The sequence below is a fragment of the Halomonas sp. ATBC28 genome (genome assembly GCF_005937175.1).
GTDB lineage: Bacteria > Pseudomonadota > Gammaproteobacteria > Pseudomonadales > Halomonadaceae > Vreelandella > Vreelandella titanicae.
Window position 1 is genome coordinate 1 of record NZ_VCQL01000026.1, and the last position, 57,671, is coordinate 57,671.

The 57,671-nt window shown below is 56.5% G+C and carries 43 protein-coding genes and 1 pseudogene (1 of these 44 running past the window's edge); 23 read left to right on the forward strand and 21 right to left on the reverse strand.

Features of this window, described 5'->3' with window-relative positions:
* Positions 1-129 precede the first annotated feature (129 nt).
* From E0L35_RS22180 to E0L35_RS22200, 5 genes and pseudogenes are all read right to left on the reverse strand, one after another.
* A pseudogene (locus tag E0L35_RS22180) lies at positions 130-1,263 on the reverse strand (IS66 family transposase); the annotation flags it as partial.
* Between the two features lie 46 nt (positions 1,264-1,309).
* Entirely contained in the window at positions 1,310-1,666 is a 357-nt protein-coding gene (tnpB, locus tag E0L35_RS22185) for an IS66 family insertion sequence element accessory protein TnpB (protein ID WP_138801449.1), read from the reverse strand.
* The gene (locus E0L35_RS22190; protein WP_138801450.1) at positions 1,663-1,875 is read right to left on the reverse strand and encodes a hypothetical protein; all 213 of its coding nucleotides are present in this window, start codon (positions 1,873-1,875) and stop codon (positions 1,663-1,665) included. The genes tnpB and E0L35_RS22190 overlap by 4 nt, the downstream gene beginning before the upstream one ends.
* 76 nt (positions 1,876-1,951) lie before the next feature.
* Positions 1,952-2,092, reverse strand: coding sequence for an AzlD domain-containing protein (locus tag E0L35_RS22195; protein WP_138801451.1), 141 nt, complete (start codon positions 2,090-2,092; stop codon positions 1,952-1,954).
* Positions 2,089-2,811: an AzlC family ABC transporter permease gene (locus tag E0L35_RS22200; RefSeq protein ID WP_138801452.1), complete on the reverse strand. Its 723-nt coding sequence runs from the start codon at positions 2,809-2,811 to the stop codon at positions 2,089-2,091. Before E0L35_RS22200 ends, E0L35_RS22195 begins: the two co-directional genes overlap by 4 nt.
* Positions 2,812-2,985: 174 nt before the next feature.
* Here E0L35_RS22200 and E0L35_RS22205 point away from each other — a divergent pair, with 174 nt between their 5' ends.
* Genes E0L35_RS22205 through E0L35_RS22225 form a run of 5 tightly spaced genes read left to right on the forward strand, consistent with a single transcriptional unit; the run spans position 2,986 to position 7,897 of the window.
* Positions 2,986-4,122 (forward strand): C4-dicarboxylate TRAP transporter substrate-binding protein, encoded by a 1,137-nt coding sequence (locus E0L35_RS22205; RefSeq protein ID WP_138801453.1) that lies wholly within the window; start codon positions 2,986-2,988, stop codon positions 4,120-4,122.
* Between the two features lie 56 nt (positions 4,123-4,178).
* Positions 4,179-4,808: a TetR/AcrR family transcriptional regulator gene (locus E0L35_RS22210; protein WP_138801454.1), complete on the forward strand. Its 630-nt coding sequence runs from the start codon at positions 4,179-4,181 to the stop codon at positions 4,806-4,808.
* Positions 4,805-5,305: a TRAP transporter small permease gene (locus tag E0L35_RS22215; RefSeq protein ID WP_138801455.1), complete on the forward strand. Its 501-nt coding sequence runs from the start codon at positions 4,805-4,807 to the stop codon at positions 5,303-5,305. The genes E0L35_RS22210 and E0L35_RS22215 overlap by 4 nt, the downstream gene beginning before the upstream one ends.
* 10 nt (positions 5,306-5,315) lie before the next feature.
* Positions 5,316-6,623 (forward strand): TRAP transporter large permease, encoded by a 1,308-nt coding sequence (locus E0L35_RS22220; protein WP_022522415.1) that lies wholly within the window; start codon positions 5,316-5,318, stop codon positions 6,621-6,623.
* A 47-nt stretch (positions 6,624-6,670) separates the two neighbouring features.
* A complete protein-coding gene (locus tag E0L35_RS22225) occupies positions 6,671-7,897 on the forward strand; it encodes an amidohydrolase family protein (protein ID WP_138801456.1) in 1,227 nt (408 codons plus the stop codon).
* Positions 7,898-8,028: 131 nt separating this feature from the next.
* On the opposite strand, the gene E0L35_RS22230 is transcribed toward E0L35_RS22225, so the two are convergent.
* Positions 8,029-8,742 (reverse strand): Crp/Fnr family transcriptional regulator, encoded by a 714-nt coding sequence (locus E0L35_RS22230; protein WP_027958581.1) that lies wholly within the window; start codon positions 8,740-8,742, stop codon positions 8,029-8,031.
* A gap of 199 nt (positions 8,743-8,941) precedes the next feature.
* On the reverse strand, positions 8,942-9,652 hold the full coding sequence (locus E0L35_RS22235; protein WP_138801457.1) for a Crp/Fnr family transcriptional regulator: 711 nt from the start codon (positions 9,650-9,652) through the stop codon (positions 8,942-8,944).
* 576 nt (positions 9,653-10,228) lie between these two features.
* Between E0L35_RS22235 and E0L35_RS22240 the strand changes: the two genes are divergently transcribed.
* Positions 10,229-12,292, forward strand: a complete 2,064-nt coding sequence (locus E0L35_RS22240) for a TonB-dependent siderophore receptor (RefSeq protein WP_138801458.1) — start codon at positions 10,229-10,231, stop codon at positions 12,290-12,292.
* Positions 12,293-12,532: 240 nt separating this feature from the next.
* Here the strand turns inward: E0L35_RS22240 and E0L35_RS22250 are convergent, their stop codons facing one another.
* Positions 12,533-13,369 carry an ABC transporter ATP-binding protein gene (locus E0L35_RS22250; RefSeq protein ID WP_138801459.1) on the reverse strand — a complete coding sequence of 279 codons (837 nt, stop codon included), beginning with the start codon at positions 13,367-13,369 and terminating at the stop codon, positions 12,533-12,535.
* A gap of 283 nt (positions 13,370-13,652) precedes the next feature.
* On the opposite strand from E0L35_RS22250, the gene E0L35_RS22255 reads away from it, so the two are divergent.
* The gene (locus tag E0L35_RS22255) at positions 13,653-15,791 is read left to right on the forward strand and encodes a TonB-dependent receptor (protein WP_138801460.1); all 2,139 of its coding nucleotides are present in this window, start codon (positions 13,653-13,655) and stop codon (positions 15,789-15,791) included.
* 85 nt (positions 15,792-15,876) lie between these two features.
* Here E0L35_RS22255 and E0L35_RS22260 read toward each other — a convergent pair whose 3' ends face one another.
* The 8 genes from E0L35_RS22260 to E0L35_RS22295 form a co-directional block, all read right to left on the reverse strand.
* The gene (locus tag E0L35_RS22260) at positions 15,877-16,914 is read right to left on the reverse strand and encodes an iron ABC transporter permease (protein WP_027958563.1); all 1,038 of its coding nucleotides are present in this window, start codon (positions 16,912-16,914) and stop codon (positions 15,877-15,879) included.
* Entirely contained in the window at positions 16,911-17,915 is a 1,005-nt protein-coding gene (locus tag E0L35_RS22265) for an iron ABC transporter permease (RefSeq protein ID WP_138801461.1), read from the reverse strand. The genes E0L35_RS22260 and E0L35_RS22265 overlap by 4 nt, the downstream gene beginning before the upstream one ends.
* Positions 17,909-18,889, reverse strand: coding sequence for an iron-siderophore ABC transporter substrate-binding protein (locus tag E0L35_RS22270; protein WP_249362176.1), 981 nt, complete (start codon positions 18,887-18,889; stop codon positions 17,909-17,911). Before E0L35_RS22270 ends, E0L35_RS22265 begins: the two co-directional genes overlap by 7 nt.
* Positions 18,890-18,961: 72 nt before the next feature.
* Positions 18,962-19,297 (reverse strand): AzlD domain-containing protein, encoded by a 336-nt coding sequence (locus E0L35_RS22275; protein WP_027958561.1) that lies wholly within the window; start codon positions 19,295-19,297, stop codon positions 18,962-18,964.
* Entirely contained in the window at positions 19,294-20,034 is a 741-nt protein-coding gene (locus tag E0L35_RS22280) for an AzlC family ABC transporter permease (RefSeq protein WP_138801462.1), read from the reverse strand. The genes E0L35_RS22275 and E0L35_RS22280 overlap by 4 nt, the downstream gene beginning before the upstream one ends.
* Positions 20,031-20,561 carry an XRE family transcriptional regulator gene (locus E0L35_RS22285; protein WP_022522427.1) on the reverse strand — a complete coding sequence of 177 codons (531 nt, stop codon included), beginning with the start codon at positions 20,559-20,561 and terminating at the stop codon, positions 20,031-20,033. The genes E0L35_RS22280 and E0L35_RS22285 overlap by 4 nt, the downstream gene beginning before the upstream one ends.
* A gap of 156 nt (positions 20,562-20,717) precedes the next feature.
* Positions 20,718-21,938 (reverse strand): serine/threonine transporter SstT, encoded by a 1,221-nt coding sequence (gene sstT, locus E0L35_RS22290; protein ID WP_009288341.1) that lies wholly within the window; start codon positions 21,936-21,938, stop codon positions 20,718-20,720.
* A gap of 99 nt (positions 21,939-22,037) precedes the next feature.
* On the reverse strand, positions 22,038-30,668 hold the full coding sequence (locus tag E0L35_RS22295; RefSeq protein WP_171051220.1) for a glucoamylase family protein: 8,631 nt from the start codon (positions 30,666-30,668) through the stop codon (positions 22,038-22,040).
* A 302-nt stretch (positions 30,669-30,970) separates the two neighbouring features.
* On the opposite strand from E0L35_RS22295, the gene E0L35_RS22300 reads away from it, so the two are divergent.
* The 5 genes from E0L35_RS22300 (at position 30,971) to E0L35_RS22320 (ending at position 38,352) form a co-directional block, all read left to right on the forward strand.
* Positions 30,971-32,620, forward strand: a complete 1,650-nt coding sequence (locus E0L35_RS22300) for a DASS family sodium-coupled anion symporter (protein WP_223828118.1) — start codon at positions 30,971-30,973, stop codon at positions 32,618-32,620.
* A gap of 151 nt (positions 32,621-32,771) precedes the next feature.
* A complete protein-coding gene (locus E0L35_RS22305) occupies positions 32,772-33,920 on the forward strand; it encodes an exonuclease SbcCD subunit D (protein WP_138801464.1) in 1,149 nt (382 codons plus the stop codon).
* Positions 33,917-36,982 carry an SMC family ATPase gene (locus E0L35_RS22310; protein WP_138801465.1) on the forward strand — a complete coding sequence of 1,022 codons (3,066 nt, stop codon included), beginning with the start codon at positions 33,917-33,919 and terminating at the stop codon, positions 36,980-36,982. The genes E0L35_RS22305 and E0L35_RS22310 overlap by 4 nt, the downstream gene beginning before the upstream one ends.
* A gap of 129 nt (positions 36,983-37,111) precedes the next feature.
* Complete coding sequence (locus tag E0L35_RS22315) at positions 37,112-37,864, forward strand: tellurite resistance TerB family protein (RefSeq protein ID WP_138801466.1); 753 nt, start codon at positions 37,112-37,114, stop codon at positions 37,862-37,864.
* Positions 37,864-38,352, forward strand: coding sequence for a phosphatidylglycerophosphatase A (locus E0L35_RS22320; RefSeq protein WP_009288337.1), 489 nt, complete (start codon positions 37,864-37,866; stop codon positions 38,350-38,352). The genes E0L35_RS22315 and E0L35_RS22320 overlap by 1 nt, the downstream gene beginning before the upstream one ends.
* A gap of 89 nt (positions 38,353-38,441) precedes the next feature.
* Here E0L35_RS22320 and E0L35_RS22325 read toward each other — a convergent pair whose 3' ends face one another.
* From E0L35_RS22325 to E0L35_RS22335, 3 genes are all read right to left on the reverse strand, one after another.
* Positions 38,442-39,824 (reverse strand): NAD-dependent succinate-semialdehyde dehydrogenase, encoded by a 1,383-nt coding sequence (locus tag E0L35_RS22325; RefSeq protein WP_138801467.1) that lies wholly within the window; start codon positions 39,822-39,824, stop codon positions 38,442-38,444.
* Positions 39,825-40,023: 199 nt separating this feature from the next.
* Positions 40,024-40,647, reverse strand: coding sequence for a peptide-methionine (S)-S-oxide reductase MsrA (msrA, locus tag E0L35_RS22330; protein WP_138801468.1), 624 nt, complete (start codon positions 40,645-40,647; stop codon positions 40,024-40,026).
* 107 nt (positions 40,648-40,754) lie between these two features.
* A complete protein-coding gene (locus tag E0L35_RS22335) occupies positions 40,755-41,663 on the reverse strand; it encodes a LysR family transcriptional regulator (protein WP_022522445.1) in 909 nt (302 codons plus the stop codon).
* Positions 41,664-41,813: 150 nt separating this feature from the next.
* On the opposite strand from E0L35_RS22335, the gene E0L35_RS22340 reads away from it, so the two are divergent.
* The 10 genes from E0L35_RS22340 (at position 41,814) to E0L35_RS22385 (ending at position 54,711) form a co-directional block, all read left to right on the forward strand.
* Positions 41,814-43,325 (forward strand): CoA-acylating methylmalonate-semialdehyde dehydrogenase, encoded by a 1,512-nt coding sequence (locus E0L35_RS22340; RefSeq protein ID WP_138801469.1) that lies wholly within the window; start codon positions 41,814-41,816, stop codon positions 43,323-43,325.
* Positions 43,326-43,351: 26 nt separating this feature from the next.
* Positions 43,352-45,037 carry a GMC family oxidoreductase N-terminal domain-containing protein gene (locus tag E0L35_RS22345; RefSeq protein ID WP_051052176.1) on the forward strand — a complete coding sequence of 562 codons (1,686 nt, stop codon included), beginning with the start codon at positions 43,352-43,354 and terminating at the stop codon, positions 45,035-45,037.
* A gap of 204 nt (positions 45,038-45,241) precedes the next feature.
* Positions 45,242-45,448, forward strand: a complete 207-nt coding sequence (locus E0L35_RS22350; RefSeq protein WP_022522448.1) for a cold-shock protein — start codon at positions 45,242-45,244, stop codon at positions 45,446-45,448.
* 220 nt (positions 45,449-45,668) lie between these two features.
* The gene (locus tag E0L35_RS22355; RefSeq protein WP_138801470.1) at positions 45,669-47,438 is read left to right on the forward strand and encodes an SLC13 family permease; all 1,770 of its coding nucleotides are present in this window, start codon (positions 45,669-45,671) and stop codon (positions 47,436-47,438) included.
* A gap of 90 nt (positions 47,439-47,528) precedes the next feature.
* Positions 47,529-48,194: an alpha/beta fold hydrolase gene (locus tag E0L35_RS22360; RefSeq protein ID WP_138801471.1), complete on the forward strand. Its 666-nt coding sequence runs from the start codon at positions 47,529-47,531 to the stop codon at positions 48,192-48,194.
* Between the two features lie 40 nt (positions 48,195-48,234).
* Positions 48,235-48,933: a hypothetical protein gene (locus E0L35_RS22365; RefSeq protein WP_138801472.1), complete on the forward strand. Its 699-nt coding sequence runs from the start codon at positions 48,235-48,237 to the stop codon at positions 48,931-48,933.
* Positions 48,930-50,420, forward strand: a complete 1,491-nt coding sequence (locus E0L35_RS22370; RefSeq protein WP_138801473.1) for a proton-conducting transporter membrane subunit — start codon at positions 48,930-48,932, stop codon at positions 50,418-50,420. Before E0L35_RS22365 ends, E0L35_RS22370 begins: the two co-directional genes overlap by 4 nt.
* Positions 50,417-51,922 carry a proton-conducting transporter membrane subunit gene (locus E0L35_RS22375; protein WP_138801474.1) on the forward strand — a complete coding sequence of 502 codons (1,506 nt, stop codon included), beginning with the start codon at positions 50,417-50,419 and terminating at the stop codon, positions 51,920-51,922. Before E0L35_RS22370 ends, E0L35_RS22375 begins: the two co-directional genes overlap by 4 nt.
* The gene (locus E0L35_RS22380) at positions 51,919-53,691 is read left to right on the forward strand and encodes a complex I subunit 5 family protein (protein WP_138801475.1); all 1,773 of its coding nucleotides are present in this window, start codon (positions 51,919-51,921) and stop codon (positions 53,689-53,691) included. Before E0L35_RS22375 ends, E0L35_RS22380 begins: the two co-directional genes overlap by 4 nt.
* Positions 53,692-53,727: 36 nt before the next feature.
* Positions 53,728-54,711 carry a YihY/virulence factor BrkB family protein gene (locus tag E0L35_RS22385; RefSeq protein WP_138801476.1) on the forward strand — a complete coding sequence of 328 codons (984 nt, stop codon included), beginning with the start codon at positions 53,728-53,730 and terminating at the stop codon, positions 54,709-54,711.
* Between the two features lie 72 nt (positions 54,712-54,783).
* On the opposite strand, the gene E0L35_RS22390 is transcribed toward E0L35_RS22385, so the two are convergent.
* On the reverse strand, positions 54,784-56,193 hold the full coding sequence (locus E0L35_RS22390; RefSeq protein ID WP_138801477.1) for a PhoH family protein: 1,410 nt from the start codon (positions 56,191-56,193) through the stop codon (positions 54,784-54,786).
* A 215-nt stretch (positions 56,194-56,408) separates the two neighbouring features.
* Complete coding sequence (locus E0L35_RS22395; RefSeq protein ID WP_009288327.1) at positions 56,409-57,278, reverse strand: LysR family transcriptional regulator; 870 nt, start codon at positions 57,276-57,278, stop codon at positions 56,409-56,411.
* 115 nt (positions 57,279-57,393) lie between these two features.
* Between E0L35_RS22395 and E0L35_RS22400 the strand changes: the two genes are divergently transcribed.
* A protein-coding gene (locus E0L35_RS22400; RefSeq protein ID WP_138801478.1) for a cation diffusion facilitator family transporter crosses the window boundary here: on the forward strand, positions 57,394-57,671 show its start. It continues 589 nt past the right edge of the window; only the first 278 of its 867 coding nucleotides appear in the window; its start codon is at positions 57,394-57,396; its stop codon lies beyond the right edge, outside the window.

Genomic DNA, 57,671 nt, shown 5'->3' on the forward strand with positions numbered 1-57,671 from the left:
CAGCACGTCTTTGAGACGCTACCCTCTCTCAACGACGATGACCTCAACACGCTACTGCCCTGGCAGTGGAAAGAGACCTTACCGGTCTAGGCAATGACTGCCTAGATGGGGTTATTGGAGCGCTTACCCGTATAGCTTACGGATCTGGTTCAGCGCCCAGTCCGCTTTGCCGGTCTTGCCCTTGGGCTGCACCTTCTGGGCCTCGACGAACTTACGCCGGGCATGCGCCCAGCAGCCCGCATGGGTGATCCCATTACGGCGCACGACCTCGGCGTAGCCTTCATAGCCATCGGTGATTAAGCGCCCCGCATAGTCGCCTAGCAGATCAACGGGCACCCGTCCGGCGCGGCTGGCCGCGTAGTCAAACAAGACCACCTGCTGGCCCGGCGGGCCACCGCGCTGCACCCACATATACGAGGTGGCACTGGCGGCACGATCCGCTTCTTGATTAACCTGGAGCGTCGTCTCATCCATGTGGATCAGCGGGGCGTTTAAGAGGTGTTGGCGCAACGTGTCGATCAGCGGGATGATCCGTTCTCCCACCTGCACCATCCAGCGTGCCAGGGTATTGCGGGGGATCTCGGCGCCATGGCGGGCAAAGATCTGGCTTTGCCGATACAGCGGTAGTGCGTCCTGGTATTTAGCCGTCGCGATATAGGCGAGCAGCGTGGCGCTGGCATTGCTCTTGGGCAACAGCTTGGCCGGCGCTGGGGCGGTGTTAACGCCCTCTTCGCACGTCGGGCAGGCATATTTGCGTCGCACATGACGGATCACCTCGATCCGGGCGGGCACCACATGCAGTTCCTCACTGACCTCTTCACCGATCACCTTTTGCGCGGTGCCGTCATCGTGGCAGTGGCGAGCATGATCGGGCAGTTCATGGACGACCTCGACACGCGGGAGTTCTGGCGGTAGCGCAACACGCCCGCCGCGCGTACGACGCTTAGCGGGCGTGGCGGTGTCGATAACCACGTTATCAACGGCGGCGCCGTTCTCCGATGCATCGTCCCCTTCCTCGTCAACCGCCACTTCCGCCTCATTGATCAGAAGATCCCGCTGGTCGACACGGTACTTTTCAGTGGAGGGGCCGAACTGACGCTCCAGGGCAAGCCGGAACTGTTCAAACAGCGACTGTTTGGTGGCTTCCCACTGCGCTTCCTTTTTCTCCATCAACGCCAACAGCCGCGCATTTTCAGCGTCAGCAGCGGCCAGCTTGCGCTCAAGCTGGGTAACCGTAGATGAGGAGGAAGCGGCGTTTTTCATACCGTTTAGTGTACCAAAAACGTCTCTAAAATAGGAGAGCTTACGGCTAGCCAACCCGCTGAAAATCCAGCGCTTTGTGAGGCTTCATGGCCTTCAAATCGTAGCCATCCAGCAGCCAGTTAAGCTCTTGACCGGTTAACGTCACGGTCTCACCATTAAGGTGCGTTGGCCATTTAAACCGCTCACGTTCTAAGCGCTTGTACCACACCACAAAGCCGTTACGTTCCCAGAACAGCAGTTTCACTTTATCGCGCTGACGATTACCGAACACGAACAGCGCTTGATCAAACGGGTTCAAGGCCATGGCTTCCTGTACCAACAGCGCCAAGCCATCAATTTGCTTGCGCATATCGACGGGTTCTCGGCACAGGTACACCTGCAGATCAGTGCCGGGTCGAATCATGCGACCACCTCCACCGCGACAAACCGAGCGGGACGACAACGCGGTGGCACGGGAAACCCCTGCACGATTAACCGATTTTCCCACGCCATCAGGTCGGCTAAGGTCACGGCTTGCGCTTCAGCATACGCGCTTAACGGCATCTGCAACGCGGCGGCATAAGACAGGTGCCCTAACCAAAATGCTTGAGTGGAATTGAGGTCGCGACTCATGATGATCTCCAAAGCAAAAGAGACCATCAGTGTGATCAGCCTACGTTAATGTGGGTAGATGGGTTTTATGGCGCGCTTACGCATCGACGAATCGCCGGACGCGTGGGCCTAGCGGTACATGCGACATGACCAGTAGCCCCAGCACTCTGGAGCCATAAGCAATTACCACCATTAGCATGATGGCTATCAACGACTGCCACACGGGTGAAGAGCTCATGAGGCGCTTTCCCTTAACCAGTGCCCGGGTAACAATACGGCCACTACGCCACCGGTAATGGCACCCACCATCACATGTAGGTAAGGCGGCAACCACCAGTACGCCATTAATGCACTTGCCGCTGCGGCTAACCAGGGTAGGGCCATTGCTGCTCGTGGGTTTCCACCGACAACGATCATCAACAAAAAGCACAGCATGATCACATCAAGGCCGAAGCGTTCAGGCTCGGTAATGCCCCCACCAAAGGCTAGCCCTATCGCAGTACCTCCGACCCAGGCGCCCCACAGCGCGATACCGCCACCTAGAAGAATGCCCAGGTTTCGCTCGCCGCGCTGATACTCTCCCAGCGCCATTGCCCAGTTGGAGTCGGTTAGCAGAATCACCATCGCGAATTGCTGGCGTTGAGGTAACGCCTTGAGCCAGGGGTAGAGCGCCGCACTCATCAGCGTATGCCGGGTATGAATCGCGAGTGTGACCGCTACCAGAGCAAGCAGTGGCAGAGGCGAATGCCACATCTCTAGGGCAGCAAATTGCGATGGAGCCGCGAAGACAAACAGGCTCATTAGCATCGCTTCCCAGCCGGCCAACCCTTGGTGCACGGCGGCTACGCCAAACGCCAATCCAAACGCGATCGTAAAAACCGCCAAAGGTAGCATCATACGAATCCCTCGCCAGGTACCCGCAATATCCAGCCGAGTAGGATTTTCTTTTATTTTCATTGCTTAACCTTTCTATGCGAAGCAGGCCGTATCAAAAACAAACAGACCTGCTTGTTTTTTTATTATTTGAAGTCTAGATTGAATTATGTGCACGCGCCACAGCTGGTGACGTGTCAACAAGATGAAACAATACAACAGAAAAAAACAGCCGATTAAATCGGCCCAGGAAACTATATGAACTTCACTCGTAATACGCTGACACTCGCCGTTGGAGCGCTGGTCTTGCCTGTTGTTGCTTCTTCGGCCCATGCCGCAACTTCCTTTATTGCCAATTCGTTCTACGACCAACAACATCCCCACTCCCGTTACGGTTACATCGAGTGGGCAGAAATGGTCAAGGAACTCTCGAACGGCGAACTGCAACCCGAGGTTTATACCGGCACCGTACTGCTGGCACCACGGGCTAACCTGCAGGGTATCCAGGATAACGTGGTTCAGGTTGCTCACCATGCGGCTATCTACACGCCTTCTGAAATGCCGGTCGCGAATGCCGTGCAGGAGTTGGGGTTTAACTATGATGACCCGCTGATTGGCATACTGGCGGTGACAGACTTCAGCCTTAATAATCCCACTCAGCTAGCCGAGTGGGAGGAGCTGGATATTGTCTACCTGGGCGCCTATAACACGCCTTCCTATGTGCTGTTCTGCCGCGAGCCAGTCCGAAACCTGGAAGAGCTACGCGGTAAACGTATTCGTACGGCTGGCTCGACTGTTTCCGCCTGGGTCGAGCAAGCCGGGGGAACGCCCGTCAATGTGCCTTCCAGTGAGATGTATAGCGGCCTCGATCGTGGCTCGTTGGACTGTGCCTCTAATGCGGCTAACGACTTGATTGACCGGTCATTGTGGGAGGTTGCCGAGCACACCACGCTGCTGCCTACCGGCATGTATTGGTCTGGCCCTCAGTGGGGCTTCAATTCGGGCTTCTGGGCTAGCCTCAACGATGAGGAACGCGATGTCTTCAAAGAAGCGACGGCCAAAGCAATGACCCGCATGATTGTCCAGTACCTCGGCGCTTCTGAAGCCGCACTGGAAGAAGCCGCCTCCCACGGCAACAACATCTACGAGCCCGAAGAGGATCTGATGGCTTCCGTGGAGGCTTTCCGCGATGAGGCCTTGGCCAATGTCTACGATAAGGCCCGCGATGAGTATGGCGTTGAAGACCCGGAAGCGCTGATTGATGATTTTATCGCGACCTACGAAAAGTGGGATGCCTTAGTCAGCGAGGTTGATCGCGAAGACGAAGAGGCACTGGCCGAACTGGCCATGCAAGAAATCTACAATAAGCTTCCCGCAGACTACGGAATCTATTAACGCTGGAACACTTAGGCCGCCGCATTGAGGCGGCCTAGGCCAAATAAGGGTTCGCTATGACGAAGCGACAGAATCAAGAAGAACGCTCACGCCAAACCCAGGCTCGGGTGACGCAAGCGACTATCGAGTGCATTCTCGAGAAGGGCATTCGTGCCACTTCAACCGTGGATGTCGCACGTCTGGCGGGCGTTTCCCGTGGCGCTTTAGTTCACCACTATCCTTCTAAGACATTATTGATGCAGGCGGCGCTTGAGGACTTGCTGAGTCGCGAAGTCGAAAGCGTAAGAGAGATGGCCGTGAAGGTTAAAGCGGGTGAGCTTAACTTTGACAGCCTGCTTAAAGCGCTGCATGAGCACTTCAAGGGTGACCTTTATATGGTGACTCTCGAATACCTCACTAATGCGCGAACCGACCCCGATATCATGAAAGTGCTGATACCGCTGGCAGCAAAGTTCAATGACTCTTTGGAGCAGATTTGGGAGCAGTTAGTCGCCAGTTCCAAGCACACTTCACATCAGAATCGCGTCGCCCTGAACGCCACCTTGTGCATGATGCGAGGTATGGGGGCGCAAAGCATTTGGCGTGATGACCCTGAACTCTACCGCGATATGCTGCTGTTCTGGAAAGAGACGCTTCTGGAGCTGGGTTTTTCTGCCTCAGATGCGAAGAGGAGTGAGCCTGTATGATCGCCAGACACGTGGAGTCGTTGAGCCAGTGGATCGCCAAAAGTGCCATGGTGCTGGCGGCACTGTTTCTGGTGCTTATGGCGCTGCATGTCTCACTTGATGTAGGCCTGCGCTATTTATTCGGAAAGTCGTTTACCGGCACCTTGGAGTTTGTCTCTTTTTACTACATGGTCGCCGTCGTCTTTCTGCCGCTCGCTTATGTGGAGCTTCAGCGGGAACACATCAGCGTGGATGTGTTGGTGGGAAGGCTCCCGCCGGTAGCCCAACTGACGCTTTACCTATTTGCCAGCACCCTTGGGCTCCTCTATTTCGGCATGCTCTGTTACCAGAGCTATCTAGATGCAGTGCGCGCTACGGTTCGAATGGAAACGGCCATGGCCAACTTCACCTTCTACCTATGGCCCAGCCGCTGGGCGTTACCGGTTGGCTTTGCAGCTATGTGCCTGGCCATCCTCGCCAACATGATTAAGGCGCTGCAACAACGCCAAGCCCTGTAGGAGTTTCCTAATGAGTAATATCGAGATAGGTGTGGCAGGCATTGCCATCGCCTTGGCCCTGATCGCCCTGCGCGTGCCAATCGGCGTTGCGCTGGGGTTGGTGTCGATCATTGGCATTGGTGAAATGACCAGCATGCGTGTGGCCTGGGGAATGATTTCTGCCACTCCGTTTGACTTTGCAGGTACCTGGGAACTGACTGCGGCACCTATGTTCCTGTTTATGGGCTATTTGTGTACCAGCACCAATATGACCCAAGGTCTGTTTCATGCCATGCGCCTTTATCTGGCGCGCTTGCCAGGCGGCCTGGCTGTTTCCAGTGTTATGGCCTCTGCCTTCTTTGCTGCAGCCTCCGGCTCTAGCGTCGCAACATCGGCGGCCATGTCGCGGATTGCCGTGCCCGAAATGCTCAAGCATAACTACGACAAGGGGCTGGCCACCGGTACCGTCGCCGCATCTGGAACACTCGGCTCGCTGATTCCCCCAAGCGTGTTGCTGGTGCTCTATGGTGTTTACGCCCAGGTGTCGGTGGGTCAGCTGTTTATGGCGGGTTTCATTCCCGGTGTGCTTTCAGCGCTGCTTTATATCGCCATGATCATGGTGCGAACCAAGCTTAACCCCAGTTTGGCGGGCAACACGGATGTACGCTCTAGCTGGGACGAGAAGTGGGATGCCTTTAAGCATATCTGGCCGTTGCCGTTGCTGATCGGCTCAGTTCTTGGCGGGATTTTTCTGGGTGTTTTCTCACCTACCGAAGCAGGGGCGGTGGGTACCTCCATTGCCGCTCTGATCGCCTTGGCACGTCGCACGCTAACCTTTTCAGCCATTCGGGAAGCGCTGATTCGCACGGCGGTGAGCACGGCAAGCATCTTTATTATTCTCATCGGGTCACTGTTTTTTACCCGCTTTCTAGCCATGAGTGGCGTGCCCGCTGCTTTCTCCGAAATAATCCTCGGTGTCAGTACCGAGACCTGGTGGATCATTCTCGCGGTGGCAGTGATCTATCTTGTGCTGGGTATGTTTATCGACTCCATTGGCTTACTGCTCCTCACTCTGCCGTTAATTCTGCCCTTAGTGGAAGGCGCAGACCTCAACTTGATCTGGTTCGGCATCATCGTCGTAAAGCTGCTTGAAGTGGGGCTGGTCACTCCGCCTATCGGGCTCAATGTGTATGTCATCAAAGGTGCCTTGGGCAATAGCGTCACCCTGTCTGAAGTCTTTAAGGGCGTCGCCTGGTTCATCGTCATGGATATTGTTGCCCTATTGCTAATCGTGCTGATTCCAGCGCTTTCGCTTTACCTTCCGCAAAAGATGTTTTAACGCCACTCTCACAAGAACTCTCACAAGAACACTCACAAGGAATACTCATGACAACGACACGCTTTATTAATGCTAACGTCATCGACACGCGCAACGGAAAAGTACTCGCCAACCAGCAGGTGCGTATTCAGGATGGCCGTATCGTCGATGTGAGCGATTCGCCGCTAGAGGGCAGTGATGATCACGTCATCGATATTCAAGGCCACTTCCTGATGCCCGGTCTGGTTGATTCGCATGTGCACGTCACGGCAATTACACCCAATTTTGCTCTGCTTGAGACACTTTCGCCTTTCTATGTCGGTGCCAAATCAAGCGAGCTGCTGGAAGCTATGTTGATGCGCGGATTCACGACCGTGCGCGATGCTGGCGGTGCAGATTACGGTCTAGCCAAGGCTGTCGATGAAGGTGCCCTGGTCGGCCCGCGCATCATGTACGCCGGGAATGCACTCTCCCAGACCGGAGGCCATGCTGATATGCGCGGCCCAGGCCAACAAACCTTTGAAGGCTGCTTCTGCTGCGCGGGTCTAGGTCGTGTTTGCGATGGTGTAAGCGAAGTACGCCGGGCCGCACGGGACGAGATCAGAAAGGGTGCCACCCAGATCAAGATTATGGCGTCTGGCGGCGTTTCTTCACCTACCGACCGTATCGACAGCACGCAATTTTCGCTTGAGGAAATTGATGCCATTGTGGAAGAAGCCTCCGCCGCCAATATTCATACCATGGCACATGCCTATACGGCGCGCGCTATCAACCGGCTTATCCCCAGAGGCGTCAAGACCATTGAGCACGGCAACCTTATGGACGAGGAGAGCTGTCGGCTATTCCTTGAGTACGACGCTTACCTAACGCCGACTCTCTGCACTTACGATGCCTTAGCGAAGGAGGGCGTCGAAGCGGGCATGGCCGAGCACCTACAACGCAAGGTTTATGATGTGCTGGATGCTGGCGGTAAGGCACTGGAAATGGCTCAACAATACGGTGTCAAGATGCTATACGGCTCTGATCTTCTTGGCCGGATGCAACGCCATCAACTCAACGAATTTCATTTACGCAAAGATGTAGTGCCCACCGACGAGCTGATTCGTGCAGCCACTAGCCACGCCGCCGACGCTTATGGTCACACCGGCGATTTTGGCGAGATTATCCCAGGCGCAAGGGGAGACGTAATCGTGCTTAAAGACAATCCTTTGGACGATATTAATGTTCTTACTCAGCCCGATGAGCAGCTCATGCTAATTATGAAAGGGGGAGTAGCTTACAAAAATGTTCTGTAGTCAGGCTTAATGCTGCTTAATAAAACGCTGCGTAATGAAGAGGCCAGCCAATGGCCTCTTTACCTAGCCCGTTGGCGTTACAGAGGAAGGGGGCTTATTAAATGCTTGATCAAGCGTTACGCTTCCTTTCTTTATATCACCGGTAACATTTTGGCGTATAACGCGCAATCATCGCTATAGCAATCGCAGGACGCCTCGATTAGGCCTAGTCGATCAAGCACCGTGATGGTTCCACGCTGGTAACGGATTAGGCCTCGCGCCTGCAGGGCTATCGCCGCCAGGGTAATGCCTGCACGTCTAACCCCGAGCATCATGGCCAGAAACTCATGAGTCAGATTCAACTGATCGGTACCCGCGCGATCCTGAGTTATCAGCAGCCAGCGGGCGAGGCGCTCTTCAATCCGGTGGAAGTGATTACACGCCGCGGATGTCGCCAGTTGCTTCATCACGACATAGATATATCGCTTTAGTCGCTGATGTAATACTGGGCTACCGGGTAGTAGCTGCTGAAAGCTTTCAGCAGTCATGCGTAGAGCCGAACCAGCCCCTTGAACCAGCGCGAGTAGCGGCGCCTCATCAATGCCTAGTGCTAATGAGCTACCCAGCATTCCTTCCCGGCCCGCCATCGCGACTTCCAGCCGTTTGTCAGTATCGATGACGACAATCAGTGAAATGAAGCTATCGATGGGAAAATAGACGTGGGTAAATGTCTCTGTGGGCTGTAGCAGTACTTCACCAAAGCTAAGCTCCACGGTGTCGCAGGCAGCCATAAAGGCATTTCGCTCGACTTCCGGCAGCTCAACAAGGAGTTGATTGGCAGCGGGAACGTTCAAAATAGACGTCATGTGCCTCTCCGGTTATAAGAACCTGGCAAACGGCACAATGAAGGTGTAAATCATTTTGATGTCGGCTGCAGATAGGCCATCATCAGCGTTATTGACGGACTATGCGCATATTAACATTGGGTAAATCACTCGTCGGCACGCTAGCGTACATAACGTTGGAATGGTGTTTACGGGTAGATTGATAGTAGGGATTGAAGGATTACATTACGTCATGGTGGTTGAGTAGGCGGTCGTACTCGCGCTTAACCACCGCGTAACACTCGCAGACCCGATTCTCTAGCCCAGGCCTGTCAATGATGGTGATATGCCCGCGGTTGTAGGAAATCAGCCCTGCTCGCTGGAGTTTCCCTGCGGACTCGGTCACGCCTTCGCGCCGCACGCCCAGCATATTGGCAATTAACTCTTGGGTCATAATCAATTTATCGCCCGGTAGCCGGTCGAGGCTGAGTAGCAGCCAGCGGCATAGCTGCTGATCGACGCTGTGATGGCGGTTGCATACCGCTGTCTGTGCCATCTGCGTCAGCAAGGCTTGGGTATAGCGCAGAAGTAGTCGCTGCATAGGGCCCGCGCGATAGAATTCGTTTTTGAGTAATTGCCCCTTAAGGCGGTAAGCCTTCCCTGCACTCTGCACAATCGCTCGGCTGGGGGTGGTCTCTCCGCCCATAAACAACGAAACGCCCACCACTCCTTCATAACCCACTACGGCAATTTCCGTCGAGGCACCATCTTCCATTACGCACAGCAGTGAGACGATAGAATCCAATGGGAAATAGACATGGCTCATTTGCCGGCCGGATTCGCTGAGTGACTGACCCAAGGACAATGTAACCTGCTCAAGATGAGGCAACAGATGCGCAAGGTCTTCTTCGGGTAATAAGCCAAGCAGAGCGTTCTGCTGGAGTTCTAGCATCGCACCTCTCCCCCTGTTGTTGGCTGTCGCGCAGCTTTTGATCAAAATTGTCTGAGTAAGATGTTATTTTCTAATGTTTTTTACTGTTATCACAAATTTTTATACAGATATCGTTTTAGTATAGGCTATCGGCAGGCCAACTCAGTACGCTAACGTACATAAGCCTCTTGGAACAGGCTTAGAAACGACGTGTTGTATAAGAGAGAATCGTTGGAGAGGGATAGTTATTGCAGGAGTTTTTCACCCCCATGTTCGCCAGCGCACAGCCAACAGATAGTTAACTGTTTAATGTAGATATAAGTGTGGCAACGGAAATGCCTAAACAGGACGTTGCACTTTGCGCTGCAGGGAACGCAGCGCCTCTCTTCTCAAATCTCAACTGCTAAAGCATCTAAGCAGTTGAGATGCATTGGGTACAGTCTGTTGGTATCGCCTTCAGTCAACGTGGAAAATCCCCGCATTAGGCCATTGAAAGCAACTATTCAAAAGCGCTATCATGAATGCTAATAACAACGATTATCATGATGCTTATTTCTCTGCTTCCTCTTTGCTCCTAATTCCAACTGAGACTCTATCATGCCTCGTCTGCCGTTTGCCCGTCGTCCTTTGGCGCGCTCAATTTCCGCACTGATCCCCGTCACTGCGGCGCTTTTTTGCGCATCTGCCTATGCTCAGGAAGAAACCACTTCCAACGATACCGTGGTGGTTACGGCCACGGCACTGAAAGTCGATACCCTGCTAGTAGAGACGCCACGTCCGGTCTCAAGCGTTGACCGTGAAGAACTGGAAGCCCGTAACGTCCAACAGCTAGATGAAACGTTCCGCTATCGTGCGGGCGTGTTGTCGGGCCATTACGGTAGCGATAACAATACCGATTGGCTCAAGGTGCGCGGTTTTGATCAATCGACTTACCAAGATGGTCTGCGAATCTACCGCGAAGGGTTTTATCAGTGGCTACCCGAGCCTTATGGTTTGGAGCGTATCGAGGTATTTAAAGGGCCTTCATCGATTCTATACGGTGAGGCACCTCCTGGGGGCTTGATCAATGCGGTCAGTAAGCGTCCGACTGAGACGCCTCAAGGGGAGGTTAATTTACAGCTCGGCAACCGCAACCACCGCCAAGTCGGCATCGACACCAGCGGGCCGCTGGGAGAGTCAGACGATGTGCGCTATCGCTTGGTGGGATTATACAAAGAGCGCGACGGTGATTTAAACGCCACGGATAACGAGCGCTACTATTTTGCGCCGAGCCTGGCGGTTGATCTTAGTGAAGATACTACCGTTACCTTTTTAGCCAGCGTGCAAAAAGATGATGGCGTTCCCGTTAATGGCTTTAAGCTGCCCTATGGCACTGTGGAAAACACCCCCTTTGGCCGCATAGACCCACAGACCAACTTGAGCGAACCTGGATACGACCAGGATAAACGCACTCAGTGGGGGCTTGGTTATGAGCTTCGCCACGCTATTAACGATACCTGGTCGTTTGAGCAAGACCTGCGCTACAGCGAACTGGACTTAGAGCTACGCAGCACCTACGCACTCTCCATGGTTGATGATCGCCGCGCATCCCGTGGACTGGTTTATCGCGATGGTTCCATTGATAGCTGGACGATTGATAACCGCATGGTGGGTACTTGGTACGGTGATCGCACCGAGAATACGCTGCTGCTGGGTGTTGATTACCAAAACTTGAGCCTGCGTGGCCAGGAAGGGGATAACTATGCGTTCGGCGAGCCGATTGATATCTTTAACCCAACCTACGGTAACTTTACGCCGATTGCAGAAGAAGATCTGCTAACTCGGGAAATCGATAAAGAGCAGACCGGTCTGTATGCCCAAAACCAGCTGCGTATCGATGACCGCTGGGTGCTGCTGGGCGGCGTACGCTACGACCAAGCGGAAACTGATAACCGTAATCAAACCGCAGGAACCACTCAGCGCTCAGATGACGACCAAGTGTCTTGGTCAGGTGGCGCAATGTATCTGGGTGATAACGGTGTTAATCCTTACGTTAGCTACACCGAGTCATTTGATCCAGTGGGCCGAGTTGACGATGCGGGCGACCTGTATGATCCCCGTGAAGGTCGTCAGTGGGAAATAGGCGCTAAGTTGGCGCCATTCGACTGGGATGGCTATGTAACGGCGGCAGTTTTTGATCTGGAAGAGACCAATACTCTAGTGACCTCTCCAGCAGGCTTCCAGGTACAAGAGGGCAAGCGTACCTCTCAAGGCTTTGAGCTGGAAGGGGTGGGTTATATTACCGATGCGTTAAAAGTCACCGCGGCCTACACCTACACCGATGCTCGTCTGGAAGGCGATGAGCGTGCGCCGTTAATCCTGCGCCACCAAGCATCAACTTGGTTGGATTACGCCTTCACCGGCGGCGCGTTAAACGGCGTGACCCTAGGTGGCGGTGTGCGTTATGTGGGCAGCACTGTTGATACCAGCGTCGCCGACAACACAGTAGTGGATAGTTACACTCTGGTCGATGCCATGGTGGGCTATGAGTTTGCTGACGGTTGGCAGGCCCAGGTCAACGTCAACAACCTCACCGATAAAGAGTACGTGGCCAGCTGTGAATACTGGTGCTATTACGGTGAATCCCGCAGTGTGATTGGCAGCGTGAAATATAGTTGGTAAGGCCCAGTGCAAACCACAACGCCCGGTCATATAGGTCGGGCGTTTGCGTATCTGGGGTATGCTTTAGGGTCTGAGGATCTTTTCAGCGTATGCCATGATTGCATTGAGGATAGGTGAATGGCGACTATTACAGTGCGTAATGTAGATGATGAACTCAAAGCACAGCTCCGCATTTAAGCGGCTAGCCATGGTCACTCTATGGAGGAAGAGGTGCGGCTTATTCTTTCTCGATCCGCAGCGTTATTGCACAACTGTCTCCGTTTTCGCAATGGATTGGCTGCGTTTCCGTGGCACACAAATCGGGCTGCCGCTTTCGGGGTCGTGGATCACATGGGCATCCAGGTCGAACACGCGCTTAAGGTTGGTGGCGGTAAAGACCTTGCTGGGTGCGCCGCTGGTAACGATACGGCCATCGGACATCATTACTAAATGATCAGCGTAGGCGGCGGCCAGGTTTAGATCGTGGAGCACCAGTAGCAGGGTGCGGCCTTTCTCATGGGCCAGGCGCGAAAGCAGTTCCAGCAAATCCACCTGTACCTTCAGATCCAGAAAAGTAGTGGGCTCATCAAGCAGAATCAGATCGGTTTGTTGAGCCAGCACCATGGCAATCCAGCAGCGCTGGCGCTGGCCGCCGGAAAGCGCATCGACATTGCGTTCGGCAAACTCTGTCACGTGGGTATAAGCCATGGCTTCACGAATAGCAGCGGCGTCTTGCTGAGCATTTTTTTGCCACAACCCCTGATGTGGAAAACGGCCCATCCCCACCAACTGCTTTACGCTCAGCCCCTCAGGCGCTACCGGGCCTTGGGGCAGAATCCCCAGGCGCTTGGCGACCTCCCGCGTTTTGCTGCGATGGATATCCTTGCCGTCCAAATACACATGCCCGCCACTAGGCGTAAGCGTGCGGGCAAGCGTTTTCAGCAGCGTCGACTTGCCACTTCCATTCGGCCCCAAAAGCACCGTGAGCTTGCCTTCCTCAATCGCAATATCGACACCATCCAGTACACGTCGAGTGTCATAGCCCGCGTGCAGGGCTTCGCCCGTCAAGCGAGGTAGCTGATGAGAAGGCTGGGTCATGAATGTGCTCATTAGGGTTGTTTAAGCAGGCAGAACCGTAAGCCAAAATATTCTCATTTTCAATACTTGCCATTGCTCAGCAAGTAATTGCTCACTGTCTCTAAGCGTCAGCCGCAGAAGAAATGTGGGGTAAGAGAGGTGAGGAGTCGTGTCGTTATCCTGAACAGTTCGTTCTGCTTGAGTAGACCTCTGTGATTTATATGCATAAAATAATCATTATTATTTAGATGTAGATTACGTTTTCAGAGTAGGGTTCACTCAAAAGCAGGGGGATAAAAACTAGATGTACACTAAGAAACGCCAGGTATTTTGGCCTACGGTGACGCTTGCCGGTTTGGTAGCTGCCAGCCATGCTTATGGGCAGGAGTCTGCTGCCACAGGATCGCAAAGCGGCGCCAATGATGCCGACTCGACCATGGTGGTGACGGCCACCCGCAGCCATAGCGAAGCGGGCCAAACACCGCAGCGGGTTACGATCATTACCCGTGAACAGATCGAACAGCAGCTAGCGATTACTGATGACCCGGGCCAGGTGCTCAGTAATCTTATTCCCTCTTACTCCCCCAGCCGCCAAAAGCTCTCCAACGCGGGCGAGACATTCCGCGGCCGCGATGCCCTGTTCCTGATTGACGGAGTGCCGCAGTCCAATCCCCTGCGCGACAGCTCGCGGGATAGCTATACCATTGACCTTTCCATGGTAGAGCGTATTGAAGTCATCCACGGGGCCAGCGCCGAGCACGGTTTAGGTGCGACCGGCGGCTTGATCAACCTGGTGACCCGGCGTGCCGAAGGCGGGGGCATTAGCCAACACGCGGGCATTAGCCTGACCATGGATGATGATCTCCAGTCGGATGGGCTAGGCAACAAGCTGGACTACCGCATTAGCGGCCAGCAAGGCGACTGGGATTTCGTTGCCGCAGCGACGCGTCAGGAGCGCGGGGTTTTTTACGATGGCAACGATGAGGTGGTCGGTATTGCCTACCCAGGCGAGCTGCAAAACTCGGAAAGCTACGATCTTTTCGGCAAGCTGGGCTACTGGATCGACGACAACCAGAATGTTGAGTTCTCGCTGAATCACTTCGATTTGGAAGAGGGCAACGACTACGTACCGGTCACCGGGGACCGCTCCGCAGGTGTTCCCACCACGGCACGCAAAGGCCGTCGTGACGGCGAGCCTGGGTTCAACGAAGTGACCTCGGCGCGGCTTTCCTACTCTCACGCTGACTGGTTTGGCAACGAGCTGGACGCCCAAGTGTATCGTCAGCGCTTCCGTGCACGCTTTGCCACTACGCCATTTTTCCCTTATCTGGATAGTGCAGGGGATACCCAGTATGACCAGACACGCAATGAATCTGACAAAACGGGCGCCAAATTCACCTTGAACCGTGACGGCATGCTGGACGACCGTTTGGGGGTGACGGTTGGTTTGGACGTGCTGGAAGACGAAACAAGCCAGATGCTGGTGCATACCGGGCGTACCTACGTGCCGGAAAGCCGTTATCGTAATTTGGCTCCTTTTCTGCAGGGCCAGTTTAAGCTCGCGGATCCGCTCACGCTGCACGCCGGGGTGCGTCACGAGTATGCCGAACTTGATGTGGATACCTTCCAAACAATTGATCGCAGCAATGTCACTCAAGACAACGTTACCGTTGATGGCGGCAATCCCAGCTTCGATGAGACGCTTTACAACGTCGGCTTAACCTATCAAGCCACTGATTGGGCTCAGCTGTATGCCAACTACTCGGAAGGGTTTGGCATGCCCGACGTGGGCCGAGTGCTGCGCGGTATTGGCACGGCGGGCCAGGATGTGGATACCCTGCTGCAACTTCAGCCTATTGTTACCGATAACCGGGAAATCGGCGCGCGTTTTGACTGGGATGGCTACGGGCTAGAGATTAGCTACTATGAGTCCAATTCGGATTACGGCCAGCGGCTTACCGAGCAGAATGGTACCTGGGTAGGCAGCCGGGAGAAGACCGAGATCCAAGGCGTTGAGATTACCGGCGACATGCAGGTGGCAGACAAGCACGATCTATCGCTCTCCTATGCCCACACTGAGGGCAAGTCTGATCAGGATGGCGATGGCAGTGTGGATACCAAACTCACCGGTATCAATATCGCCCCGGATACGCTCAAACTGGGCTGGAGCGCTACCTGGAACGACCGTATCTCCACGCGCTTGCAGGGTAGTTACTATTTCGATCGAAGCGTCGATAATCCTGAACTTGATTTTGACGGCTACGGCTTAGTGGATGCTTCTCTAGCTTATCGCCTGCCCACCGGCAGGGTGTCAGTAGGTATCGAAAACCTCACCGATGAGGATTACCTCACTTACTACTCTCAAGCCGCACGCATCAGCGATGAGTACTACTTCACTGGGCGGGGCCGCACTTTCACTCTGGGGTACCAGCTGGATTTCTAGTCAGCCGCTTTCTATTTTCTATGTTTTGTGCTCGATACTGTTTGGCGGCGCCTTTGGGGCGCCGCTTTTTTTTCGTCAATTCGCTCTAAAAGCGAGCTCGCGATCTATGCAGTAAATAAACGAAGAAGGGCGCGCCTATCCCGGCAACAAAGATGCCCGCAGGTAAATCTTTGGGCAAAAACGCTACCCGGCCCAGCAGGTCGGCGTAAAGCACTATCAAGGCGCCGACCAACGCTGATGTAGGCACCAGGCGTGCCATGTTCCGCCCCACCAGCCTAGCGGCCAGGTGGGGGGCAATTAATCCCACAAAGCTTAAGCCACCGGCAAAAGCCACAGCGGCACCTGCCAGCGCCACGCTGCAGGCCAGCAATACCAATCTGCTGCGCAGAATCGCCACCCCAAGCCCTTCGGCAACGCTATCACCCAGGGCCATGGCATCCGCATGGCGGGCGAAGAGTAGGCTGATAGGCACCGCGACGACTAACCACGGCAATAGGCTCCACACATCGTCCCATTGCGCCGCGTAAAGGCTGCCGGTTAGCCATACATAGGCGGTCATGGCGGCAGAGTCATCGCTGATCACGATTAACAGGGTGGTGCCAGCGCCCATGGCCGCGGCCAGGCCAATGCCGACCAGTACCATGCGCGATGGGCTAACACCGTTTTTCCAGGCCAAGCTCACCACCAGCAGTGCAGAAACCAGTGCTCCCAGCATGGCGGCAACGGGCAGCCAGTGAATGCTAAGGGTCGAACTCAATAGGGATAAGAACACCACCGCCGCCAGCGCCGCACCGCTGGTAATGCCGATGACATCCGGGGAGGCCAGCGGGTTACGCACAATGCTTTGCAGAATCGCTCCCGCGATTGCCAGGGCGGCGCCGACCAATACCGCTAGAGCGATGCGCGGAAGGCGCAGCTCCCAAATAATAAAGGTAATATCACTACTTAGCGGGGCTGCTAGTGCATTTAGCACCTGCAGCGGTGGTGTGGGAAAACTGCCTAAACAGAGCGACAGCCCGGCGCTTGCTAGCAATAAAAGGCTTAGCATCAGCAGGCGACGTAGTAAGCGATTACTGTCGCTTTTTGCTTCGCTGTTAAGGTTTAACGTGGCGTCTGCTCTCATTGGCCAGCCATCTTGCGTCGTGCCAGATAGATAAAGAAGGGCGTGCCGATCAGCGCGGTCATCACACCGACCGGAACCTCTTGGGGTGGCATTAAAAAGCGCGAGCCAAGATCGGCCAGCAGCAGCAAACAGGCACCCAATAGCGCGCAGGCTGGCAGCAGCCAGCGATGGTCGATGCCAAATAACCCCCGCGCCATATGGGGCACAATCAGGCCCACAAACCCGATCATGCCCGCCAGCGCTACGGCGCTGCCCGCCAGCACAATCACAATCAGCCCGAGCAGCAGCTTGATGGTGGTGGCCTGCATGCCCAGCCCGGTGACCATGTCATCGCCCAGTAACAGTGCATTGGCGTGATGTACCAGCAGTGCGCTGAGCAGCAGTGCTCCGCCGAAGAGCGGCAGTAAGGGCGCTACCAAAGAGAGGTCGCGCCCCGACACTGAGCCCGCCAGCCAGTAAAGCACGCTTTCAAAACTTTGCTGATCAATCACCAACAGCCCTTGGCTGAACGACACAAACATTGCCGTCACTGCTACACCTGCCAGCACGACCCGCAGAGGGGAGAGCTCACCGTGGCGGCCGCGGCTAAGCACCACCACCAGTATGGCCGCAACGAGTGCCCCTAATAGCGCGGCCCATACGTAGTGAGCGGGTGTGTGCAGCGGCAATAGCGAAACTGCCACCACCACAAAAAACATCGCGCCGGCGTTAATGCCCAGAATGCCCGGCGACGCCAGCGGGTTGCGCGTCATGGTCTGCATCAGCGCCCCGGCAATGGCTAAGCTGGCGCCCACTAGAGCGGCAATTACCGCACGGGGTAAGCGCTCAGTTAAAAGAATGATGTGGGCGATGTTGGTAGGATCGTAATGGACGAGCGAGCCATACAGAGAGGAAAGGGAGGTCTCCGTTGTGCCTAACATCACGCTGGCGAAAAAGGCGCTTAGTGCCACCAGCACGCCGAGTAGCAGGCCAATACTTTTTGCGGCAGTACTGTTTAGCATGAAGCAGGCTCCCCACGGCCACTGGCGTGAGGCAGGCAAGCCTGATGCGGCGCCGCTTCGGGTTGCAACAGCCCGTAGTGACTATACAGATCATCCAGCATGGCGTTGGCCGCCAGTATGCCGCCACCCATCATCCAACTCACCGGCTCAACTTCAAATACGCGCCCGCTTTGTACCGCTGACAGCTGTTGCCAGAGTGGGTGGGAGGCCCAGTGTTGGTAATTATCTGCAATAGCGGGGTCATCGGGCTCAAGCAGAATAAAGAGGGCATCGGCATCCAGCACCGGAATGTTTTCAGTACTGGAAAGCTTCATTCCCCAACTCTGGCTTTGCAGTGTATCCGGCTGATTAAAGCCCAGCTCATCAAGAATCGAGCCTGCAAAGCCGCTGGTATAGATGCGCACGTGGTCGCTTTTAAACCGCACCACGGCCACTTTTTGCGGCCACTCGCTGCTCAACTTGGCGGCGATCTGCTGGCGAAAGTCGGCGACACGATCATCCCATTGCTCAAGCAGCTCATTTGCCTGCGCTTCGCGGCCAGTAGCATTGGCCACCATGTTCAGCGTGGTCTTGAAGTTAAACACTGTCGGGGCAGATACAGTGGGGGCGATGGCCTCCAATAGCGGCGCTATTCGCGCATGGCGAAAGTCGCTGGCAATGACCAAGTCAGGATTAAGCCAGGCAATCTTTTCCAGATTGGGTTGGGTTTCCAGCCCCACATGCTCGACGCTATCAAGCGCATCGCGCAGATAGCGGTACATGGGCTTTTCCAGCCAGGAATCGACTACGCCAATAGGCGTCAGTCCAAGGGCTACGGCGCTGTCGGTAGCCCCCTGGTAAAGCGTCACAATGCGTGGCGGTTCCGGGGGGCTGCTCGGTGTGTCAGCGGCTGCTATAAAGGGCATTAGCGCCGCCTGCGTTAACAGCAACACACTCATAAAAACCTTCTTGCGATGGGTGTGTGCTTTTAACATTAATGTCACTTTACGATTGGCTCGGACTTAAGAGCCGGGATGATGGCATGACGTAAAGGCTAATGCAAAGCATTACCAAATGAAGGCCGCGACCTCAACTATCCCAAATACCGCGACGCCGGCCGCGACCGGCCAGCCAAGTGAGCGTACCCGCGACCAGACCAGCAGCGTGACAGAAAGCCCGATGGCGGTGGCGATCCAGGAAACAGCGCTTGGGTTAACCGGTACAATGGATACCCCCAGCACGGCGGCAATCATCAGTGGGCCAAGAATACCCAGCCACTGGGGCATGTTATTAAGGCCACTTTCGCTGTTGAGGCGGCGCTGCATCCATAAAAAAGGCACTACCCGCATCAGCAACGTGCCAATGGCAGAAACCGCGACCGCTATCCAAAGTGCAGTGCTCATGATTCACGCCTCCTGTTGGTGGCGAATCTTTGCGTATAGAACTGCGTGGAGTAGAAGCACAGCGCGCCGCAGGCGGCGGCTAAGGGAATCGCCACGTTGCTCCAGCCGACCAGGGTCAAACACAGCGCCGCTAAAATGGTGCAGCCCATGGCGACTGCCCAACGCTTGTCGGTAAAGCGCGGCGCCACCATGGTCAAAAACAGCGCGGGCAGCGCGAAGGGCATAATCTCACCCAGCAGCGGCCAGCGGGCGGTGAAGGCCTCACCGGCGGTAGCGCCCACCGCGGTGCCAATTATCCAGGCGCCCCAGGCCAGCAGTGATGCGCCCAAAAACCAGCTAAAACGCTTTACCTCAGGCAGTTGGGGCAGCCGGGTTAGGGCCAGTGCAAACACCTGGTCGGTGAGGCCGTGCATTAACCAGGGCCAGTGGCGGCTGCGCGGCAGTAACGCCGCCAGGTTAGGGCCGTACACCACATGGCGCACGTTAATCAGCAGCGTCATCGCTACCACCAGCCACAGCGGGGCGCCGGTGGCGATCATACCGACAAATAGAAATTGCGAAGCACCGGCGTAAATCAGCGCTGAAATAGCCGTGGCCTCCAGCGTGCTAAAGCCGGCCTGGGTGGCGACTAAGCCAAATGACAGCGCCACGGGAATGTAGCCGCCCAATAGTGGGATGGCTTCTCGCACGCCCTGCAGCGCGCTACGAACAGGAGAGTGGCTGGCAGCTTGGCTCATGATGTTTGGCCTTCCAAACCATAGGTGATGGTCATCATCAACGTGGCCTCCGCTTCGTGGGTACGGTAAAGGTGCGGTTGATCGGCGGCGAAGGTGATGGCCTCTCCCGGTGTCAGTACCGTGGTTGCCCCTTCGGGCCCCGCTTCCAGCCAGCCGCTGATCAGCGTGAGTGATTCACGGGTGCCGGGTGTATGGGCTTCAGCATGACGCAATGTATGCGGTGCGCAGCGCATCCAGTAGGCGTCCACCTGAGGGGAATCCTTGCCTTGATCGATTAAACGCACCTGTACGCCATCTTCACCCAGCGGCACGCTGATTGGCGCTACCAGAGTGCCGAAAGGCACATTGAGCTGCACCGCCAGCCGCCAAATGGTATCCAGGGTCGGATTGCCGTTGCCTTGTTCAAGGCGACACAGGTTGGATTTGGCAATCCCCGCCTCATTGGCTAACTGCGACAGTGACCAGCCCCGCTCCAGGCGAAGTGCTTGAAGGTGCTGGCCCAACGTGTTGAGTGAGAGCTTATCCATAAGGCTGTCCGCTGTTCTTTATATAGAACGTTCTATATAAGGAACGTTCGTCTGTCAATGGCCTCGCTCGGCAACAATAGCCTTATTCGGAAGTGGCACCCTCTAGCGGCGGCGCGCTGGGAGTATGCCTAATGGGGCACTATGCCCCGGGCAGTGCTAGTTGTTCGCTTCCTTGGAGCGGCAGGCCGCTGCAGTAAACAGCACATCGGTAGAGGAATTGAGCGCAGTTTCGGTGGAGTCCTGTACCACGCTGATCACAAAGCCAATCGCCACCGCCTGCATGGCCACTTCCGTGGGAATACCGAACAGGTTGGCGGCCATGGGAATCAGCATCAGTGAACCGCCCGCCACGCCTGAAACGCCGCAGGCCGCCAGCGCTGAAACCACGCAAAGTAGCAGCGCCGTGGGAAAGTCGACGCTAATGCCTAGCGTATGAGTGGTCGCCAGAGTGATGACAGTAATGGTGATGGCTGCGCCACACATATTGATCGTTGCACCCAACGGAATGGAAATGGAGTAGGTGTCAGGGTCGAGCTTTAGGCGGCGGCAAAGCTCCAGGTTCACGGGGATATTCGCGGCCGAACTGCGGGTGAAAAAGGCAGTAATCGCACTACCGCGCAGGCACGTAAACACCAGGGGATAAGGGTTTTGCCGGGTGGTGAAGTAAACCAGCAGCGGGTTGCTAACCAGCGCGACAAACAGCATACAGCCCACGATCACACCCAGCAGTTGGGCGTAGTTGAGCAGCGACTCAACGCCGGATTCTGCCAGCGTGCCTGCCACTAAACCAAAGATACCCAGCGGCGCTAAACGAATCACCAGTGTCACAATGCGGGTGATCGCTGCGGATAAATCGCTCAATGCTTGGCGGGTGGTATCGCTGGCTTGGCGCAGCATTAAACCCAGGCCGATAGCCCAGGCCAAAATAGCGATAAAGTTAGCCTCCATCAGCGCACTAACCGGGTTGGCAACCGCGTTTAGCAGCAGGTCGCGTAGAACGCTAAAAATATCCCCGGGCGGGTTGCCGTCAACTTGCCCCAAATCTAACGTAAGCTCCGTGGGAAACAGGAAGCTGGCTGCCACTGCAATGAGCGCGGCGATCAGCGTGCCCACCACATAGAGCACCAGCACGGGGCGAATATGGGTGGGTTGACCTTTTTGATGAGCAGAGATCGCAGCGGCTACCAGTACAAACACCAAAATGGGCGCCACTGCCTGCAATGCGGCGATAAAGAGCTGGCCAAGTAGGGCCACGTCGCTTGCAATGCCCGGTGAAAACAGGGCGAGCACTACCCCGGCAACGATACCGATTAAAATCTGCGGGATAAGGCCCAGCCGAATAAGTGGCCGGAAAACGGTGCGGGCGGTGGCGATCATTGCGCAACTCTCAGGTAGTAAAAGGTGGGTGGCGTATCGGCGTTTAGCCGCTAACGCGCCTGAAAGGGGCGGTATTCTATCAGCTACGACCTGCCTCCGTTACTTTTCAGCGACTGTGTTTGGCTTGATAAATACCTCTAACTGATGTCGTTTGCCATCCAGCGGAATGCGTACTTCACCTTGTTGACGGGTCAGTATTCGGCCATCGAGCTGCGCGCTGGGCGCCTCATCGGTGGTGGTCACCTTAACCGCGTAGTGCGTGGCGGCAATGGTTAGCGTTGCGCTAAAACCTGGCCAGTCTTGGGGAAGGCAGGGGGCAATCACCAGCCAGCCACCTTCTCGGCGAATGCCCAGAATGCCCTCCACCCCGGCGCGATACATCCAGCCCGCTGAGCCTGTGTACCATGTCCAGCCGCCGCGTCCGGTATGAGGCGCAACCGAATAGACATCCGCGGCCACCACATAGGGTTCTACTTGATAACGAGCGACCTCTTCGGCGGTGCGGGCATGATTGATCGGGTTGAGTAGCGCAAAAAGCCCATGTGCTTTACTGCCCTCGCCGAGCTTGGCAAAGGCGAGAATTGCCCACATTGCGGCGTGGCTATATTGCCCACCGTTCTCCCGCATACCGGGCGGGTAGCCGCCGATATAGCCTGGGTCGCGCTGGGGCTGGTCGAAGGGGGGCCAGAACAGCAGTGCAAGTTGCTCATCGTGCCTGATCAGCTCGCGTTCCAGTGACGCCATGGCGAGGGCTGCGCGGTGGGGCTCTGCTGCCCCCGAGAGTACCGCCCAAGTCTGGGCAATCGAATCAATTTGGCAGGCGTCGCTCTCTTTGCTACCCAGCCAACTGCCGTCGTCGAAGGTTGCCCTTCGGTACCACTGGCCATCCCAGGCGTTGCTTTCCAGCGCACTACGCAGCGCAGTGATATGCGTGCTCCAACGCTCTGCGCGTGGAGTGTCGGCTGAGTCCAGTGTGGTTGAGTACTTAGCCGCTGAAGGCGTTTGCTTTTCGCGCTGCCGGGCAAAGGGTAGAAACAGCTCCAGGGTATGCACCAGCAGCCAGCCAAGCCACACGCTTTCACCTTCGCCCGCTTCGCCAACGCGGTTCATGCCATCGTTCCAATCGCCGCCACCGATCAACGGCAAGCCGTGCTCGCCGGTTAGCTCAATGCTCTGATCCAAGCCTCGGGCGCAGTGCTCAAATAGCGAGGCGGTTTCCCCAGCAATCATCGGTTGAAAAAAGCAGTCGTGCTCTTCAGGCGCTAATTCGGCACCTTCCAGAAAACTCACTGGCTCGTCGAGCACGGCGGTGTCGTGGGAAGTGGCAATATAGCGGGCGCAGGCATAGGCCAGCCAGACCCGGTCATCGGAAATACGCGTACGCACCCCTTGGCCGGAGTGGGGTAGCCACCAGTGCTGGACATCGCCTTCGATAAACTGGCGTGAGGCGGCGCGAAGCAGGTGTTGGCGAGTGGTTTCGGGGCTGGTGAAGGTTAACGCCATGCCATCCTGCAACTGGTCGCGGAAGCCATAGGCGCCGCTGGCCTGGTAGAACCCGGAACGTGCGGTAATTCTGCAGGCAATGGTTTGGTACATCAGCCAGCCGTTGAGCATGATGTCCATGGCGCGGTCAGGGGTGGAAACTTGTACCGCGTTAAGCTGCGTTTCCCAGTGCGCAGTGACCAGCGCGAGCTCCGCGTCAATGTCCGCCTGGCGATACCGCGCGATCAGCGATTTGGCTTCAGCGGTTGAGCTACTTTGCCCCATCAACACAACGATATCGACGCTTTCACCTGCTTCTAGCGTTACGTTGCGATTAAGCGCGGCGCAAGGATCCAACCCCGCACCGTGGGCCCCGGAAAGCGGAGTGTGACTGCGTAGCCCCGCGGGCGTCGCCAGGCTACCGCCATGACCGATAAATTCGCAGCGGTCAGCCGTCCAGGAAGTTGGTTGGGTGCCGATATCCAGAAACGCTACCCGGCCAGGGAAATTTATATTCCAGGGATTCTCCACCAGCAGCGCGCCGCTGTCGGCGTCTGGGTGCGAGATCAAAAAAGGCGCCGAGCCGCTGCGTGAAGTCCCTAGCACCCACTCGGCATAAGCCGTAATGGACAGCTTGCGTGGTCGCCCGGAGTGATTGCTAAGGCGTAGCCGCGAAATCCTTAGCGGGGCCTCTAGGGGCACGAAGTGCAGCAGCTCCAGGGCAATCCCATCCGCTTGATGCTCGAACTGGCTATAGCCGAAGCCGTGTCGTGCCAAGTAGCGGCCTTGATCCCGCCAAGGGCGGGCAGTAGCGGTGAAGAGCGCCATTGTCTCTTCATCGCGGACATAGATTACATCGCCGCTCGGATCCACCACAGGGTCGTTTGACCAGGCCGTCAGCTGGTTTTCGCGGCTGTTATCCGCCCATACATAGCCAGCGCCTTCTGCTGATACCTGAAAGCCGAAGCCTGCATTGGCGATCACGTTGATCCACGGCGCGGGCGTTGAGCTCCCTGCCTCAAGTACCGTCACGTACTCACGACCATCCTGAGCAAAGCCGCCCAGGCCATTAAAAAACTCAAGCGCTGGGAGTGGCGCTTCGCTGTCATTGAACGGGGTGTGCCTGGGCAGGGGACGTTTGGCCAACGCTTGGGGTGGTGTTGTGGTGAGGCGTATGGGCAGCGTCAGGGCTAATTGGTTGGCTATGCTGCCGCGATGGGCCATTAATGCAATGCAGGCGATCGACTGAAGCTGTGTGCGCACTTCCAGGCTTATTAGGTCGGCCCGCAATGCAATCACGGCACCCTGAGCGAAATCCTTTTTAAGACGAGGCTGTGTTTGGCTGCTAAGCACCGCGGTTTCAATGGCCTGCTGCAGATCCTGAATATAGGAGGAGGAGCGCTCATTAATAATCACCACGTCCACGCCTAGCCGCTTCATGCGCCAATATTCGTGGGCACGGAGCAGTTGGCGTACCTGGCCAATGTCATCAATGCTATCGATGCGCAACAGAATAATCGGCAGATCGCCGGAAATGCCGTGTTGCCAGAGCCGCGACTGCGGGCCGGCACCACGCTCAATAGCCTCGGAGGGCGCTCTAAAGCGGGTATCAGGGTAAAGAATGGGTGCGGTCAGACGCTGAAAGTCGGCGGCTTCTTCAGGCTGAATGCCTAAATGGCGAAGCTGCACCTGGGCTTGTGTCCAGGCGAGGGTCTTGGCGCGCACAAACGCACTGCGGTCGTGGTGTTTATCGATCAGATCCATCAGCGCCTCGCGGGAGGAGGCGACCACTGTCCAGTAAGCGATGCGGGCCGCTTTACCGGGGGCCACGCGCAGGCAGTAGCGCAGTGCAAAGATAGGATCCAGCACGCTGCCAACACTGCTCGAAAGGTGCTGGCCCTCTGCCAGCGCTGAGGCGTGCAGCGTACTTCGGCCGCGGCCTAAAAACCGGGCCCGGTCAGTCTCGAACTCCAGCTCGCCCACGGTCTCACCCTCTACCACCGCAAAGTGAGCCGCCCATACCTGCTCTTCATCGGGTGAGCGTCGCCGCCTAGTGGCGATCAAGGCGTTGAAGGCCTCTAGATACTCGGTGACCACAAACATTTTGGCAAACGCAGGGTGCGCATTGTCGGCACTGGGAGCGGTCAAGACTAATTCTAGATAGGAGGTGATCGTGATGTCCCGGGCGTGACGACCGCTATTAGTGAGCGAAAGGTGGCGAACTTCGCTGTCATCCTCGCCGGAAACCAACACCTCCAAATGGCTGGTGATGTCGTCATGACGATGGCTGTAACGGGCATAATCCTCAGCAAATAGCGCATGGCTATGCTCATCGTTAACGCCGGTTGGGTGTGCCGCCGTCTGCCCAGTGGCAGTCCACACGCTAGGGTGTTTAGCATCGCGTAGAAAAATAAAGCTGCCTAAGTGATCGCGGGTGGCATCAGGCTGCCAGCGGCTAATGGCGACGTTGCGCCATCTGCTGTAACCACCGCCGGTGGCCGTTAGCATCACCGAATAGCAGCCGTTGGAGAGTAAATGGGTAACGGGCGGCCCACTGGCCGCCGTAGAAACGCGGCGAATGGTTTGTGCTTCGTTAATCGTCTGGCTCGCGTTTGACTTCACCTCTTCAGCGCGGGGGTGGGCAATCGCTACGTTACGCGGAACCCGTTCTTGAAGCAGCAGTTCGCTGGCTTGAATCATCGGCTCGCGATGAAAGCGAGCGCGCATCTGGCCGTGGTGCAGGGTGTTAGCGATGGCCGCGATGGTCATGCCCTGATGGTGGGCCATAAAGCTGCGCACAATCACCACTTTCTCACCGGCGGGTAGCCGCGAACGGGTGAAATCGAGCGCTTCATAAAAGCCATAGCGGCCTAATGCGCCCATCTCCGCCAATCGCTTGAAGTTACGACAGGCGCCACTGGGGTCAACCATGGCGGCTAATCCAGTGGCGTAGGGCGCGATTACTAGGTCGGCAGAGAGCCCGCGTTTAAGCCCTAACCCAGGCACCCCAAAATTAGAGTACTGGTAGGTGAACTCTCGATCACGGGCGTTATAAGCGGATTCGGAAATACCCCAAGGAGCGGAGAGCTGGGCGGCGTAGGTCTCTTGACGCTTGACCACCAGCCGGTTGGTTTGCTCTAGCAGGCTGCCCCCAGGGGCGCGCATGACCAGCGACGGCATCAAGTACTCAAACATCGACCCCGACCAGGAGATCAACGCCGAGCCAAAGGTGACCGGGGTGGCAGCACGGCCGAGTTTGAACCAGTGGCGGGTGGGAATATCGCCTTTGGCAATCGCAAACAGGCTAGCCAGGCGCGCCTCGGAGGCCAGCAGGTCGTAGCAGCTGGTATCCAGGCAGTTGTCGTCCAGCGAATAACCAATCGACAACAGTTGGCGCTCGCTATCGAGTAGAAAAGCGAAATCCATGCCCAGTGCCAGGCGTCGCGCAGAGTCTGCAAACTGTTGCAGGCGTAGCGCGAGTGCACCCTCTTCAAGGTTTGGCTGGGTTTCCCGGTCATAGCCGTGTTGCGCCACTGAGGCGTGCAGGGCTTGCAACCAAAACAGCAGGTCTTCGCTGTATGGGTCGCTATGCTCGCTGAGGGGAGTGCACACCAGCGTTAACGTACTATCCGTCAATACGGCGATAGTTGCCAAGCATCCCGACGACATCACGTTGCCTTTCAACTGAGCGTCTATGGCCTCCAACTGCACGCTAAGCTGAGCCGTGAACTCTTTCGACAAAGTGGATGCTTGTTTAAGTGTCTGACGGGCCAAGTTTAGGGTGTCGGCGATGCCTACGCGTGGGTCAGTTATAAAGCCTGCTGTCTGCCAGGTTTCGCAGGCATTGGCGATCGCGATAAGGTGCCCTGCAAGGTTGCCGCTATCCACCGTTGACACATAGCGGGGGTTAAGCGGGCTCAGGTCGTGGGTGGCGTACCAGTTATAGAAGTGCCCACGATAGCGGGGTAGCCCCAGCATTACGCCCAGGGTTGCTTCAAGCCGCTCAAGCGTCTCATGGGTGCCAATCCAGCCGAAATCCCGTGCCGCCAGGGTGGAGAGCAGATAGAGCCCCATATTGGTCGGCGAGGTGCGCTGGGCGAGGGCGGGTTGGGGATCCTCCTGAAAGTTATCCGGCGGTAAGCGGTTATCGGTGGCGGTGACGAAGGTTTCGAAAAAGCGCCAGGTTCGCCGAGCAATGACCCGTAGCTCAAGGGCTTCTTCTTCTGAGATGGTGGGTTGGACAACGGCGTTTGTGCTGCTGCTTAACCAGGCTGCCACTGCTGGTGCCGCCAACCACAGCAGCGCCATGGGCAGTGTGATGGGCCATGTGTGGCTGGCTGTCCAGAGCGCACTGATCACCACCGCTAGCCCCAGTGCGGTGCCTGGGGCCATGCGCTGATAGAATCCCAGTACGGTCAGTGGCGGGCTTTTCATCGACTGGGCGGCAGATGTCCACTCCAGTAGACGCCGGTGGGTGACCAGAACACGGACGAGCGTTCTGGCGATGGCATCCAGCATGCGCCACGCTTGGTCAGGCAAAAACAGGATCAGTAGCAGCATTTGCGTGCTACCCAGCTTTAACTCGTCAAACCAAAGGTGATAGTGGTGGCGTAGTCTAGACCAAGCTTGGAAGGGAACGAATGAGACCGTTAGGGAAAGCAACACCGGTGCGCCGACAACGGCCAGTAGTAGCAGTGTACTGGTGATCGCCATGCTCAGCGGCAACTGCCAGCTAACCGCAAGGCTTGCCAGCACTAATGGTGGCGTTACCGAGCGGCGCAGGTTGCCGAGCATTTTCATCCGCCCAGTGAGCGGCAGCGCCGGGGCGATTAGCCAAGGGAGCAGTTGCCAATCACCGCGTGTCCAGCGGTGCTGACGCTTGGCGGCTACATCATAGCGGGCCGGGAAGTCTTCGATCACTTCGATATCGGAGGCGAGTCCCGCACGGGCAAATACACCCTCGAACAAATCGTGGCTGAGCAGGCTATTGTCGGGCACTCGGCCAGCCAGCGAGGCTTCAAAGGCATCAATCTCATAAATACCTTTACCGGCGAACGAGCCTTCGCCGACCAGATCCTGATAGAGATCTGAAATAGCGGCAGCGTAGGGATCGATACCCCCCGGTGCGGAGAATAGTCGCTGGTAGATGGAGCCTTCGCCCCCTGTGGGCAGCGACGGCGTCACTCGAGGCTGCAGTATTGCATACCCCTCCACGACCCGGCGTAGTTGTTGATCCATTCGTGGCCGGTTTAACGGATGCGCCATTTTACCGATCAACCGGCTGGCTGCGCCCCGGGGCAGGCGAGTGTCGGCATCCAGAGTGATGACATAGCGCACGTCACTGGGCAGTGGCGGCGGCTCGATAAAGGTGGTGTTCGTGGCGCCACGAAGCAAGCGGTTTAGCTCGTGCAGCTTGCCCCGCTTACGCTCCCACCCCATCCAGGTATTCTCGCTGGCGTTAAATACCCGCCGCCGATGGAGCAAAAAGAAGCGTTTATCGCTATCGAGGGCGACAGGACAATAACGCTTATTTAACTGCTCTACTGCTGCTTGAGCAGCCAATAACAGCGCGGCCTCATGGGGTAGTTCCGCTTGGGGGGCATCTACGCCGTCAAGCAGCAGCGCGTAGCCAAGCGCCCCCTCACCGCTGGATAAGTGGTGCACTTCAAGACGCTCAATCTGTTCGCGCAGATCTTCTTCGCCGGTCAGCAGCGTAGGTACCGCCACCAGGGTTCTTAACTGAGGCGGAACGCCTTTGGCAAGGTCGAGCCCCGGCAGTGGCTGAGCATCAATAGCGTAGATAATCAGGCGGTTAACGATCAGCGTCGCGACTTCCATAATGGGCAGGAAACCGAATGCCCCTAGAAGTATAAGCCAGGGTAGTGGTACATCACCGATCGCCAGCGGCAACGAAAGCAGCAGCCCACCAGTCAGCGCCATCAGGCTCAGCGTCACCACGGCCATCAGTACGATATAGCTGCGAATACCGTGGTGAATGAGTGTCCGGCGCAGCCATTGGCGTGAGGAGGGGGTAAATCGTATCTGCTGCTCAAGGGCTATCCGACCTGAGCCTACCAAGAAGTAGCCAGGGTCTCCCTGGCGTGCTGCTTCGGCCGGGTCGCTGGTGGCGCCTCCTGCCTGCTGGGAGAGTGAGAGTGCGGCTTCGACTACTTCAAGCTCGCTGAAACGAGAGCCACGGGCGAGTTGTTCTATGGCGCTGCGATACTGATTGCGGGTGGGGAAATTGAGCTGGCTGAAGTGGCTCTGCTGGCGTAACTGTTTATCCACCAAACTAACGTTCTCAAACAGCTCTGCCCAGTCGATGCTGGAAACGAAGCGCATGCTGGTGATGATATTGCGCACGGTTACGTTGGCGGCGCCTTGGCGCTGCTGGGCGTGCTGAACCATGTCGTCAATGCTGTCACCCTGCTGGCTAAGCTTCTCATCTAGCCAGCCTACCAGCGGGCTGCAGCGGGGGTCTAAGCCGCGTAGCCGCTTAGCGAGCTGAGCAGTGAAGGGCTCTGCTAATGGCCCTTTATGAATATTGAGCGTGCTGGTTTCCAGGTGAAAGTTATGACGTTCCTGGGAGGTTTGCCGGTCGGTGGGCGTTAGCCATTTAGTGGCCAATGCATCGGCTTCGTCCCTTGCGGTTTGTTCGCTGATAATTTGGTCGGCAAGGCGTCGCAGGTTCTCGATCAGCACAATACGTAGCGTGATCGCCACCGCCCAAAGTTCGCCAATGGTCAGAGGCTGAACGCGCTGGTAAGCGGTGATAAAGTTCTGCAAATTATCCAGTTCGACATGGCTGTCAGTATGCGCCACAAAAGCCCAGGCGATACCAAATACCCGCGGGTAGCCCGCAAAAGGCCCGTTGGCTAACTTTGGTAGCTGGCGGTAATAACCGGGGGGAAGGTCGCTGCGTATCTCGCGAATTTGCGCTTCAATCAGGTGGTAATTATCGAGCAGCCAAGCGGCGGCAGGCACAATTTCTCTCCCACCTGCCAGCGCTGTGGCGCTGGCGCGATAAACGTCCAGCAAAGCGCGCGCGTTATCGTTGAGCCGTCTTGCTAACGACACTACCTTGGGTGGCGTGCTGGTCACTGCTTGGTTAAGCGCCAAGCTGCTAGCGTGCTGTTCAAGTCGCTCTGCGCTGAAGAGCTCTTCCCTGACGGGGGTAGTCGAGTTCCACGGCGCTGCAAACGTAGGGTGCGGACGCACAAAACGGAGAAGTTGTTTCACAGATTCCATCCTGGTGAGAGTGCACCTCGGCGCACCAACGATGCTTCCTTACCAGAACAATGGTCGTGATGTGAGATTTCGTCCGTGCGCTAGCGCACATTGCGCTTATGTCACTGTTAGTATTTGCGCATAGTTAAACTAAAGTTGTTAGACTTTGGTTGTAATTAATGGCAAATCACTGGACTAATTGCCTATTGCAGTTAATAAAGGGCGCCAAAGGAGGTTCCGTGTCGCCCATCGTGCGGCATATATATCGGAATGTTGATCCTCGATTTGTTCTTTTCACTCTGACCGTAAGTGGCGCAAATTGTATGCATAAAACTGCCCTGATGACGGTATGGGATCAGCTATGGCACTCCCACTACCAAGCCAAAAAACTATTGATGTGCGCGCTACCTACGGGCGGGGCCGCCAACGCCGCGGCTTCGAATACCAAGCGTAATCCTTCCCCTCAACCTAAGCCGCCTGCCTACACCACGCCGCAGAAGATTGGCCTGTTGCTTGGTCCGCTGCTGTTCGCTTTTGTGGTGATGTTCTTTCACCCTGAAGACTTAAGCTTTGAAGGGCGTATGGTGCTCGCTACCACTCTGTGGGTGGCCGTATGGTGGATCACCGAAGCTATTCCGATTCCCGCGACCTCGTTGCTACCCATTGTGCTTTTACCGATTACCGGCGCTTTGGATGGCAATACCGTTACGGCCGCCTACGGTAATCCGATCATTTTCCTGTTTCTGGGCGGTTTTATGATCGCGCTGGCAATGGAGCGATGGGATCTTCACAAGCGTATCGCGCTGTCGATTATTGCCGTGTTGGGCACCAGTATTAATAGCATCGTGTTTGGTTTTATGGCCGCGACGGGCTTTTTGTCCATGTGGGTCTCCAACACCGCATCGGTCATGATGATGCTGCCGATCGGTACCGCTATCGTGTATCAGGTGAGCCAAGAGCTGGCGAAAAGTGACGGCGACCACAGTGCCGAAATCGATAAGTTCAGCAAAGCGCTGATTTTTGGTATCGGTTATGGCGGTACCATTGGGGGCCTGGGCACGCTCATTGGAACCCCACCGAATATCATACTCGCCGCAATTGTAAATCAGCTGTTTGGCATTGAGATCTCCTTTGCCGGTTGGCTCATGTTTGCATTTCCCATTGTGTGTGTACTGCTTTTTATCACCTGGCTGCTACTTACGCGGGTGTTTTTCCGCATTGACTTTAGTCACCTACCAGGTGGCCGAGAGCTGATTAACAAAGAAAAAGCGGCGCTGGGTAACACCAGCTTTGAAGAGAAAGCGGTGCTGGTGGTGTTTTTGTTCGCTGCCTTTATGTGGATCACCCGCTCGTTCTTGTGGCAGGGGCAGATCATCAATATCCCTGGCATCAATGACACCATGATCGCGATTGTCGCTGCGCTGCTGTTGTTTTTGATTCCCTCCAAAAACAAAGGTGGTTGCCTGTTGGGTTGGGACGTGGCGAAAGACGTACCCTGGGGCATTCTGCTGTTGTTCGGAGGTGGTTTGGCTATCGCCGCAGGCTTTGGCTCTTCCGGCCTGGCGGAGTGGATCGGTGGGCAAATGAGTGTGCTGGAAGGCGCCAACTTCTTACTGGTCATCCTGCTGGCGACCGGCATGGTGCTGTTCTTGACCGAAATCACCTCGAATACCGCCACGGCCACCATGATTTTGCCGGTGTTGGCATCGCTGGCGCTGGCGCTGGATATCCACCCCTTCGTGCTGATGGTGCCCGCCGCCATGGCCGCCAACTGTGCCTTTATGCTACCTGTTGGTACGCCGCCCAACGCCATCATCTTCGCCACTGGCAAACTGAAAATTATCGAGATGGTGCGCACCGGCTTCTGGATCAACATCATCGCCATGCTGCTGATTGTGGCGGCGGTTTACTTCCTACTGCCGGTCATGTGGGGAGTTGATCTCACCAGCTATCCAGACGCCTTCCGTCGCTAGCGCTGGTTGAGCCTAGAACCTTTAGAGAAACGATTAGCCCCGCCATTGAGCGGGGCTTTTTGTCGGTCGTTTATGTAGGTGAGGAGTTTTGTGGGTAGATTGAGTATCGGGTTGTTATCATGCCGCTACACTATTTTTTGCTGAGCCTGTTATGCGTCTACTTCACACCGCCGATTGGCACCTGGGGCGGCTGTTCCACAACCTGTCGTTGCTGGATGATCAGCGCTATGTGCTCGACCAGCTTATCGAGATTGTCGACCGGGAAAACGTCGATGCGGTACTGATTGCGGGCGATATCTACGACCGTTCGGTGCCGCCTGCGGCGGCGGTAACGCTGCTGGATGAGGTGCTCCACGCGCTCTGCGAGGAGCGCAAGCTGCCGGTGATCATGATTTCAGGTAACCACGATGGTGCTGAGCGGCTTCGTTTCGGCGCGCGCCACCTGCGTCAGGCCGGTCTGCATATTCTTTCCGACTTAGCTGATTTTGACACACCTGTAACGCTGACGATTAAGGGCGCTGAGATGGATGTGTTCGGCATTCCCTACGCCGACCCCGAACATGTGCGCAGCCAGTTTAACGTTGAGATGCGCGACTTTGACGGCGCCCACCGTTACTTGGTTGAGCGCATCGAAGAGCAGCGTCACCCTGCACGCCCCTGCATATTGATGAGCCACTGCTTTGTGGATGGCGGCAGCGCCTCTGATTCTGAACGCCCGCTGACCCTGGGCGGCGCCGAAAGCGTAGCTTGGGAGCCGATGCAAGGCTTTGACTATGTGGCGCTTGGCCACCTTCACGGCCCCCAGTACCGAGGCGGCGAGCATATTCGTTACAGCGGCTCGCTGCTCAAATATAGCTTTTCCGAAGCCAGCCAGCGTAAAGGCGTGACGCTGGTGGACCTTGATGCGAGCGGCGTCACCAAGATCGAGCAGATACCCCTCATACCCAGTCGTGAAGTTCGCGTATTAGAGGGCGAGATCGATGCGTTGATTGCCCAGGGGCGAACGGATGCCAATGCCGACGACTATCTGCTGGTGCGGTTAACCGACCGCCACGCCATTCTCGACCCCATGGGCAAGTTGCGTGAGGTGTATCCCAACGTGCTGCATCTCGAGAAGCCCGGCATGCTGGATGCCCAGGGTAATCAGCAGCTTGACCGTGAGCGGCTGAAGTTCAGCGCACTGGATATGTTCAGTGACTTTTTCGCCCAAACCAGCGGTGAGCCCATGACCGACCAACAAGCCGAGGCGATAAGCGAACTGATAGGCGAGCTTAGTCGTGACGAAGAGGCTCAGGGATGACACCACTAACCCTCACCATGCAGGCGTTCGGGCCCTTTGCGGGCAGTGAGACCATCGACTTCACCGCGCTGGGAAGAAGCCCACTGTTTTTGATTAATGGCCCTACCGGCGCCGGTAAAAGCTCGATTCTTGATGCCATCTGTTTTGCGCTTTACGGCCAAACCACGGGCAATGAACGCGATCCGGCGCAGATGCGTTGCGACCAGGCTGACGCTTCGCTGCTAACGGAAGTGACGCTGGATTTTCGCCTGCGCGGCGTGGATTACCGGGTTCGCCGGGTGCCCCAGCAGGAGCGCCCCAAGGCTCGCGGCGAAGGGACGACCACCCATAATGCAGAAGCCCAGCTGTGGCGATTAAAGGCAGAGGGTGAAGTGGAATCCTGCCTGGTAGCACGCAAGGTCAATGATGCCACCGCGGAGTTGCAAACCCTGATCGGCCTGGATGCCAACCAGTTTCGTCAGGTGATGGTGCTACCCCAGGGCAAGTTCCGCGAACTGCTGCTGGCAGGCTCTAAAGAGCGCGAAGTGATTTTTTCCCAGCTGTTTCAAACCCAGATTTTTCAGCGCATCGAAGAGCGTCTGCGCACCCAGGCCAACCAAATCGAGCGGGCAGTGAGTGATCATCGCCAGCATATCAGCGGCATCCTCGCTGGGGGTGAGCTTGAGAGCGAAGCCGCGTTAGCGCAAGAGCTTGAAGAGCTAACACCCCGGGTAGACCAAGCGCGGCAACGTTTTGAAACCGCCCAGCAGCAGCGCCGTAGCGCCGAAAAGCAGCGCGATGAGGCGCTGGCGCTGCAGCGTCAATTTGAGGCCCGCGATTGGCTGGCGGCGGATAAAGCCCGTCATCTTGAGCAGCACACACAGATAGAAAGCACTAAGGAGCGCTTAGCGCAAAGCACCCACGCCCAGGCGCTGCGCCCACAGAGAGCTGCCTTAGACCAAGCGCAGCAGACGCTGATCACCGCCCAGGCCGATCAGCGACAGGCGCAAGCCGCATTAGCCACTCAACGTAGTAACGCCGAACAGGCGCAGCAGGCGTTAGAAGTGGCACGCCAGCGTCAGGCAGAGCTCCCCGCGCTCCGGGAGCGCCACCGCCAATTGGGCGAATTTATTCATAAAAGCCAGCAATTAAGCGAGTTGCAGGCGCGTTTTAAAACGGCGCAGGACTCCTGGCAACAAGCCGATAGTGCGCTCAAGCGTGATGAGGCGCAGCTAGATAACATTCGCCAGCAGGGTGAAGCGATTAGCGTTAATCTGGAACGCTTACAGACAGAGTTTCAGCAGCTGGCCAGCGCCCCCGCTGAGCTAAGCCGCCATAACGACCTGCTGACCCAGCGCCAAGAGCTAGATGAACTCACCCGGCAAGCGCATGAGTTAACCAGCCAACAGCAGCAGGCGACGGAGGCACTCAACCGCCAGCAAAGCGAAGCAGAACGAGCGCAACGCCACGCCACTGAGCAGGAGATGCGTTGGCACCAGGGGCAGGCCGCGCTGTTAGCGCTCACCCTTGAACAGGATGTCCCTTGCCCGGTGTGCGGCAGCCTGGAGCATCCAGCCCCAGCGGTTAACAGTGCCGACGTGGTCAGCCAAGCGCAGGTTGAAGAAGCCAGGGCGGCGCAAGAGCAGGCTCGTCAAGCACAACAGAGCGTCGAGCGTTACCATCATCAGCTCACTCAGCAGATTAACTACAATACAGAGCAGGCCCAGCGGCTTACCCAACAGCTGGGCGAGTGGGCTAGCCAACCGCTGGCTGAGCTGCAAACTGCCTGCGAAGGCTTGCGCCGCCAAGTGCAGCGCCGGGAAAGCGTTGAACGTGAGATTAGCCAGCAAACCGCTGCTCGCGAAGCGCTGCGCTGCGAGTGGGGCGCGCTGGATAAGCAGCTTAAAACCCAACGGCCCGCGGTGGAGAAGGCAAAAGAGGACGCGTTGCGCCTAGAGAGTCAGCGCGATCAACTGAGCCAATCGCTGCCGGAAGATGCCCGCGACCCTGAGGCAATGCGCCGAACCCTCACTGAGCTTGAACACCAGATCGCACAGCTCGAAAAAGCCTGGGAGAGCGCCCAGCAGATGCTCTCGACCAGCCAAACCCAACTGGCGCGGGCGGAAGAGCAGCTACGCGGTGCGAACGAGCGAATCGAACGTAGCGAGCAGACGCTTCAGCAGGTGCAAGCTGAGTGGCAAGCCGCCCTGCAGGCCAGCCCCTTTGAAGATGAAGCAGCGTTTCAGGCTGCGCAGTTGGATGATACCCAGCGGCAAGAGTTGACTCGCCAAGTAGAGGCGTACCAACGCCGCCTGGCCGAGCTTGAAGGTGCGCTGGAGAACTACCAAACCCAGCTTGCGGAAAAAACGCCGCCGAATATGGCCGCGTTGACCAGCCTAACCGAGGCGGCCCAGGTCGAAGAGAACACCCAGCTAGAGGCGTGGCGGGGGCTGGATGGGAGGCTGACCACGCTGCGCGGTATTCGTCAAAAGCTTGCGACTGCTCACAGGGCGCAGGCAGAGCTCGAAGCCCAGTATCAGCTGTGGGGCACGCTCAGCGAAGTCGCTAACGGCCGCACGGGGCACCGTATTAGCCTGCAGCGCTTTGTGCTGGGTGTGTTGCTGGATGACGTATTGATTCAAGCTTCGGAGCGTTTGGTGCGCATGAGCCGCGGGCGTTATCAGTTGGTGCGTCGGGAAGATCCCTCCAAAGGTAACAGAGCGTCGGGTCTGGAGCTTGATGTGGCCGACACCTACACCGGCAAGAACCGTTCGGTAGCGACACTCTCCGGCGGGGAGTCTTTTATGGCCGCGCTCTCGCTGGCGCTAGGGCTCTCGGATGTAGTGCAGGCGTACGCTGGCGGTATTCAACTGGATACGCTATTTATCGATGAGGGCTTTGGCAGCCTGGATCAGGATGCGCTGGATCAAGCGATTGCCATGCTCAGCGAACTGCAAATGGGCGGGCGCATGATTGGGGTGATCTCCCATGTCAGCGAACTCAAAGAGCAAATGCCAGTTCGTATAGACGTAAGTGCCAGCCGCCACGGGAGCTCTGTGGAAGTAAAGGGCGTACTTCTTTAACGCCGCATGGCCGAGTGCAGGCAGTTTTCTTACAAGGCCTGGTTCATGCTGGGTTCATATAGAATGTTTTATAAAGTAAATGAATCGTCAAACGAGCCCTAAAGATACTATCTACTTAGGAGTACAAGGATGAACGCAAGCAAAATTTTACAGCAGCTGATGCAGCAAGCCGGCGGAAGCCAGAAGGGCGGCAGTAGCAGTGGTGTCGATGTTAAAGGCATGCTGAGCGGGCTTTCTAAGCAGCTAGGCGGTGGCAGTAGCAGTAGCAGCGGTCAAGGTGGCGGCTCCTCCAGTAGCTTTGATATGAAAAGCCTGCTTGGTGGCGGTGCCATGGGTTTACTGGTGGGTTCCAAACGTGGCCGTAGCATGGGAGGCAAAGCACTAAAATACGGCGCCATTGCTGGGGTGGGCGTGCTGGCATGGAAAGCGTGGCAGAGTTCTCAGGCGGCGAAAAATGGCAATGCGCAGCAAAATACGACCCAGAATGCGACAGAGGGCGAGCGGGTAGAAGCGCTTAGTGGCGAGCACCAAGAGCGTCGCAGCCTGGAACTGCTGCAGGCGATGATTATGGCCGCCCGGGCCGATGGCCATATTGATGAGCAGGAGCAGGCGCTGATTACCGAGCAGATTGACGCCCTAGGTGCTGATCAAGAGATGCATAACTGGGTGGAGCAGCAGCTAAAAGCACCGCTGGATGCCCAGGCACTGGCCCGCGAAGCGGACTCCCCTCAAGCGGCCCGTGAAATGTACCTGATCAGCGTGGCCGTGACCGATGATCAAAACCCCATGGAGCGCGCCTGGCTTGATCAGTTGGGCAATGCACTTAACTTACCCAAAGAGATGACCGCTGAACTTGAGCGTCAAGCGCAGCAGGCGGGTTAATGCTGGATACGGTTAATTTTTGGCTAGCTACCGGCTTTGGCCTGGGGCTAGCGCCGATGGCGCCGGGTACCTTCGGCTCGCTGCTGGGCATCCCCCTGGCGTGGTGGCTGTTAAGCCGCCCGCTAGGTCAACAAGGCGCTATCATGGCAGCTCTGCTGCTACTTGCGATACCGGTTTGCCACATCGCCGCCTGGCACTATGACGGTTTGGATCATGGCAGCATCGTCGCTGATGAGTACTTTGCGTTCCCGCTGGCGGTCATCGGGTTGCAAGCTGCGCGTCACCCGCTGGTTATGGCGTTGGCATTCGTTGTCTACCGCTTTTTCGATGCGCTGAAGCCGCCGCCGATTCATCTGGCAGAGTATGTTCATGGCGGTTTTGGCATTGTTTTGGATGATGTTATCGCGGCGTTGGTGACCTGGGTGGTGATTGCTATTGGGCTGAAGCTTTGGCAGCGTCGAACCTCTGGGCAACAGTTAAACTCGTAATAGAACACGCAACGAAAAAAGCGCCGCTAGCTTAATAAAAAGCTAGCGGCGCTCTATCTTATCGCTCATGATTTTGAGCGCTTACAGGCTTACTCTTGAACGACAATCACCGACTTGGCATTGACGAACTCGTGCATGCCGAAGCCGCCGTGCTCGCGACCGTACCCGGAGTTTTTAACGCCGCCGAAAGGCATTTCCGGGGTAGCAACACCAAAGCCGTTAATGAATACCATGCCGGTATCAAAGTACTTGCTGGCTAGCTCGGTGGCGCGTTCCACATCTTTAGAGATGATGCCGCCGCCCAGGCCGTAACGGCTGTCGTTAGCAATGCGCATGGCGTCTTCGTCATCTTTGGCACGAATCAGCGCAGCGACGGGGCCAAACAGCTCGTCGTCGTAAGCGGGCTGGCCGGGAGTCACGTTATCCAGCACGGTGACCGGGTAAAACGCGCCCTTACCGGATGGCTTTTCGCCACCGCAAAGAATCTTCGCACCTTTGCGCACGCTCTCTTCCACTTGGTCGTGGAGACCATCGCGGAGATCCACGCGAGCCATGGGGCCCAGATCGCTGTCTTCTTGGGTCGGGTCACCCGCTTTAAGCGACTGCATACGTTCTACATAGCGCTTTTTAAACGTTTCATAGTTCTTTTCAGTGACCACAAAACGCTTGGCCGCGACGCAGGTTTGACCGCCGTTGTAGACGCGCCCCTGTACGCAGGTGTCGATGGCGATATCCATATCGGCGTCATCGAGCACCAGGTAGGCGTCGTTAGAGCCCAGCTCAAGCACGGTCTTTTTAAGGTACTCAGCCGCTTTGCCAGCGACTTTGCGGCCTGCGCCATCACTACCCGTTAGCGTTACGCCACGTACCGCAGAATGAGCAATCACCTCATCAGAAACATCGTGAGAGATCACCAGTGTACGGAAGACGTTTTCCGGAAGACCCGCTTCGCGGTAGATCTTTTCCAACAGCAGGCCGCTGCCAGTCACGTTTTCAGCGTGTTTTAGCAGCACGCCGTTACCCGCCATGATATTGGCGATTGAGTAACGTACTACCTGATATGCAGGGAAGTTCCAAGGCTGAATGCCGTAGATCACACCCATCGGTGAGTAGGTCACGAAACCGCGTTTACCATTGCCAGGCTGACGCTCTTCGTCGGCTAGCTTTTTGGGGCCATGTTCAGCGGTGTAATCACAGATGCCGGTGCAAAGATCGACTTCCTGGCGGGCCTGAGAAGGCAGTTTACCCATCTCATTGACCATCAGGTCGGCAAGCTCTTCTTTATGCTTTTGCAGCGCTTGGCCAATGGCTTTGACCGTTTTAGCGCGGCTTTCCAGCGATTCTAGGCGCCAATCGAGAAACGCCTCGTAGCAGGCGTCCACTATCTGCTTGGCTTCCACGCTGCTCATTAGCGTATAGGATTCGAGGGTTTCACCATTGGTGGGATTGATCGTCTTGATACTGTTGCTCATAAGATCTCCTATCTATAGATCAACGTGGGGTCAAAGCGCCTAGCTCCAGGGCGCCTAATCGACCGGTCTATTACTGGTGCACGGTCACTGTAGTACAAAAAGAACGACCATGCATAACATTGGCGTTACCTTTCCGGCAGTGATTAAAGCAAACAGTTCAACCCATCACTTCAGTCAATGGTTGATGGTGTACCGCTTGTTACTCAAACGAAGGTCCACCGGCTTCTTCGCCCCACACTTCTTCCAGGCGCCCGTCGCGACCACAGCTGTAGCGGTAGAACTTATAGCGCACGGGGTTCTTTTGATAATAGTCCTGGTGGTACTCCTCAGCAGGCCAGAACTTGGTGGCTGGTACTATCTGGGTGGCGATCTCCCGGTCGAAGCGCGCTTCCATTTCGGCTTTGGACGCTTCGGCCAGTTCACGCTGGGCTTCGTCATGATAGAAGATCGCCGAGCGGTATTGATCGCCTACATCACAGAACTGACGGTCGACCGCAAAGGGGTCGATGTTGCGCCAGAAGATTTCTAAGAGCTGCTCGTAACTGATCTGCTCGGAGTCGTATTCGATTTGCACGACTTCAGCATGGCCAGTACCGCCCTGGGAGATTTCTTCGTAGGTGGGGTTCTCTAGTTCGCCGCCGATATAGCCGGAAATGGTGGCGCTAACACCGGGCTGGTTGTCGTAAGGGGGTTCCATACACCAGAAGCAGCCGCCTGCAAACGTGGCTTCTGCACTGCTTTGGGCTTGAAGCGAAGGGCTGGCTAGGCCAGCGGCCGCCAATACGCCAAGCGTAAATGGACGAAGAGGGGGCAGTCGGATCATTGCAAGCACTCCAGTAGCAGGGCGAGTTACTGTTCATTATGAAGTTGATTAGTCGCTTGGTGTTCCCTTTCCTTACAGCCCCTTTGTCACAACCCTTTTTTTATGACTTAGCCTAGACGATGGGGCCATACCTCATCCAGCGTACTTAGCGCAGCGTTAACGGTCGATTCGTTGGTGCTTTCATGACGCCAGATAAAGCTTAACGCGCAGGGCAGGCGAATATTCTCCGCCACCGCCAGGCCGCTCTCCTGGCGTTCGGTCATCGCCAGGGCGTCCCGGGCCAGGCTTAAGCCAACGCCTGCGCGCACCAGGTCAAGCATGCAGGCCTCCTGATCCACCTGGGCCACCCGATTGGGAACTGCGCCGCTCGGTGCCAACGCCTGTTTTAACAGCCGGTGGTGGGCGGAATCCTGTGGCGTAACAATCCAGGGCAGCGTGGCTAAGTGCTCCCAACGAGTATCAATGAGTCGATTTTCCCAGCCTGCTGGGGCAATCACGTGATAATCAAAATGGGTTAGCTCACGCCAAGCAAGCGTCTCATGGCCTTTTCCAGGGCCTTGAGCGGGTGGCGCCAGGTAAAACCCAACGTCTAAGTCGCCTTGTTCAATGCGATTAAGCACGCTGCCGCTCATTCCATGGTGAAGTTCGGTTTCTAACTGCGGTGCACGGGCCATCAAGCGGCTCAAAAAGGCGCCTAGACGGAGAAATTCGGGGTCGACAATGGTGCCAATTGAGAGCTTGCCGCGCAGCGTGCTGTGTAATGTCCCGGCGGTTTGCTCAAACGACAGGGCGCTGGCCAGCGCCTTTTCAGCGGCAGGCAGCAGTGCATGGCCGTCGGGCGTCAGAGCAAGGCCTTGAGGACGGCGACTAAACAGCGTGAGGCCTAAATTCGACTGCAGTTGCTTCAACTTTAGGCTAATGGCCGGCTGAGTCAGGTGCAGCTGTTCTGCGGCGCGTGACACGCTGCCTGTTCGTGCAACGGCCACGAAGGCGCGCAGGGTGGCGTACTCTTGCATGATTAGCCTCAAATACTCGTCGTGATATTAGTAAAGCTTATAACTGGCTTTTAAATAACTCAATTGATCCGTTCACTAGGCCCAGTAGGCTAGGCTGAAAGTAAGCTTTTTGCACACGCTTTAAACATGCGTTCTTAACTAGGTACTCCCATGACAACAACAGCGATTCAGCACTTTATTAATGGTCAGGTCACCGCGGGTGAGTCTGCTCAATCCCAGGACGTCTTTAACCCTGCCACTGGCCGAGTTACCGGCCGTGTGTCGCTCGCTTCCCCGGCGGACGTCAATACGGCGGTAGAGGCCGCACAAGCCGCTTTTCCTGCCTGGGCCGATACCCCTCCGATCCGCCGCACCCGGGTGATGTTCAAGTTTTTAGAGCTGTTAAACGCTCATAAAGATGAGCTAGCCGAAGCAATTACCAAAGAGCACGGCAAGGTGTTCACTGACGCCCAGGGTGAAGTGGCCCGTGGTATCGATATTGTTGAATTTGCCTGTGGTATCCCGCAGTTGTTAAAGGGTGACTACACCGAGCAGGTGAGTACCGGGATCGATAACTGGACGATGCGCCAGCCGCTGGGCGTCGTTGCAGGTATAACGCCATTTAATTTCCCTGCCATGGTGCCGATGTGGATGTTCCCGCTGGCAATTGCGGCGGGTAATACATTTATTTTGAAACCAAGCCCGCTTGATCCCAGTGCTTCGCTGCTGATGGCTGACTTGCTTAAGCAAGCTGGCCTGCCCGACGGCGTGTTCAACGTTGTGCAGGGTGATAAAGACTCTGTGGAAGCGCTGATCGACCATCCGCATGTTAAGGCGCTGTCGTTTGTAGGCTCAACGCCAATTGCCAACCTGATCTACGAGCGCGGCGCGCGCAACGGCAAGCGCATTCAAGCCTTGGGCGGGGCCAAAAATCATATGGTAGTGATGCCGGATGCACATTTGGATAAAGCCGTCGACGCACTGATTGGCGCCGCCTATGGCTCCGCCGGCGAGCGCTGCATGGCGATTAGCGTGGCGGTGTTGGTAGGTGATGTGGCGGATAAAGTCGTGCCAGCATTGGCTGAGCGGGCTAAAGCGCTGAAAGTAAAAGATGGTATGCAGCTGGATGCGGAAATGGGCCCCATTGTGACTCGTCAAGCCCACCAGCGGATTACTGGGTATATCGAAAAAGGCGTGGCTGAAGGTGCTGAACTGGTGGTTGATGGACGCAACTTTAATGCTTCATCGGCAGGCGAGGACTGCGCCGACGGGTTCTGGATGGGCGGTACGCTTTTTGACAATGTCACTCCCGAGATGACGATCTATAAAGAAGAAATTTTTGGCCCGGTGCTGGTCTGCGTGCGGGTGCCGGATATCGCCACTGCAATCCAGTTGATTAACGACCATGAGTTTGGCAACGGCGTTAGCTGCTTTACCGAAAGCGGTACGGTAGCGCGGGAGTTTGGCCGCCGCATTCAGGTCGGCATGGTGGGTATCAATGTGCCTATTCCGGTGCCCATGGCATGGCACGGCTTTGGTGGCTGGAAGCGCTCGCTGTTTGGTGACACCCACGCCTATGGGGAAGAAGGCGTGCGTTTCTACACCAAGCAGAAATCGATTATGCAGCGTTGGTCGGATTCGATTGATGCCGGGGCTGAATTTGTAATGCCCACGGCGAAGTAGCGACTAAACGTTACCGGAGCCAACCAATGTCAGAATCTACCCATAACAATATCGACCATATCAGTTACTTCGACTATATCGTGATCGGCGCAGGCACCGCGGGGTGCCTGATGGCTAATCGTTTGAGTGCCAATCCCAATAATAAGGTACTGCTGATAGAGGCGGGCGGTCGCGATAACTACCACTGGATTCATATTCCGGTGGGCTACCTCTACTGCATTAATAATCCACGTACCGACTGGCTGTTTCGCACCGAGCCCGATAAAGGCCTCAACGGCCGTTCGCTGATCTACCCGCGGGGGAAAACCCTGGGCGGCTGCTCTAGCATCAACGGCATGATCTATATGCGCGGCCAAGCGCGTGACTACGACCACTGGGCGGAAGTCACCGGCGACGATGCCTGGCGCTGGGAGAACTGCCTACCCGACTTTATCAAACATGAAGACCACTACCGTCTGGACGAGGGCGGAGATGCAGACGCCCAGCACCGGGATTTTCACGGCCACGGTGGGGAGTGGAGGATCGAAAAGCAGCGCCTTAAGTGGCAGGTGCTGGATGATTTCGCCGAAGCTGCCGTGCAGGCGGGGATCCCGCGTACCGACGATTTTAACCGTGGCTCTAACGAAGGCGTGGCCTACTTTGAGGTCAATCAGCGCTCGGGCTGGCGCTGGAATACCGCCAAAGCGTTTTTGCGCCCCGCGCTTAAGCGCAAAAACCTCACACTATGGCACTCCACTCAAGTCAATCGGCTGCTGTTCGAAAAAAGTGCCAACATGCTGCGGTGCACAGGGGTGGAGGTGGAGCGTGAGGGCAGCCCGCTTCGCGTCATGGCGAACAGGGAAGTAGTGCTCTGCGCAGGCGCGATTGGTACGCCGCATCTGCTGCAGCTTTCCGGTGTGGGGCCCGCAGAGTCGTTGCGTAAGCATGGCGTTGAGGTAGTGCATGAGCTGCCGGGCGTCGGCGAGAACTTGCAGGATCACCTGCAGATTCGTTCGATATATCGGATTACTAATGGCAAAACCCTCAATGCCATAGCCAGCACGCTGTGGGGTAAAGCGGGAATTGGCCTTGAGTACCTGTTTAAGCGCTCTGGGCCGATGAGCATGGCACCTTCGCAGCTGGGGGCTTTTACCCGCAGCACGAAGGATCAGCTGCACCCCAATATTGAGTACCACGTGCAGCCGCTAAGCCTGGAAGCCTTTGGTCAGCCGCTGCATCCCTACCCAGCGATTACCGCCAGCGTATGCAATTTGAACCCTACCAGCCGGGGCACCGTGCGACTTAAAAGCAGCGACCCGCGCCAGGCACCGGCGATTTCTCCCAATTACTTGAGCACCCCTGAAGATCGCAAAGTGGCGGCGGATTCTCTGCGGGTGACGAGGCGTATCGCCGAGCAGCCTGCGTTTGCCAAATACGCGCCGGAAGAGGTGAAGCCCGGCGTCGAGTATCAAAGTGACGATGAGTTAGCCCGGCTGGCTGGTGATATCGGCACGACTATTTTCCACCCGGTGGGCACCGCACGTATGGGCCAGGAAGATGATGCGATGGCAGTGGTCGATGCACGGCTGAGAGTGCGCGGTATTAGCGGGCTAAGAGTGGCTGACGCCAGCGTTATGCCGACCATCACCAGTGGCAACACCAATTCTCCGACGCTGATGATTGCCGAGAAGGCCGCCGGTTGGATACTGGCTGAGAGGCGTGAGGTTTACTAGCGACAAAATCTACTAAGCAGCGTTTTATGGGGGTGTTGACGCAGGAGGGTGGTTGAGCGCAGAATAGTTACAGTTGGTTAGCAAGTCGAACGTTGTCAGCAGTATAGAAGCGCCTCTAGCGTTAAATCTGGTGAAAGTCTCTTGTTATACCCACTGCAATTCGGGTATTTCCCGGTTTAATTAGCAACATTGAGGATTTCGATCATGGCAACTGGTACCGTTAAGTGGTTCAACGACACTAAAGGTTTCGGCTTCATTTCTCCTGACGACAATGGCGACGATCTGTTCGCGCATTTCTCAGAAATTCAGGCAGAAGGCTTCAAATCCCTGCAAGACGGCCAGAAGGTTTCCTTCGACGTCACACAGGGTAAAAAAGGCCTTCAGGCTTCTAACATCAAAGTAGAAGGTTAATTCCTTTACTAAGGTGTTAACAATCACCGCCTAGCGTTGATTGACCAGAAAACCCCGCCGAGCGCGGGGTTTTTTGTATCTGTATAATTAAGGCAATCCTTATGCTTTCCTCACACCTCATATTCCATTTTGATCTTTAAATGTTTCTAAAAATAACTTTTTAGAATATGCGATTGGCTTCACAATACCGCCATGCTTATTTGTTAAGGATGTCGTGGTTATGTCGCTGGATGCTTGGATAGCGGTCGGGGTGGTGCTCACCATCTTCCCGTTGATGGCCTTTTCACGCCTGGGGCCGGATATTATTTTGCTGGGCGCGGTGATTTTGCTAATGACGCTGGGGGTGATTGACCCACAGCAGGCGCTGGGGGGCTTCTCCAATAGCGGCCTGTTTACCGTGGCGTTTATGTATGTGCTGGTGGCCAGCATTCGCGAAACCGGCGGCATCGACCTGATCATTCGCTATGTGCTCAAACGGCCAAAAAGCGAGCGAGGCGCGTTGGTTCGCCTGCTGCTCCCCGTGGCCACGCTTAGCGGTTTTGTCAATAATACCCCGGTTGTCGCTACCTATATTCCCGCGGTCATGAGCTGGAGCCGTCGGCTGCGCTTGTCTCCCCAGCGGCTGCTGATGCCGCTCAGTTTCGCCTCTATCCTCGGTGGCACCATCACGCTCTTTGGTACCAGCACGAACTTGGTGGTGCACGGGCTATTGCTGGAGCGTTACCCAGAACTCGGTATGGGCCTGTTGGATTTGGCCTGGGTCGGTGTTCCCGTCGCCGTCGTAGGGCTTGGCTATCTTATTTTGCTCGGGCCGCGGTTGTTGCCTGCCAGGGAAGGGCTGGCCAATGCGTTTGCCAACCCACGCGAGTTCACTATCGAAATGGAAGTCGACCCGTCAGGCGTGTTGGTGGATCGCACTGTCGAAGAGGCGGGACTACGCCACCTGCAGGAGTTGTTTCTGGTTGAGATTGAGCGCGCAGGCAACGTGGTTAGCGTTGTTGGGCCTGGCGAGCAGCTAAAAGGTGGCGATCGGCTGGTGTTTGCAGGTACCTCTGATGCGGCGGTGGAGTTGCAGCAAATTCGTGGCTTAATCCCTTCCCGGGATGGTACTTCCAGCTTGGAGAAAGAGTTTAAAGAGCGTCGCTTGGTCGAGGCGGTGGTCTCAAATCAGTGCCAGTTTATTGGCCAGCGTATTCGCGATGGTCACTTTAGAACCCTTTATGGGGCAGCAGTGCTGGCGATCTGCCGTGGCGGTGAACGGGTTAAGGGTAATCTTGGCCAAGTGCGGCTGCAGCCTGCCGATGTGCTGTTGCTGGAGGCGCGTCCTCCTTTTATTGAGCGTCATCGTCAGTCGCGGGACTTTCTGCTGATTAGTGAGTTAAATGGCGCAGCTCGGCCGATCCATGAGAAGGCGCCGCTAGCGTGGGGAGTGCTGTTAGGCGCCGTACTGCTCGCCGCCTTCGGTGTGCTGAGCATGCTCAACGCTGCCATGTTGGGGGCGGCATTGGCGCTACTAACGGGCTGCTGTTCGGTGGGCGCCGCCAAGCGTGGCTTGGACACCCAGGTGTTGCTCACTATTGCCGCGTCGTTTGGGGTGGGGGCCGCGCTGCAAAGCTCTGGTGCTGCCGAGGTAATGGCCGGCGGAGTGCTCACCTTAGTGGCCGGAAACCCTTTGCTACTGTTAGTAGGCACTTACTGTGTGGTGGCGCTGCTCACCGAGCTGGTGACCAACAATGCAGCGGCAGTGATTATTTTTCCGGTGGTGATGAGCGCGGCCGAAAGCTTGGGCGTGAACCCGATGCCCTATGTGGTGGCGGTAATGTTTGCCGCCTCAGCGAGCTTTTTAACCCCCATCGGCTATCAAACCAACCTGATGGTGTATGGCCCAGGTGGTTACCGGGTGAGCGATTTTCTACGTTTGGGCGGTGGATTAAATATACTGACGGGTGCCATAGCGCTCGTTTTGATTCCCCTCGTGTGGCCCTTTTAAACGTGGCGTGGCCTTTTTAAGCATGCCATGGCTCGCTGTTAACGCGGGTTTGCGCTAGGGTGGCCCTTTTTGAATAAGGAATACGATGTCATGACTGCTCCTGGCGAACTGATTATTGAGCCGAAAGATGGTCAACCCGCCGATGCCTGTGTGTTTATTATTCACGGCTTAGGCGCGGATGGGCACGATTTTGAACCCTTGGTGCCCGCATTAGCGCTGCCTAAAGATTCTCACGTGCGCTTTATCATGCCCCATGCGCCACGCCTGCCGGTGACGATCAATGGCGGTATGGTGATGCCCGCTTGGTACGATATTTTGGCCATGGATTTGGGACGTCGGGTCGATGAGATCCAGCTCAAGAAATCTGCTGAGCGAATCCAGACGCTGATTCAAGAGCAGATCGATCAGGGCATCGATAGCCAACGCATTATTGTGGCGGGCTTTTCGCAGGGGGGTGCTGTTGCCTACCACGCCGCGCTGACTTTTCCCGCGCCGCTAGGGGGCTTATTGGCCATGTCGACTTACTTCGCGACCGCCGACAATATCGATCTTGCGGAAGCCAATCGTCAAATCCCTATAGAAGTGCAGCACGGTAATTTTGACCCCATTGTGCCTGAAAGCCTGGGTCGCAGCGGTGCTGACCGCTTAAAAGAGATGGGCTACGCGGTCAACTACCGTCAATACCCCATGGCCCATGCGCTCTGCCCCCAGCAGGTGAATGATATCGGCAAGTGGCTGAGTTCTCGCCTAAACTAAGCGCCTATTCGTGACCGATGCAAGGATGTAGCGAAAACGAATGACAGCCTCTTTTGATGCAATAGAATCTTTTGACGCACTAGAAGTGCTGCTGGCGCTGTGCCTCACGGCGTCAGCGCTAGTGTGCCTGTTTGATCGCCACATGGTGCGCGCCTGCTACTTTTTTGTGGCTTTTACGGCCGCAATGACTGCGGCCTGGTGGCAGCTCGGTGCCCCTTGGCTGGCGGCCGTCGAGCTGGTGCTAGGGGTAGGGTTAACCGGGCCCTGTTTTTTTTATGCCCTGGGCCATGTTTTACCCGGCGCTTCCTCACCTTTAGAACGCGATAAATTCAGCGAGCCTTGGTCGCGGGTGGCGATGCGGGTGGTGTTGGCGCTGGCTTGGTTTGTCATGGTCGGCGCCGCGATCCGCTATGTCGTTGCCGATATGGCTTATGCACCTTCAGAGCATCCGCTGCTTGTTGCTGGCGTGGTGATTGCCGCTACGGCCTTAGGGGCGTTTGCGCTACACCGTCATCTGCTGCGTCGGCTGCTGGCGTTTAATCTGCTCGGCTCGGCGGTGTTTATACTACTGGCTGGCGTGGCAGGCACCTCGGCGACTGCTCAGGCACTAATTAGTGTAGGGCTGCTAGTCGCCTGGCTGGGTTCAATGCTGGGTGCGCTGTTGATTCGGCAGCTTTTGCATCTCGAAGGGGTCGATGCTTTGGGGCGTGACGGTAAACCTGAAGAGGGCGCCATATGATTTGGCGCTTTGGCCTTTTCGATAGCACCTTTGAACCCCTTCTCCTTACCCACTGGGCGCTGTTAGTTGCGCTTGGCTTACCCCTGCTGCTGGGCATGCTGGCGGCACTATTCCCCCCTAAGCGGGCATGGCCCGTGGTGCTGGCGAGTGTTCCGGTGTTGGCTTCTGGGCTAATGCTGCTATCTGCTTACGATCAAGCGGGACTACTGCGCTGGCATTGGGACATAGCAGGCGTTCAGCTGTCGCTGCGCTTAAACGGGCTGAGCGTGCTGTTGCTATTAATGACCCAGGTGATTGGCGTTGCGGCAGCGCTCTATACGCCAGGGTATCTGCGCTTAAGCGAAACCGGGCCGTTGGCACGCTGGCTGTGGCCGCTGATGGGCGTAGTGCTGAGTGCGCTTTCGTTAATTTGGTTGGCCACTGACCTGTTGACCCTCTATGCCGGGCTGGAGCTGATGGGCCTTGCGGCGGTCGGGATGCTGATGCTATCGGGCAAGGTAGCCGCGCTGGTGGCGGGAATGCGCTATTTGCTCTTGGCCCTGATGGGCTCGTTAACCTATTTACTCGGGGTCGCGCTGATTTTGGGCCACTGGGGGCGGTTGGATTTGCAGGGCTTGGCTGAGGTCGTCGAGCCTGGGCCGGTGGCGTGGTTTGCCGCCGCATTGATAGGCGCAGGGCTGGCCTTGAAAGCCGCGCTGTTTCCACTGCATGCCTGGCTGACTCCTGTCCACGAGAATGCCTGGACACCGGTGAGCGCGCTGCATGCGGCGCTGGTGATCAAAGCGTCGCTGTTTATATTGCTGCAGCTGTGGAGCATTCTGCTCCCCGATACGTTCTACGCCCCGCGTGTTATCGCCTGGCTAGGCCTACTGGCGATTGTATGGGGTGGGTTACTGGCCTGGCGTACTGATTCACTTAAAACCCTGGTGGCTTCGTCCACCGTGGCCCAGTTGGGGTATCTCATGGTGGCTTTTCCGCTGCTGCTGGGGCCCGATATTGCGCCGCTGCCCCGGGCGTTAGCCTGGGAGGGGTTTTGGCTGCAGCTAATGGGCCACGCCTTTGCCAAAGCCGCCATGTTTATGGCCGCAGGCAACCTAATACTGGCCACCGGTGAGAGCACGCTCAAAGGCCTGGCGGGTACCAGCCGCCGTTTGCCGCTTTCGCTACTGGTGTTTGGCATCGCCGCTATCACTCTGATGGGCCTTCCCCCCAGTGCTGGCTTCACGGCTAAATGGATGCTGCTTCAGGCGATGATCATCACCCAGCAGTGGTGGGCGGTAGCGGCGCTACTAACCGGTACGCTATTAACAGCGGCCTATATATTTCGCCTGTTTCGTTACTCGTTTGACGAAACGGCCCCTCGCCATCGTTACCAACCTCTGGCGCCCGGTATGGATCTGATCGCACTAACGCTGGCCCTGATTGCGTTCGCCCTAGGGCTATTGGCGCATTTCCCGCTGGAATTGATGCATGGAGGTAGCCCATGAACGCCGCCTGGTTACCACTGACCGCTTTGGCGACCTCGCTACTGGTGGTGGTGATTATTTTCGCACTGCCTGAAGACGCTCGGCGCCTGCGCACAACGATCAACCTCGCGGCGGCTGTCGTTAAGATTATTCTGGTTATGCTGATGGTCAGGCGGGTAGCCGCGGGACATGAGGATATTTTTAGCTTTCAGGTAGTAGGGGGCGTTGATTTTGTCCTGCGCAGCGATGCGCTAGGGGTGATGTTCGCCGGGTTATCGTCGCTGCTTTGGCTATGCACTACCGTTTATGCCATCGGCTATCTGGAAGGCTCTGCCAACCGGAAGCGCTTTTTTGGCTTTTTTAGCCTGTGCGTGGCGAGCACGATCGGCATTGCCCTTGCCGATAACCTGTTTACCTTCCTGGTTTTTTACGAAATGTTGACGCTCTCCACCTACCCGTTGGTGGTTCACAAGGGCACCCAGCAAGCCCTCAATGCGGGACGTGTCTATTTACGCTATACACTAAGCGCTGGTGTGGTGCTGCTACTGGGGGCTGTGCTGCTGTATAGCCTGACCGGGGATCAATCATTCTCTTCAGAAGAGGGGTTGGGCGACTATGTGAACGATCACCGTGGCCTGCTAACGCTGATATTTGCGCTCTTGGTAGGTGGGCTGGCGGTAAAAGCGGCTATGGTGCCCCTGCACGGTTGGTTACCCAGAGCCATGGTGGCGCCCGCGCCGGTGAGTGCGCTGCTGCACGCCGTAGCGGTGGTGAAGGCGGGCGCGTTTGGCATTTTGCGGGTGGTTTACGACCTGTTTGGCATTGAGTTGAGCGTGGAGCTGGGCGTTATCACCGCGTTAGCGGTAGCGGCCTCTATTACGATTATCTATGGCTCGTTAAGGGCGATTGCTCAAGAGGAGCTCAAACCACGCCTCGCGTTCTCCACGATTAGTCAGGTCTCCTACGTCATTCTCGGCATCGGCTTATTCGGCCCGTTTGGCACCGTCGGCGCCTTGGCGCACTTGCTGCATCAGGGCTTAATGAAGGTCACGCTGTTCTTCTGTGCGGGTAACTATGCCGAAGAGCTGGGGATTCATCGCATCGATGAAATGGACGGTGCTGGTAAGCGTATGCCGTTGACCAGCATCGCGTTTACTATCGGCGCGTTTGGCATGATTGGCCTTCCTCCCGTTGCGGGGTTTATTACCAAGTGGTACCTCGGCGTTGGCGCGATTCAGGCCGAGATGTACTGGGTCGTCGCCGTGTTAGTGGCGAGCAGTACCCTCAACGCCATGTACTTTTTACCCATTGTGCACCGCTTATGGTTCCGTTCAGGGCCCGCCCATGGCAAAGGCAGTTGGCCCAAAGAGCGGCGTCTAGGCCGTTATGAAACCCATAGTTGGCTGCTGTTACCAATGATGTTTACCGCCTTGGTGAGTTTGGGGGCCGGGCTATTTGCCGGGCTCCCCTTTAGCCCCTTGGATTGGGCAGCTCGGGTAGCCAACGGGGAGTATCTACCATGATGACCCTGCTGCTCGCCCTGGCGCTACTTTGGCCGCTGGTCGTAATCGGTTGGACGCTATGGAGCGCCTACCGCGCTCCGGCTGTTTGTCAGAGCTATTTTTCAGCACTATGGCTAAGCGCCGCTTGGCCAGCGCTGCTGCTAGCCTACGGCGGTGAAGCGCAGTGGACGATGGATGCCTGGATGCTGGGCGGCGAATGGGCGCTTAACTCGCTAAGCCGCCCTTGGCTTGCGTTTACCTCGCTGCTCTGGGGGTTGGCAGCCATCCACGCGAGGGGCTATTTTGCGACGGAACAGGCGAAGGCCCAGGAGGGGGATCAGGATACTCAGCGACGCCTGTTGCGCTTAGCGCTGCTTTGGCCGCTGACACTGCTCGGCAACGTACTGCTGATTATTGCCCAGGATATTGCCAGTTTCTATCTAGGCTTTGCGCTGATGACCTTCGCCGCCTACGCCCTGGTGGTGCATAGCGGTACTGAGGAGGCACGACTGGGGGCCAAGGCTTATTTGATGTTAGCCGTGGTGGGGGAAGGACTCATTATAGGCGGCTTTCTATGGGCAGCCGGCGAAGCTGACACATTAACGCTGCAAGGCCTGCGTGAAGGCATTTTGGTTGCAGAACAAGGTGCATGGATGGCCGCCCTGCTGTGCTTGGGCTTTGGCGTGAAAGCAGGTGTTATTGGCTTGCACGTATGGCTACCGTTAGCCCACCCGGTGGCTCCGGCCCCGGCCAGTGCAGTGCTGAGCGGGGCGATGATTAAGGCGGGACTGCTGGGCTGGATCAGTGTGCTGCCGCTAGGGAGTGAACAGGTTTCGGCCTCATTAGCTCAGTTTGGCCGCATTATGTTAATTGCAGGGCTGTCGGCGGCGTTTGGCGCCGCGCTGTATGGGGTTTTTCAGCGCCACCCTAAAGCGGTGTTAGCATACTCCAGCATCAGCCAGATGGGCATGATGACCGCGCTAGTGGCCATGGGGTTAGTCGCGCCAGCGGTATGGCCGCTGCTATGGCCAGGCTTGGTACTATTTGCCGCCAATCACGCGCTGGCCAAAGGTTCGCTGTTTATGGGCACCAGTATCAGCGAGCACTTGCCGCGCTGGCCGCTGCCGTTGGTTTGGGCGTTGCTGGCCCTGCCGGGTATCTCGTTGGCGGGCGCCATTGGTGCGGGCCTGATCAGCAAGTGGGGCGTGAAGAGTCCGCTGTACGAAATGCACCATGAGTCCTTGATCAAGCTGCTCAGCTGGGCGGCTGTTGGCACGGCGGCACTCGTGAGTGTTGCCCTTTGGCGTCAGTGGCAGCAGCGTCATAAGGGGGGCAGTAACCGCGAGCAGTGGGGCGCCTGGTTAGTCGCCATCGCCGCAGCGCTGTTAACACCGCTGTGGCTTCCACTTCCAGCGGGCAGCATCGAGATACCCCCGCTGAAAGAGTGGCTGGGCATCATGTGGCCCTTTCCGGTCGGGGTGCTGTTCGCCGCGGTGGGTTGGTTATTAACGCGCCCGCTGAAGGGGAAATCGCTCCCCGCCGGCGACCTATGGTGGATCTACGCGGGTATTGTAGGCGCTGTGCTGGTGCCATTACGTCGGGTTGGCGACTGCTGCACCCAGATGAAAGCGACAAGCGTGGCGATCGCGCAAAAAACCGAAGAAACGTTGATGGGGCATTTAACGCGGCTGTTGTCTGCTGAGTCCTGGTTGCGTCACCATGCCAGTGGTTTGATGATGGTGCTTGCCGTATTGCTTGCGGCGCTACTGATGTGGGAAGGCCAGCGATGAGACGACTGTGTGGAATGTGCTTGTCAGGAGCCTGCTATGGGTAAGCTCCCTCGCGGTCGCCGCGCGCAGGTACCTGGTGATATTCCCCAGCGGGGTTGGCACGATATTACTTGGCGGGTAGTGCGCGCCGCTCGTCGTAACCGCCTGACCATGCTGGCCGCCGGTGTGGCTTTTTACGCCTTGCTGGCGCTGTTTCCCACTATCGCCGCGGTCATTTCCCTCTGGGGGTTACTGTTTGACCCTTATGAAGCCGGTCAGCAGTTGTATGAAATAAGCCGGTTCATGCCGCCGGATGCTGCCAAACTGATTGATCAGCAGGCTCAAAAGGTCGTGGAGAGTGCGGAATCGGGTAATTTTCTGGGCGCATTAGCCGGGCTGCTGATTGCGATGTTTATCGCTTCCAAAGGGGTGGCGGTGTTGGTTATTGGCCTTAACGTGGTGTACGGCGAAACTGAAAAACGCAGCCTGTTACACCGTAGTACGGTATTGGTCGCGCTGACTTTTGGTTTGATTTTTATGACGCTGATCTCGCTAGCGTTTATTGCCATCGTACCGGTGCTGGTCAACTCCTTGGCGATTAATCCTCCGTTGGATCAAATCCTGCAATGGCTACGCTGGCCTGCACTGTTAGTGGTGATGAGCATGCTGATTGCGCTGCTCTACCGCTACGCCCCTTATCGGCGCTCGGCCCAGTGGAGTTGGTTAAGTTATGGGACGCTGCTGGCAACGGGGATGTGGCTGTTAGGCTCCGGAGGGCTTTCGCTCTACGTGCGCTATTTCTCTACCTTTAGCGAGCTTTATGGCTCACTGGGGGCAGTGGTGGCGCTAATGCTATGGTTTTGGCTCTCTGCCTTTGTGGTGCTGTTTGGTGCGGAAGTCAACTGTGAGATGGAGCGCCAAACCTTCACTGACACCACCATTGGCGAGGCGCGCCCGCTAGGTGAACGCGAGGCGTTTGCCGCGGATACCATTGGTGCCCCGCGGCCATGGAAGGATATTGAGGAGAGTAACGATATCTGAGGGTGGAGAAGCACCTCCCACCAGCGGTGGGAGGCGGTTGGTTTTAAAAAAATCAGGTTTAAAGAAGAAAGCTTAAAGCAGCTCTTCTGCCGCCAGGGCCAAGCGCGAGCGTTCAACGCTTTTCAGGGTGATATGCCCGGCATGGGGCCAATCACGGAAGCGCTCAACTACTGCGGCCATACCGCAGGTGTTGGCGGTAAGGTAGGGGGTGTCAATCTGCCCGACATTGCCCAGGCAGATGATTTTGGTATTGCGCCCCGCCCGAGTTACTAGCGATTTAAGCTGTTTGGGGGTGAAGTTTTGCGCCTCGTCAATGATTAGAAAGGTGTCGTTTAGGGTGCGGCCGCGCATAAAGCTCGGCGAACGGATTTGTACCCGTGAGCCAATCAACTGCCGCGTGGCACCGTTATCCCAACTGGTTTCTCCCTCCTCGTTGCGCAGCAGGTTATCCATATTGTCGTGGAAGGCACCCATCCACGGTGACATCTTCTCCTCCTCGGTGCCGGGTAGAAAGCCAATGTCTTCCCCCATGGGGATCGGCGCGCGGGTAAACACAATTCGCTCAAACAGCTTGGCATCCAGGGTCTGCTGAAAGGCGGCGGCCAGGGTCATAAAGGTCTTACCCGTACCGGCATTACCCGCAATGGTGACCAGATCAATATCGGGATCCATGAGTAGGTTTAGAGTGAAGTTTTGCCGACTGTCGTGGGCGTGAACGCCCCAAACGCCTGAGTGGTGGCGATAGTTCGTCAGCAACTGAAGGCGCGCCGAAGAGGGCCCCAGTTCACGAACGATCGCTTCGAACTCCGCCCCGTTTTCGCTATCCGAGACCAGCATGCCCACGTGCCAGTGGCGGGGCATAGTGCCGGTGAGCTGATAGAAAGTGTGGTGATCGAGTCGTTCCACCGTGACATCGACATTCAACGCTTCCCACAGTGAAGCGCCATGCTGGCCGGCGGAGGCGTAGACCTGGGCGCCCTCAATCATGGCGTCGCTGTCGGAGAAGGCGCGATCGTTGAGGTAATCCTCAACGGGCACTTTCAGCGCGGCGGCTTTAACGCGGAGGTTGATATCTTTGGTAATCAGGATGACCGAGGCGTCGGGGCGTTCTTCGCGAAGGCGGCAGGTCTCCGCCAGTATGCGGTTATCGGGGCTATCGTCGAGGGCGTCAAAGAGCTTTAAATCGTTATAACATAAAAAGTGCAGGCGTCCTGTGTCGCCGCTGATACGGGGAATCGGAATACCGCGTTGGATCTCATCAAAGGTGACTTGGCTGGTAAGGTCAGAGAGCGTACGGCTGATTTGGCGAGCCGTGCGGGCAATTTCACGTACACCATTTTTGTGCTTATCAAGTTCCTCCAGGACGGTCATGGGAATAACAACGTCGTGCTCATCGAAATGGTAGAGCGCGGTGGGGTCATGAATGAGGACATTGGTGTCCAACACATACAGCCGAGTGGCTTTCTTATCGAGTCGTACCATCGTTGGAATCACTCCTTGGTTGACGGCAACATCGACACTGGCAGGTGCGTATTACGCCCAGATGACACTTGCCAGTGTTCCTCACGTGGCGTGTCCTGGCGGCTCCTTATTTAGCTCTTTGTAATAGCGTGGAAGGCTTTGGTGTTTTTTTCCATAAAAAGATTTCAACGATATGTCAGCAAGTCCTGAGTGTTAGCCTGGTATTCGCCCAGGGCTCAGTTCTGGGAAGCTAAGAAGTGCGCCACTTTGTTTAACAAGGCGGTGGCCACCACGCCGCGGTTATCGCTCTCCACATAGCGGTAATAGTGGCTGTCTAGCACTAGATCGTGATTTAGCGTGCAGAGCGTGCCTGCCTCTAGGGCGCCTTTAACCAGCGGGTAAGGCAGCAGGGCCCAGCCGGTTGCATTGATGACGGCGTCGCGGATTACCTCAAACATGGTTAAACCCAGATAATTACCTGAAAACAGCGCCTCGCTGATCAGCTTGTCATCCTGTACGTAGGTCAAACACACTTGGGTGTACTGGGCCAAGTCGTCGCGGTTAACGCTAGGGAGGCGACTTAAAGGGTGATGGGGCGCTGCCACTAAACGCATGCTGACGGGAGCAAGGTTGGCCGCGTTGGTATCAATGCCTTCAGCGGTATACAGCCCAAAGGCAATATCCACCGTTTGGCGCTGCACAAACTGGGTGTGCTCCTGGGGTGGCACCAAGTACACCGAAATCGCGGTTAACGGAAACTGCTGTTTTAAATCATGCATCACCTGGCGCCAAAACACCTCGGGGAGAGCGTCATCACGGGCAATGCCGAGTTGGCTTTCAACGCCCTGCAAGTGTTGGTGGCAGTGTTTTTTGATCCGGCTGGCGCTGGTGAGTAAACGGTAGCAGTCGGGAAGCACGCTATCGCCTACGGCGGTCAGCGTTAGGCTGTTGCCCGAGCGCTCAAATAGCGCCACGCCCAAGCTGTCCTCCAACGCATTGACGGCAGCACTTAGCGTGCTCCGTTTTAAGCCGGTATGCCGTGCAGCGGCAGCAAAGGAGCCATGCTCGGTGACATCAATAAAAGCCTGTACCTGTTCAGCGCGCATAGTCGCCTCGTTTAATGCGTTGAGCGCCAGTTAACTTGGCGCTGAGCGATTCGTGATTGTCATAACTCTTCTCTATTATGGCGCACAATTCGCCTAACGTGATGGAGTTATCCGCGTGACCCCCTTTGTTGCCGAGCGCCGTGCGCTAAGATTTTCAGCCATTTCTGCTAGCCTGTTTGCGTTTACCGGGCTGGCACTAGGGTTGACCAGTGGTTCCATAACGATTCTTTTTGATAGCGGTTACTCGCTGTTAAGCCTGGTGTTGGCGTCGCTATCGTTATTTGCGCTTAAGCAGGCGCGTAAACCTGCAGACGATCACTACCCCTTTGGGCGGCTGACGGTGGAGCCGCTTGCGGTACTGCTCAAAGGCGTAGTGATCGCGATGGTGTGTAT

What these genes read in the sequence shown, in the direction of transcription:
- E0L35_RS22275 (WP_027958561.1), bottom strand. Translation starts at nt 19,297, where the DNA reads ATGAGCACTGCACTTTGGATAGCGGTCGCGGTTTCTGCCATTGGCACG.
- E0L35_RS22270 (WP_249362176.1), bottom strand. Translation starts at nt 18,889, where the DNA reads ATGTTAAAAGCACACACCCATCGCAAGAAGGTTTTTATGAGTGTGTTG.
- E0L35_RS22335 (WP_022522445.1), bottom strand. Translation starts at nt 41,663, where the DNA reads ATGCAAGAGTACGCCACCCTGCGCGCCTTCGTGGCCGTTGCACGAACA.
- E0L35_RS22300 (WP_223828118.1), top strand. Translation starts at nt 30,971, where the DNA reads ATGCATAAAACTGCCCTGATGACGGTATGGGATCAGCTATGGCACTCC.
- E0L35_RS22305 (WP_138801464.1), top strand. Translation starts at nt 32,772, where the DNA reads ATGCGTCTACTTCACACCGCCGATTGGCACCTGGGGCGGCTGTTCCAC.
- E0L35_RS22235 (WP_138801457.1), bottom strand. Translation starts at nt 9,652, where the DNA reads ATGCTAGAACTCCAGCAGAACGCTCTGCTTGGCTTATTACCCGAAGAA.
- E0L35_RS22205 (WP_138801453.1), top strand. Translation starts at nt 2,986, where the DNA reads ATGAACTTCACTCGTAATACGCTGACACTCGCCGTTGGAGCGCTGGTC.
- E0L35_RS22325 (WP_138801467.1), bottom strand. Translation starts at nt 39,824, where the DNA reads ATGAGCAACAGTATCAAGACGATCAATCCCACCAATGGTGAAACCCTC.
- E0L35_RS22375 (WP_138801474.1), top strand. Translation starts at nt 50,417, where the DNA reads ATGAACGCCGCCTGGTTACCACTGACCGCTTTGGCGACCTCGCTACTG.
- E0L35_RS22365 (WP_138801472.1), top strand. Translation starts at nt 48,235, where the DNA reads ATGACAGCCTCTTTTGATGCAATAGAATCTTTTGACGCACTAGAAGTG.
- E0L35_RS22295 (WP_171051220.1), bottom strand. Translation starts at nt 30,668, where the DNA reads ATGGAATCTGTGAAACAACTTCTCCGTTTTGTGCGTCCGCACCCTACG.
- E0L35_RS22250 (WP_138801459.1), bottom strand. Translation starts at nt 13,369, where the DNA reads ATGACCCAGCCTTCTCATCAGCTACCTCGCTTGACGGGCGAAGCCCTG.
- E0L35_RS22380 (WP_138801475.1), top strand. Translation starts at nt 51,919, where the DNA reads ATGATGACCCTGCTGCTCGCCCTGGCGCTACTTTGGCCGCTGGTCGTA.
- E0L35_RS22280 (WP_138801462.1), bottom strand. Translation starts at nt 20,034, where the DNA reads ATGAGCCAAGCTGCCAGCCACTCTCCTGTTCGTAGCGCGCTGCAGGGC.
- E0L35_RS22255 (WP_138801460.1), top strand. Translation starts at nt 13,653, where the DNA reads ATGTACACTAAGAAACGCCAGGTATTTTGGCCTACGGTGACGCTTGCC.
- E0L35_RS22390 (WP_138801477.1), bottom strand. Translation starts at nt 56,193, where the DNA reads ATGGTACGACTCGATAAGAAAGCCACTCGGCTGTATGTGTTGGACACC.
- E0L35_RS22265 (WP_138801461.1), bottom strand. Translation starts at nt 17,915, where the DNA reads ATGCTAAACAGTACTGCCGCAAAAAGTATTGGCCTGCTACTCGGCGTG.
- E0L35_RS22345 (WP_051052176.1), top strand. Translation starts at nt 43,352, where the DNA reads ATGTCAGAATCTACCCATAACAATATCGACCATATCAGTTACTTCGAC.
- E0L35_RS22225 (WP_138801456.1), top strand. Translation starts at nt 6,671, where the DNA reads ATGACAACGACACGCTTTATTAATGCTAACGTCATCGACACGCGCAAC.
- E0L35_RS22260 (WP_027958563.1), bottom strand. Translation starts at nt 16,914, where the DNA reads ATGAGAGCAGACGCCACGTTAAACCTTAACAGCGAAGCAAAAAGCGAC.
- E0L35_RS22395 (WP_009288327.1), bottom strand. Translation starts at nt 57,278, where the DNA reads ATGCGCGCTGAACAGGTACAGGCTTTTATTGATGTCACCGAGCATGGC.
- E0L35_RS22230 (WP_027958581.1), bottom strand. Translation starts at nt 8,742, where the DNA reads ATGACGTCTATTTTGAACGTTCCCGCTGCCAATCAACTCCTTGTTGAG.
- E0L35_RS22190 (WP_138801450.1), bottom strand. Translation starts at nt 1,875, where the DNA reads ATGAGTCGCGACCTCAATTCCACTCAAGCATTTTGGTTAGGGCACCTG.
- E0L35_RS22350 (WP_022522448.1), top strand. Translation starts at nt 45,242, where the DNA reads ATGGCAACTGGTACCGTTAAGTGGTTCAACGACACTAAAGGTTTCGGC.
- E0L35_RS22210 (WP_138801454.1), top strand. Translation starts at nt 4,179, where the DNA reads ATGACGAAGCGACAGAATCAAGAAGAACGCTCACGCCAAACCCAGGCT.
- E0L35_RS22200 (WP_138801452.1), bottom strand. Translation starts at nt 2,811, where the DNA reads ATGAAAATAAAAGAAAATCCTACTCGGCTGGATATTGCGGGTACCTGG.
- E0L35_RS22340 (WP_138801469.1), top strand. Translation starts at nt 41,814, where the DNA reads ATGACAACAACAGCGATTCAGCACTTTATTAATGGTCAGGTCACCGCG.
- E0L35_RS22320 (WP_009288337.1), top strand. Translation starts at nt 37,864, where the DNA reads ATGCTGGATACGGTTAATTTTTGGCTAGCTACCGGCTTTGGCCTGGGG.
- E0L35_RS22355 (WP_138801470.1), top strand. Translation starts at nt 45,669, where the DNA reads ATGTCGCTGGATGCTTGGATAGCGGTCGGGGTGGTGCTCACCATCTTC.
- E0L35_RS22370 (WP_138801473.1), top strand. Translation starts at nt 48,930, where the DNA reads ATGATTTGGCGCTTTGGCCTTTTCGATAGCACCTTTGAACCCCTTCTC.
- E0L35_RS22385 (WP_138801476.1), top strand. Translation starts at nt 53,728, where the DNA reads ATGGGTAAGCTCCCTCGCGGTCGCCGCGCGCAGGTACCTGGTGATATT.
- E0L35_RS22285 (WP_022522427.1), bottom strand. Translation starts at nt 20,561, where the DNA reads ATGGATAAGCTCTCACTCAACACGTTGGGCCAGCACCTTCAAGCACTT.
- sstT (WP_009288341.1), bottom strand. Translation starts at nt 21,938, where the DNA reads ATGATCGCCACCGCCCGCACCGTTTTCCGGCCACTTATTCGGCTGGGC.
- E0L35_RS22220 (WP_022522415.1), top strand. Translation starts at nt 5,316, where the DNA reads ATGAGTAATATCGAGATAGGTGTGGCAGGCATTGCCATCGCCTTGGCC.
- E0L35_RS22215 (WP_138801455.1), top strand. Translation starts at nt 4,805, where the DNA reads ATGATCGCCAGACACGTGGAGTCGTTGAGCCAGTGGATCGCCAAAAGT.
- E0L35_RS22310 (WP_138801465.1), top strand. Translation starts at nt 33,917, where the DNA reads ATGACACCACTAACCCTCACCATGCAGGCGTTCGGGCCCTTTGCGGGC.
- tnpB (WP_138801449.1), bottom strand. Translation starts at nt 1,666, where the DNA reads ATGATTCGACCCGGCACTGATCTGCAGGTGTACCTGTGCCGAGAACCC.
- E0L35_RS22315 (WP_138801466.1), top strand. Translation starts at nt 37,112, where the DNA reads ATGAACGCAAGCAAAATTTTACAGCAGCTGATGCAGCAAGCCGGCGGA.
- E0L35_RS22360 (WP_138801471.1), top strand. Translation starts at nt 47,529, where the DNA reads ATGACTGCTCCTGGCGAACTGATTATTGAGCCGAAAGATGGTCAACCC.
- E0L35_RS22195 (WP_138801451.1), bottom strand. Translation starts at nt 2,092, where the DNA reads ATGAGCTCTTCACCCGTGTGGCAGTCGTTGATAGCCATCATGCTAATG.
- E0L35_RS22240 (WP_138801458.1), top strand. Translation starts at nt 10,229, where the DNA reads ATGCCTCGTCTGCCGTTTGCCCGTCGTCCTTTGGCGCGCTCAATTTCC.
- msrA (WP_138801468.1), bottom strand. Translation starts at nt 40,647, where the DNA reads ATGATCCGACTGCCCCCTCTTCGTCCATTTACGCTTGGCGTATTGGCG.